The sequence below is a fragment of the Streptomyces sp. NPDC037410 genome, from assembly GCF_055602235.1.
The window spans coordinates 65,885-119,884 of sequence record NZ_JBVJWR010000022.1 but is presented as its reverse complement, the minus strand read 5'-3'; the positions used below and the strand labels follow the sequence as shown (position 1 = coordinate 119,884).

General features: G+C 73.2%; 57 protein-coding genes and 2 pseudogenes (2 of these 59 only partly in view). 17 read left to right on the top strand and 42 right to left on the bottom strand.

Translation table 11 applies throughout. The annotated features are described in order from the left end of the window. From ACZ7HT_RS30255 to ACZ7HT_RS30245, 3 genes are all read right to left on the bottom strand, one after another. Positions 1–1,078, bottom strand: the 5' portion of a protein-coding gene (locus tag ACZ7HT_RS30255; protein WP_471171692.1) for a UL36 very large tegument protein. Its footprint begins 230 nt before the window's first position; the window shows 1,078 of its 1,308 coding nt (coding positions 1–1,078); it begins with the start codon at positions 1,076–1,078; its stop codon lies beyond the left edge, outside the window. Between the two features lie 90 nt (positions 1,079–1,168). Beyond that, positions 1,169–1,549, bottom strand: coding sequence for a PPOX class F420-dependent oxidoreductase (locus ACZ7HT_RS30250; protein ID WP_471171691.1), 381 nt, complete (start codon positions 1,547–1,549; stop codon positions 1,169–1,171). A gap of 10 nt (positions 1,550–1,559) precedes the next feature. Further along, on the bottom strand, positions 1,560–1,955 hold the full coding sequence (locus ACZ7HT_RS30245) for a winged helix-turn-helix transcriptional regulator (protein WP_471171689.1): 396 nt from the start codon (positions 1,953–1,955) through the stop codon (positions 1,560–1,562). 60 nt (positions 1,956–2,015) lie between these two features. Between ACZ7HT_RS30245 and ACZ7HT_RS30240 the strand changes: the two genes are divergently transcribed. Beyond that, entirely contained in the window at positions 2,016–2,675 is a 660-nt protein-coding gene (locus tag ACZ7HT_RS30240; protein ID WP_471171687.1) for an NAD(P)-dependent oxidoreductase, read from the top strand. On the opposite strand, the gene ACZ7HT_RS30235 is transcribed toward ACZ7HT_RS30240, so the two are convergent. After that, positions 2,672–2,926: a helix-turn-helix domain-containing protein gene (locus tag ACZ7HT_RS30235; RefSeq protein WP_471171685.1), complete on the bottom strand. Its 255-nt coding sequence runs from the start codon at positions 2,924–2,926 to the stop codon at positions 2,672–2,674. The genes ACZ7HT_RS30240 and ACZ7HT_RS30235 overlap by 4 nt on opposite strands. Before the next feature lie 33 nt (positions 2,927–2,959). Between ACZ7HT_RS30235 and map the strand changes: the two genes are divergently transcribed. Further along, a complete protein-coding gene (gene map / locus ACZ7HT_RS30230; RefSeq protein ID WP_471171683.1) occupies positions 2,960–3,727 on the top strand; it encodes a type I methionyl aminopeptidase in 768 nt (255 codons plus the stop codon). A 68-nt stretch (positions 3,728–3,795) separates the two neighbouring features. Here map and ggt read toward each other — a convergent pair whose 3' ends face one another. Then, complete coding sequence (gene ggt, locus ACZ7HT_RS30225) at positions 3,796–5,604, bottom strand: gamma-glutamyltransferase (RefSeq protein ID WP_471171682.1); 1,809 nt, start codon at positions 5,602–5,604, stop codon at positions 3,796–3,798. Positions 5,605–5,708: 104 nt separating this feature from the next. On the opposite strand from ggt, the gene ACZ7HT_RS30220 reads away from it, so the two are divergent. Further along, positions 5,709–6,440, top strand: a complete 732-nt coding sequence (locus tag ACZ7HT_RS30220) for a hypothetical protein (RefSeq protein ID WP_471171680.1) — start codon at positions 5,709–5,711, stop codon at positions 6,438–6,440. On the opposite strand, the gene ACZ7HT_RS30215 is transcribed toward ACZ7HT_RS30220, so the two are convergent. Next, on the bottom strand, positions 6,391–7,647 hold the full coding sequence (locus tag ACZ7HT_RS30215) for a cytochrome P450 (protein ID WP_471171678.1): 1,257 nt from the start codon (positions 7,645–7,647) through the stop codon (positions 6,391–6,393). The genes ACZ7HT_RS30220 and ACZ7HT_RS30215 overlap by 50 nt on opposite strands. A gap of 177 nt (positions 7,648–7,824) precedes the next feature. Between ACZ7HT_RS30215 and ACZ7HT_RS30210 the strand changes: the two genes are divergently transcribed. Further along, positions 7,825–9,021: a hypothetical protein gene (locus ACZ7HT_RS30210; protein WP_471171676.1), complete on the top strand. Its 1,197-nt coding sequence runs from the start codon at positions 7,825–7,827 to the stop codon at positions 9,019–9,021. Between the two features lie 86 nt (positions 9,022–9,107). Beyond that, positions 9,108–10,661 carry a CocE/NonD family hydrolase gene (locus ACZ7HT_RS30205; protein ID WP_471171675.1) on the top strand — a complete coding sequence of 518 codons (1,554 nt, stop codon included), beginning with the start codon at positions 9,108–9,110 and terminating at the stop codon, positions 10,659–10,661. A gap of 22 nt (positions 10,662–10,683) precedes the next feature. Here the strand turns inward: ACZ7HT_RS30205 and ACZ7HT_RS30200 are convergent, their stop codons facing one another. From ACZ7HT_RS30200 to ACZ7HT_RS30175, 6 genes are all read right to left on the bottom strand, one after another. Then, positions 10,684–11,127: a DUF6278 family protein gene (locus ACZ7HT_RS30200; protein ID WP_471171674.1), complete on the bottom strand. Its 444-nt coding sequence runs from the start codon at positions 11,125–11,127 to the stop codon at positions 10,684–10,686. Between the two features lie 66 nt (positions 11,128–11,193). Beyond that, on the bottom strand, positions 11,194–11,973 hold the full coding sequence (locus ACZ7HT_RS30195; RefSeq protein ID WP_471171672.1) for an exodeoxyribonuclease III: 780 nt from the start codon (positions 11,971–11,973) through the stop codon (positions 11,194–11,196). Positions 11,974–12,012: 39 nt separating this feature from the next. Then, on the bottom strand, positions 12,013–12,645 hold the full coding sequence (locus ACZ7HT_RS30190) for an MBL fold metallo-hydrolase (protein ID WP_471171670.1): 633 nt from the start codon (positions 12,643–12,645) through the stop codon (positions 12,013–12,015). 10 nt (positions 12,646–12,655) lie between these two features. Further along, a complete protein-coding gene (pcaDC, locus tag ACZ7HT_RS30185; RefSeq protein WP_471171668.1) occupies positions 12,656–13,915 on the bottom strand; it encodes a bifunctional 3-oxoadipate enol-lactonase/4-carboxymuconolactone decarboxylase PcaDC in 1,260 nt (419 codons plus the stop codon). Between the two features lie 123 nt (positions 13,916–14,038). Next, entirely contained in the window at positions 14,039–14,875 is an 837-nt protein-coding gene (locus tag ACZ7HT_RS30180; protein WP_471171667.1) for an undecaprenyl-diphosphate phosphatase, read from the bottom strand. Positions 14,876–14,942: 67 nt separating this feature from the next. Next, positions 14,943–15,578: a DedA family protein gene (locus ACZ7HT_RS30175; RefSeq protein ID WP_471171665.1), complete on the bottom strand. Its 636-nt coding sequence runs from the start codon at positions 15,576–15,578 to the stop codon at positions 14,943–14,945. A gap of 140 nt (positions 15,579–15,718) precedes the next feature. Here ACZ7HT_RS30175 and ACZ7HT_RS30170 point away from each other — a divergent pair, with 140 nt between their 5' ends. Beyond that, positions 15,719–16,135, top strand: a complete 417-nt coding sequence (locus ACZ7HT_RS30170; protein ID WP_471171663.1) for a BlaI/MecI/CopY family transcriptional regulator — start codon at positions 15,719–15,721, stop codon at positions 16,133–16,135. A gap of 14 nt (positions 16,136–16,149) precedes the next feature. Further along, positions 16,150–17,076, top strand: a complete 927-nt coding sequence (locus tag ACZ7HT_RS30165; protein WP_471171661.1) for a M56 family metallopeptidase — start codon at positions 16,150–16,152, stop codon at positions 17,074–17,076. Here the strand turns inward: ACZ7HT_RS30165 and ACZ7HT_RS30160 are convergent. From ACZ7HT_RS30160 to ACZ7HT_RS30130, 7 genes are all read right to left on the bottom strand, one after another. Next, complete coding sequence (locus ACZ7HT_RS30160; RefSeq protein WP_471171659.1) at positions 17,050–17,916, bottom strand: YhjD/YihY/BrkB family envelope integrity protein; 867 nt, start codon at positions 17,914–17,916, stop codon at positions 17,050–17,052. The two genes, ACZ7HT_RS30165 and ACZ7HT_RS30160, sit on opposite strands and share 27 nt — an antisense overlap. Before the next feature lie 97 nt (positions 17,917–18,013). Beyond that, positions 18,014–18,592 carry a hypothetical protein gene (locus ACZ7HT_RS30155; RefSeq protein ID WP_471171657.1) on the bottom strand — a complete coding sequence of 193 codons (579 nt, stop codon included), beginning with the start codon at positions 18,590–18,592 and terminating at the stop codon, positions 18,014–18,016. Continuing rightward, positions 18,589–19,794 carry an ROK family glucokinase gene (locus ACZ7HT_RS30150; protein WP_471171656.1) on the bottom strand — a complete coding sequence of 402 codons (1,206 nt, stop codon included), beginning with the start codon at positions 19,792–19,794 and terminating at the stop codon, positions 18,589–18,591. Before ACZ7HT_RS30150 ends, ACZ7HT_RS30155 begins: the two co-directional genes overlap by 4 nt. Before the next feature lie 37 nt (positions 19,795–19,831). Continuing rightward, the gene (locus ACZ7HT_RS30145) at positions 19,832–20,626 is read right to left on the bottom strand and encodes an ATP-binding cassette domain-containing protein (protein WP_471171655.1); all 795 of its coding nucleotides are present in this window, start codon (positions 20,624–20,626) and stop codon (positions 19,832–19,834) included. Next, complete coding sequence (locus ACZ7HT_RS30140) at positions 20,623–21,678, bottom strand: ABC transporter permease (protein WP_471171653.1); 1,056 nt, start codon at positions 21,676–21,678, stop codon at positions 20,623–20,625. Before ACZ7HT_RS30140 ends, ACZ7HT_RS30145 begins: the two co-directional genes overlap by 4 nt. Then, positions 21,675–22,694, bottom strand: coding sequence for a sugar ABC transporter substrate-binding protein (locus ACZ7HT_RS30135; protein WP_376587776.1), 1,020 nt, complete (start codon positions 22,692–22,694; stop codon positions 21,675–21,677). The genes ACZ7HT_RS30140 and ACZ7HT_RS30135 overlap by 4 nt, the downstream gene beginning before the upstream one ends. An 87-nt stretch (positions 22,695–22,781) precedes the next feature. After that, positions 22,782–23,501 (bottom strand): GntR family transcriptional regulator, encoded by a 720-nt coding sequence (locus ACZ7HT_RS30130; protein WP_471171709.1) that lies wholly within the window; start codon positions 23,499–23,501, stop codon positions 22,782–22,784. 166 nt (positions 23,502–23,667) lie between these two features. Here ACZ7HT_RS30130 and ACZ7HT_RS30125 point away from each other — a divergent pair, with 166 nt between their 5' ends. Then, positions 23,668–24,693, top strand: a complete 1,026-nt coding sequence (locus tag ACZ7HT_RS30125; RefSeq protein ID WP_471171651.1) for a Gfo/Idh/MocA family protein — start codon at positions 23,668–23,670, stop codon at positions 24,691–24,693. A gap of 162 nt (positions 24,694–24,855) precedes the next feature. Here the strand turns inward: ACZ7HT_RS30125 and ACZ7HT_RS30120 are convergent, their stop codons facing one another. From ACZ7HT_RS30120 to ACZ7HT_RS30105, 4 genes are all read right to left on the bottom strand, one after another. Then, positions 24,856–25,281: a PaaI family thioesterase gene (locus ACZ7HT_RS30120; RefSeq protein ID WP_471171649.1), complete on the bottom strand. Its 426-nt coding sequence runs from the start codon at positions 25,279–25,281 to the stop codon at positions 24,856–24,858. Between the two features lie 4 nt (positions 25,282–25,285). Continuing rightward, a complete protein-coding gene (locus ACZ7HT_RS30115) occupies positions 25,286–26,464 on the bottom strand; it encodes a cytochrome P450 family protein (RefSeq protein WP_471171647.1) in 1,179 nt (392 codons plus the stop codon). Between the two features lie 17 nt (positions 26,465–26,481). Beyond that, a complete protein-coding gene (locus ACZ7HT_RS30110; RefSeq protein WP_471171645.1) occupies positions 26,482–27,165 on the bottom strand; it encodes a response regulator transcription factor in 684 nt (227 codons plus the stop codon). Between the two features lie 178 nt (positions 27,166–27,343). Beyond that, a complete protein-coding gene (locus tag ACZ7HT_RS30105) occupies positions 27,344–28,558 on the bottom strand; it encodes a sensor histidine kinase (RefSeq protein ID WP_471171643.1) in 1,215 nt (404 codons plus the stop codon). Positions 28,559–28,704: 146 nt separating this feature from the next. Between ACZ7HT_RS30105 and ACZ7HT_RS30100 the strand changes: the two genes are divergently transcribed. After that, on the top strand, positions 28,705–28,926 hold the full coding sequence (locus tag ACZ7HT_RS30100; protein WP_471171642.1) for a hypothetical protein: 222 nt from the start codon (positions 28,705–28,707) through the stop codon (positions 28,924–28,926). Between the two features lie 15 nt (positions 28,927–28,941). Here the strand turns inward: ACZ7HT_RS30100 and ACZ7HT_RS30095 are convergent, their stop codons facing one another. From ACZ7HT_RS30095 to ACZ7HT_RS30085, 3 genes are all read right to left on the bottom strand, one after another. Then, on the bottom strand, positions 28,942–29,301 hold the full coding sequence (locus tag ACZ7HT_RS30095) for a hypothetical protein (protein ID WP_471171641.1): 360 nt from the start codon (positions 29,299–29,301) through the stop codon (positions 28,942–28,944). Between the two features lie 11 nt (positions 29,302–29,312). Further along, positions 29,313–30,248: a DMT family transporter gene (locus ACZ7HT_RS30090; protein ID WP_471171640.1), complete on the bottom strand. Its 936-nt coding sequence runs from the start codon at positions 30,246–30,248 to the stop codon at positions 29,313–29,315. Positions 30,249–30,363: 115 nt separating this feature from the next. Further along, positions 30,364–30,972, bottom strand: coding sequence for a dihydrofolate reductase family protein (locus ACZ7HT_RS30085; protein ID WP_471171638.1), 609 nt, complete (start codon positions 30,970–30,972; stop codon positions 30,364–30,366). A gap of 166 nt (positions 30,973–31,138) precedes the next feature. Here ACZ7HT_RS30085 and ACZ7HT_RS30080 point away from each other — a divergent pair, with 166 nt between their 5' ends. Further along, positions 31,139–31,879 (top strand): SDR family NAD(P)-dependent oxidoreductase, encoded by a 741-nt coding sequence (locus ACZ7HT_RS30080; RefSeq protein WP_471171636.1) that lies wholly within the window; start codon positions 31,139–31,141, stop codon positions 31,877–31,879. Between the two features lie 104 nt (positions 31,880–31,983). On the opposite strand, the gene alc is transcribed toward ACZ7HT_RS30080, so the two are convergent. Continuing rightward, entirely contained in the window at positions 31,984–33,099 is a 1,116-nt protein-coding gene (gene alc / locus ACZ7HT_RS30075; RefSeq protein ID WP_471171634.1) for an allantoicase, read from the bottom strand. A 1-nt stretch (position 33,100) separates the two neighbouring features. Continuing rightward, the gene (allB, locus tag ACZ7HT_RS30070; RefSeq protein WP_471171632.1) at positions 33,101–34,465 is read right to left on the bottom strand and encodes an allantoinase AllB; all 1,365 of its coding nucleotides are present in this window, start codon (positions 34,463–34,465) and stop codon (positions 33,101–33,103) included. 308 nt (positions 34,466–34,773) lie between these two features. Between allB and ACZ7HT_RS30065 the strand changes: the two genes are divergently transcribed. Together ACZ7HT_RS30065 and ACZ7HT_RS30060 are read left to right on the top strand one after the other, a co-directional pair. Beyond that, the gene (locus ACZ7HT_RS30065) at positions 34,774–35,580 is read left to right on the top strand and encodes an IclR family transcriptional regulator (RefSeq protein WP_471171630.1); all 807 of its coding nucleotides are present in this window, start codon (positions 34,774–34,776) and stop codon (positions 35,578–35,580) included. 7 nt (positions 35,581–35,587) lie between these two features. Next, complete coding sequence (locus tag ACZ7HT_RS30060) at positions 35,588–36,187, top strand: hypothetical protein (protein ID WP_471171628.1); 600 nt, start codon at positions 35,588–35,590, stop codon at positions 36,185–36,187. 9 nt (positions 36,188–36,196) lie between these two features. Here ACZ7HT_RS30060 and ACZ7HT_RS30055 read toward each other — a convergent pair. The 4 genes and pseudogenes from ACZ7HT_RS30055 to ACZ7HT_RS30040 all read right to left on the bottom strand — a co-directional run bounded on the left by ACZ7HT_RS30055 (position 36,197) and on the right by ACZ7HT_RS30040 (position 38,926). Then, positions 36,197–36,860 (bottom strand): annotated as a pseudogene (locus tag ACZ7HT_RS30055) (response regulator). Further along, positions 36,857–37,102, bottom strand: a pseudogene (locus ACZ7HT_RS30050) (ATP-binding protein); the annotation flags it as partial. The pseudogenes ACZ7HT_RS30050 and ACZ7HT_RS30055, both read right to left, overlap by 4 nt. Before the next feature lie 70 nt (positions 37,103–37,172). Continuing rightward, the gene (locus ACZ7HT_RS30045; RefSeq protein ID WP_471171626.1) at positions 37,173–37,853 is read right to left on the bottom strand and encodes an ABC transporter ATP-binding protein; all 681 of its coding nucleotides are present in this window, start codon (positions 37,851–37,853) and stop codon (positions 37,173–37,175) included. Next, positions 37,850–38,926, bottom strand: coding sequence for an ABC transporter permease (locus ACZ7HT_RS30040; RefSeq protein ID WP_471171624.1), 1,077 nt, complete (start codon positions 38,924–38,926; stop codon positions 37,850–37,852). The genes ACZ7HT_RS30045 and ACZ7HT_RS30040 overlap by 4 nt, the downstream gene beginning before the upstream one ends. 112 nt (positions 38,927–39,038) lie before the next feature. Here ACZ7HT_RS30040 and ACZ7HT_RS30035 point away from each other — a divergent pair, with 112 nt between their 5' ends. Then, on the top strand, positions 39,039–40,208 hold the full coding sequence (locus ACZ7HT_RS30035) for a sensor histidine kinase (protein WP_471171623.1): 1,170 nt from the start codon (positions 39,039–39,041) through the stop codon (positions 40,206–40,208). A 3-nt stretch (positions 40,209–40,211) separates the two neighbouring features. After that, positions 40,212–40,838 carry a response regulator gene (locus tag ACZ7HT_RS30030; protein WP_389022216.1) on the top strand — a complete coding sequence of 209 codons (627 nt, stop codon included), beginning with the start codon at positions 40,212–40,214 and terminating at the stop codon, positions 40,836–40,838. Here ACZ7HT_RS30030 and ACZ7HT_RS30025 read toward each other — a convergent pair. The 8 genes from ACZ7HT_RS30025 to ACZ7HT_RS29990 all read right to left on the bottom strand — a co-directional run bounded on the left by ACZ7HT_RS30025 (position 40,828) and on the right by ACZ7HT_RS29990 (position 47,983). After that, on the bottom strand, positions 40,828–41,052 hold the full coding sequence (locus ACZ7HT_RS30025) for a hypothetical protein (protein WP_471171620.1): 225 nt from the start codon (positions 41,050–41,052) through the stop codon (positions 40,828–40,830). The two genes, ACZ7HT_RS30030 and ACZ7HT_RS30025, sit on opposite strands and share 11 nt — an antisense overlap. A 125-nt stretch (positions 41,053–41,177) precedes the next feature. After that, complete coding sequence (locus ACZ7HT_RS30020; RefSeq protein WP_471171617.1) at positions 41,178–41,624, bottom strand: amphi-Trp domain-containing protein; 447 nt, start codon at positions 41,622–41,624, stop codon at positions 41,178–41,180. A gap of 2 nt (positions 41,625–41,626) precedes the next feature. Next, positions 41,627–42,052, bottom strand: a complete 426-nt coding sequence (locus ACZ7HT_RS30015) for a DUF7144 family membrane protein (RefSeq protein ID WP_471171615.1) — start codon at positions 42,050–42,052, stop codon at positions 41,627–41,629. A gap of 28 nt (positions 42,053–42,080) precedes the next feature. Next, positions 42,081–42,542 carry an SHOCT domain-containing protein gene (locus tag ACZ7HT_RS30010; RefSeq protein WP_471171613.1) on the bottom strand — a complete coding sequence of 154 codons (462 nt, stop codon included), beginning with the start codon at positions 42,540–42,542 and terminating at the stop codon, positions 42,081–42,083. A gap of 47 nt (positions 42,543–42,589) precedes the next feature. Then, positions 42,590–42,796 carry a hypothetical protein gene (locus ACZ7HT_RS30005; protein ID WP_471171611.1) on the bottom strand — a complete coding sequence of 69 codons (207 nt, stop codon included), beginning with the start codon at positions 42,794–42,796 and terminating at the stop codon, positions 42,590–42,592. 25 nt (positions 42,797–42,821) lie between these two features. Continuing rightward, positions 42,822–44,462 (bottom strand): MFS transporter, encoded by a 1,641-nt coding sequence (locus tag ACZ7HT_RS30000; protein WP_471171610.1) that lies wholly within the window; start codon positions 44,460–44,462, stop codon positions 42,822–42,824. Between the two features lie 152 nt (positions 44,463–44,614). Then, positions 44,615–47,368, bottom strand: coding sequence for a winged helix-turn-helix domain-containing protein (locus ACZ7HT_RS29995; protein ID WP_471171707.1), 2,754 nt, complete (start codon positions 47,366–47,368; stop codon positions 44,615–44,617). A gap of 297 nt (positions 47,369–47,665) precedes the next feature. Continuing rightward, the gene (locus ACZ7HT_RS29990; protein WP_359517354.1) at positions 47,666–47,983 is read right to left on the bottom strand and encodes a DUF5955 family protein; all 318 of its coding nucleotides are present in this window, start codon (positions 47,981–47,983) and stop codon (positions 47,666–47,668) included. Positions 47,984–48,169: 186 nt separating this feature from the next. On the opposite strand from ACZ7HT_RS29990, the gene ACZ7HT_RS29985 reads away from it, so the two are divergent. From ACZ7HT_RS29985 to ACZ7HT_RS29975, 3 genes are all read left to right on the top strand, one after another. Beyond that, positions 48,170–48,784, top strand: a complete 615-nt coding sequence (locus tag ACZ7HT_RS29985) for a nucleotidyltransferase family protein (RefSeq protein WP_471171607.1) — start codon at positions 48,170–48,172, stop codon at positions 48,782–48,784. A 282-nt stretch (positions 48,785–49,066) separates the two neighbouring features. Further along, the gene (gene aceB, locus ACZ7HT_RS29980; protein ID WP_471171605.1) at positions 49,067–50,689 is read left to right on the top strand and encodes a malate synthase A; all 1,623 of its coding nucleotides are present in this window, start codon (positions 49,067–49,069) and stop codon (positions 50,687–50,689) included. Between the two features lie 243 nt (positions 50,690–50,932). Continuing rightward, entirely contained in the window at positions 50,933–52,078 is a 1,146-nt protein-coding gene (locus ACZ7HT_RS29975) for a GDSL-type esterase/lipase family protein (RefSeq protein WP_471171603.1), read from the top strand. Between the two features lie 9 nt (positions 52,079–52,087). Here ACZ7HT_RS29975 and ACZ7HT_RS29970 read toward each other — a convergent pair whose 3' ends face one another. Further along, a complete protein-coding gene (locus tag ACZ7HT_RS29970) occupies positions 52,088–53,875 on the bottom strand; it encodes a hypothetical protein (protein WP_471171601.1) in 1,788 nt (595 codons plus the stop codon). A gap of 51 nt (positions 53,876–53,926) precedes the next feature. Next, a protein-coding gene (locus ACZ7HT_RS29965) for a beta family protein (protein ID WP_471171599.1) crosses the window boundary here: on the bottom strand, positions 53,927–54,000 show its final stretch. It continues 1,069 nt past the right edge of the window; the window shows 74 of its 1,143 coding nt (coding positions 1,070–1,143); its start codon lies off the right edge, out of view — the gene reads right to left on this strand; its stop codon occupies positions 53,927–53,929.

Below are 54,000 nucleotides of genomic sequence, written 5' to 3'. Positions count from 1 at the left end.
CGGCCGGGCGGGACACGCCCTGCCGGAGCAGCTGCTCGCAGTCGGCCGTCCGGCCCGCGTCGGCGAGCACGCCCGCGACGGCGGCGAGCCGGGCGGGCGGCAGCGAGGCCGCCTCCCAGAGCAGGGTGGCCCAGTCGGCGCCGAGCCCGGCCCGGTGCAGCTGCTCCGCGAGCGCGGGCAGCCGCGCCGGCGGCCCGGCGAGCGCCTCGCAGAGCAGTGCGTGCGCCTCGCCGCTGCGGCCCTGTGCGCGGAGGCGCCGGAGGGCGTAGACCGCGTTGGCCGCGGCGCGGTCGGCTTCCACGGGGTCGGCTTCCACGGGGTCGGTGGCGGGCTCCGCGGCGGGGGCCTCCGCCGGGGCCGCTCCTCCGAAGCGGGCCCCGCGGGGTGCCGCTCCCCCGGCCGGGAGCGCGGGCAGCGGCGCCGGATCCGCCGCCGCCTCGGCCCCCTCCTCCAGCCAGGCGTACCGGGCACCCCGGGGGCGCCGCCCGGCCTTGACGGGCTTCGCGTCAGCGGCGGCACGCGCCGTGGCCGAGGCCGGGGCGGCCGGTGAAGCGCAGGGTGTTCTCGGCGCCGCCGCGGCAGAGCCCCTCCCCAGGCGGACCAGCCTGCCCGTCAGGTCCCTGACGCGTGCCGCCGCCCGCGCGTGGTCGTCGTGGGTCCAGGCGAGGTCGTGCTCCAGGCGGGCGGCCTCCGCCGGGTCCTGGGTGCCGCGCAGCCGCTCGGCGAGTTCGCGGCTCCGGGTCTCGGCGTACCGGCGCTCGTCCTCCATCAGGTCCCGGCGTTCCGCGAGGGCCTCCGCCCCGCCGGGCCGGCCGTCGTGGACGCGCGCGGCCGCCTCGTACAAGAACCGGCCGTGCGTGGCGAACGGCCCGCCGACGGGTTCGCCGGCGTCCTGGCAGAGGGACTCGACGATGTCCCAGGGCAGGATGTCGGCCCCGTCGAGGCAGGCGCGCAGGCCCTCCGGGTCGCGGGCGGCGAAGACCCCGTACCAGCCCGCGCCCGGTGGGACACGGCCGCAGAGCTCGGCCAGCCAGCGCGTGAACGCGGCGACTTCCACCGGGATTCGAAACACCGTCACGCGTCACGCACCTGCCCCGCAGTCGACTGGAGCCTTCCGGTCCGGGGGTATTGGACCGCAGTCGTGTTACGGGACGACTACGGACCGTTTTCAGAACGTGACGACGATCCCGGTGTGCGGGCGCTTGCCGAGCCGGACGAGCATGGCCGGCACGTCGGTCAGCCAGTACTGCCAGGTGTACTTGCGCGCGAGCAGGCGCCGGATGCGGCGCAGCTCCTCCCCCTCCACGAGGCGCCCCGTCCCGGCGAACCGTCCGGCGCCCTCGGCGATGTTGCCGCGCAGGTCGCAGACGGCCACCTCGACCCGGGAGTCGCTGCGCAGCCGCCTGACCTTCCAGGAGTCGGAGCGGGTCCACACGTACAGCTCGGAGCCCTCCACCGCGTACCAGACGGGTGTCGCGACCGCCGTGCCGTTCTTCCGGAAGGTGGTCAGGCTGACGTAGCGGCCGCGCCGCAGCTCTTCGGGCATCATGCCCGGGAGCTTAGGACGCGGCCTGTTCGTACGCGGTGCGGGCCTCGGTGATCTCGGGCGTGTGGGTGCGCGCCCAGTCGCAGGCCGTGTCGAGCGGGGCGATGAGGGACCGGCCGAGGGCGGTGAGCGCGTACTCGACGCGGGGCGGGTTCTCGTCGTGGACCGTACGGGAGAGGAAGCCGTCGCGCTCCATGGCACGGAGGGTCTCGGTGAGGACCTTGGGGGTGATCCAGTGCAGGGGGACGCGGAGTTCGGAGAAGCGGCGGGGCGCCCCGTCCTCCAGGCAGCGGAGCACCATCGCGGTCCACTTGCCGCCGACGCGGATGGGCTGGGCGGGGCCTCCGCCGCAGTCGGGATCGTGGAAGAGGGAGGGGCTCAGCGGCTCCGGGGCGGACTTCTCGATCATGCGCCGACGCTAACCCAGTACCGTTGAAGTAACCAGGGGTGCCCGTCCTACGGTCCCCGCATGGACAACGACAGCAGCAGGAACATCATCGTCTTCGGCGCCGGCGGGCGGGTCGGCCGGGCGGCCGTCGCGGAGGCCGTGGCCCGTGGCCACCGGGTGACGGCCGTGGTCCGCGACCCGGCCGCGTACCGCGACCTGGAGGGCGCGGGGATCACGCTCGTACGGGGGGACGCGACGGACGCGGCCTCGGTGGCGGCGCTCGCGGCGGGCCATGACGCGGCGGTGAACGCGGCGGTCCGTCTCGACATGCCCTCGGTCGACTTCTTCACGGCAGCCGCGAAGGCGATGGTCGCCGGGCTCACCGAGGCGGGCGTCGGCCGGCTGCTCACCCTGGGCATCGCCACGACCCTGGAGACCGCCCCCGGGGTACGGATCATGGACGCACCCGATTTCCCGGAGCAGTACCGGACGTTCTCCCAGGGCCACGTGGCCGAGTTCGAGCTGCTCACGGCGGAGGCCGGGCCCGGGCTCGACTGGCTGATGGTGGTCCCGGGGATGGACCTGAACGCGGAGGCGGAGCGGACGGGCGGCTACCGGACGTCGGTGGGCACGGTGCTCGACGGCCCGGGCCGCATCGCCCACGCCGATCTGGCGCTCGCCCTCCTGGACGAGGTCGAGCGCCCGCGCCACAGCCGGGTGCAGCTCGCGGTGGCGTCCTAGGAAGCGCCGACGGGGGTGCAGAGCACCACGAGCTCGTCCATGGAGAGGTGGAGGACCCCGGCCAGGGCCGCGACGGTGAAGAAGGCCGGGGTCGGGGCCCGGCCGGTCTCGATCTTGCGGAGGGTCTCGGCGGAGAGGCCGGCGGCCGCGGCGATCTCGACCATGGACCGCTCGCCGCGCGCCGCGCGCAGGAGCAGGCCCAGGCGCTCGCCGCGCTCGCGCTCTTCGGGGGTCAGGGGTGTGCGTACCATGACGCCATTCTAATACCGGTATAGTAATTGGTCATGGTGGAGATCAAGACGAACGAATCCCTGGCGGCCATGCGTGAGTCGGGCCGGGTGGTGGCCCGCGCCCTGGCGGCCGTACGAGAGAAGGCGGCGCCCGGCGTCCCGCTCACCGAGCTCGACCGGGCCGCCCGCGCCGTGCTCACCGGGGCGGGCGCCGGCTCCCCCTTCCTCGACTACCACCCGGAGTGGGCCCCGGTGCCGTTCCCCGCGGTCGTGTGCGTCTCCGTGAACGACGCGATCGTGCACGGCATCCCGGACGGGACGCGCCTCGCCCCGGGCGACCTCGTCTCCGTGGACTGCGGGGCGACACTGGGCGGCTGGGCCGGCGACGCGGCCGTCAGCTTCACGGTCGGCCCCGCGCGGCCGGAGGACACGCGCCTCATCGCGACGGCGGAGGAGGCCCTGGCGGCCGGCATCGCCGCGGCCGTCGTCGGCAACCGCATCGGCGACATCGCCCACGCGATCGGCCGGGTCTGCCGGGACGCGGGATACGGCATCCCGGACGGCTTCGGCGGGCACGGCATCGGCCGCGCCATGCACGAGGACCCGGGCGTCCCCAACGAGGGACGCCCGGGCCGGGGCATGAAGCTGCGCCACGGGATGGTGCTCGCGATCGAGCCCATGCTCATCGGCGGCGGCACGGACGAGCACTACACGGCGCGGGACGGCTGGACGATCCGTACGTCCGACGGCTCGCGCGCGTCGCACGCCGAGCACACGGTGGCGATCACGGACGACGGCCCGCGCGTCCTGACGGCCCTCTAGCCCGCGTACGGCCGTACGACCATCACGGCTTTCCAGCCCGCGTACGGCCGTACGACCATCACGGTTCTCTAGCCCGCGTCCGGCCGGACCACCATCGCCGAGCCGCCGCCCCTGCGGACCGTCTCCGCGGCGGCCGCCCAGCGGCCGTCCGGCAGGCGCTGGACACCGGTCGCCGCGCCGATCTCCGGGTTCTGCCGGAAGCCGTGCCCGATGCCTTCGAGCTCCGCCCTCAACGGGCTGTTCCACAGGGCCGGTTCGAGCTCGGTGGTGGCCTGGTTGCGCTGGCTGGCGCGCGGCGCGGCGATCGCGTCGACGAGCGGCAGACCCCGGTCGAGGACGCCCGTCAGGGTCTGGAGGACGGTGGTGATGATGGTCGCGCCGCCCGGGGAGCCGAGCGCGAGGACGGGCCGGTCGTTCCGGTCGAGGACGATCGTCGGCGAGATCGAGGAGCGCGGCCGCTTGCCGGGGCCGGGCAGGTTCGGGTCGTGCACGGCCGGGTTCGCCGGGGCGAAGGAGAAGTCGGTCAGCTCGTTGTTGAGCAGGAAGCCCCGGCCGGGCACGGTGATGCCGCTGCCGCCGGTGGACTCGATGGTGAGCGTGTAGGTGACGATGTCGCCCCACTTGTCGGCCACGGTGAGGTGGGTGGTGTTCTCACCTTCGTACGTCGTGGGGGCGGCCGTTCCCCCGGCCGCGCAGGGCACCGGACTGGCCGGGTCGCCCGGGGCGAGCGGGCTGGTCAGGGCGGCGTCGTCGCGGATCAGGCAGGCCCGGGAGTCGGCGAACCGCTGGGAGAGCAGACCGCTCGTCGGCACGGACTCGAAGGCCGGGTCGCCGACCCAGCGGCCCCGGTCGGCGAAGGCGATGCGGCTGGCCTCGATGTAGCGGTGCAGGTACTGGGCCTGGGAGGCCTTCGAGAGGTCGGTGCCCTCCAGGATGTTCAGCGCCTCGCCGACGCTCGTGCCGCCCGAGGAGGACGGGGCCATGCCGTAGACGTCGAGCCCGCGGTACGAGACCTTCGTGGGCCTGCGGGACTCGGTGCGGTAGGCGGCGAGGTCGGCCTCCGTCAGGTCGCCGGCGCGGACGGTCCGGGTGGCGCCGTCGCGGACCGGGGGCGTGCGGACGGTGTTCACGATGTCCCGGGCGAGCGGCCCCCGGTAGAGGGCGCCGACGCCTTCGCGGCCGAGCGTCTCGTACGTACGGGCCAGGTCGGGGTTCTTGAAGACGGAGCCGACCACGGGCAGCTGACCGCCGGGCAGGAACAGCGCGGAGGTGGCGGGGAAGTCGCGGAACCGGGCCTCGTTGGCCGCGGTCTGGGAGCGGAAGGTGGGGTCGACGGTGAAGCCCTCGCGGGCGAGCCGCTCGGCGGGTTCGAGGAGGGTGCCGAGCCGCTTGCTGCCCCAGGCGTCGAGGGCGGTCTTCCAGGTGGCGGGGGTGCCGGGGGTGCCGACGCCGAGTCCGCTGGTCTGGCCCTCCTCGAAGGGGATGGGCTTGCCGTTCTCCGTGAAGAGGTCCGCACCCGCGGTCCGGGGGGCGGTCTCGCGCCCGTCGATGGTCCGTACGGTGCGGCTCTTCGCGTCGTAGTACACGAAGTAGCCGCCGCCCCCGATGCCCGCCGAGTACGGCTCGGTGACGCCGAGGGCGGCCGCGACGGCGACGGCGGCGTCGACCGCGTTGCCGCCCTTGCGGAGCACCTCGATGCCGGCGGCCGAGGCGTCGGCGTCGACACTGGCGACGGCGCCGCCGTACCCGACGGCGACGGGTTCCTTGACGGGCGGATCCGCTGCGGGCGGGGCCTTCGGGGGTGCGGCGGCGCCCATCGAGAGCACCGTCGCCGCGACGGCGAGAAGGGAGACCTTGCCAGCGGCGGAGCGACGCATTCCTACCTCCAGTCAACGACCGTCCGCGCAGCGTAACTTCCCCGGCCTCATTCCGTCAGGACCGCCTCGAACTGGAGGCCGTTTCGCCGCTAGCATGCGCGCACATGAACGACGACGTCCGCAACATCGTGCTCGGGGTCCTGGCGACCGGGGTCAGCGCCTCCTTCGGCTGGCTGGGCCGCACGTACCAATGGCGGCGCAGGCTCCGCCGCAAGCAGGCGTTCTTCGGCCTCCCGGGGAGCGCCGAGTGCCTGCTCGTGGTGAACAAGGAGGCCGGCGGCACCACGGCCGTGCATCGGTACGACGTGTTCGCGCTGCTCGAACTCTGCGCGCTCATCAAGGACTGCGGGGCGCACGCGCGCATACTCCAGCACGACCAGGCACTCCAGGGCTTCGGCGACCGGACGGAGTTCTGCGTCGGCGGGCCCGGCTCGAACCGGCGCATGGCCGCGCACCTCGCGACGCTGCTGCCGGGGCTCACGGTGAACACGGACGTGGAACGGGGCCCGGACCAGGGGTCGTTCCTGATCGGCTCGGAGCGCTACCGGATGGACGCCGGTGTCGAGGAGTACGTGATCCTGGCCCGTCTCATGGTGGGCGAGGACTGCCGGCCCGTCTTCCTCTTCTGCGGGCAGCGGGCGATCACCAACCAGGCCGCGACCCGCTATCTCGCCCGCCACTACGAGTCGTTGGGGCGCCGCCACCGCTCGGGCTCGTTCGTGCTCCTCCTGAAGGTGGTCAACTCGCAGGCGTACGGCCCCGATGTGGTGGAGCTGGTGGCCGACGTCACGAGTGCGGCACGGACGGCTCCCGTGGCCGAACCGGCAGCGACTTGATCCCGTTGATGAAGTTCGAGACGAGCCGGCGGGGCGGCCCGGCGAGGGTCAGGCCGCCGCAGGCCGCGCGCACCTCCTCGTAGAACACCCGGAGCTGGAGCCGGGCGAAGTGGGCGCCGAGGCAGACGTGCGGGCCGTCGCCGAAGGAGACGTGCGGGTTCGGGGTCCGTCCGAGGTCCAGCCGGTGCGGGTCGGCGAAGACGCGCTCGTCGTGGTTGGCGGAGGCGTGGAAGACGACGACCTTGTCGCCCTCCCGGATCCTCCGGCCGACCAGCTCGGTGTCGCGGGCGGCGGTGCGCCGGAAGGAGAGCACGGGCGGGTGGACGCGGAGGAGTTCGTCCACGGCCGTGTCCATGGAGACCTCTCCCGCCCACAGCCTCCGTTGTTCCGCGGGGTGTTCGGCGAGGGCGAGGATGCCGCCGGGGGCCGCGCTGCGGACGGTGTCGTTCCCGGCGACGGTCAGCAGGAAGAAGAACATCTCCAGTTCGGCGTCGGCGAGTTCGGAGGCGGCGAGGACGCTCATGACGTCGTCGGCCGGGTGCGCGCGTTTGTACGCGGCGAGCTCCTGGGCGTAGGCGAACATCTCGGCGAGCATGGCGGGCGAGCGGGGGTTGACCGGCCGCCCCCCGGCGTCGAGGACGGGCGGCTCGTCGGGGTCCTGGTAGGCGATGACCCGCTCGGTCCAGGTGTGCAGGAGCCCCCGGTCGCTCGCGGGGACGCCGAGCAGGTCGGTGAGGTTGAGCAGCGCGTAGTCGTCGGTGACGGTCCGGACGAGGTCCACCTCGCCGCCGTCCGCGAACGCGGCGCCGAGCAGCTCGCGGGCCCGGTCGCGCGCGGTGCTAGCGAAGCGCTCGATCCGCCCGGGTGTGAAGGCCCGGCTGACGAGCCGCCTCAACCGCCCGTGCTCCGGGGGATCCTGATTGAGCATCATGCGTCGGATGAACGGCAGGTCGGCGGGGTCGGGGTCGCGGATCTGGGTGGCGCCGAGGTGCGAGGAGTACGACTCCGCGTCCTTGAGCACGCGGACGACGTCGGCGTGCCGGGTGACGGCCCAGAACCCCGGTCCGGCGGGCCAGCCGAGGATCTCGGACTCCTCCTGCCGGGCGACGGGGGCGTGGTCGCGCAGGACGCGGAACCGGTCGTGCGGGATGCCCGCGGCGTAGATCCGCGGGTCGAAGACGTCGGGTACGTCGCTCGCGTCCCCCACCGCGCGCCTCCCGTCCGGGGTGATCCAGGGGTGAAGACGTCACCATCATGACAGGTCAGAGCCGTTTTTCGTAGGACGGAACGCACAGTTCGGGAGCCTTGTCCGGGGTGTCCCCCGACTCCCAGAATCTCCGTCGTGCAGCACACGGAGCTGCAACGCACTCAGAACAGGGGGCACATGGGGAACGCAGGGAAGTACAGCCAGGACGCGGTGCTGCGGGCGCGGGTCCTGCTGCTCGGGTCGGAGGAGCCGAGCCTCCGGGAGCGGCTTGACGCGTACCGGGTGCTGGCGGAGGTGAGCCCGCGTGCGTATCTGCCGAAGCTGGTGGACGCGCTGATCGAGCGGGCCCGCGACTTCGGGGATCCGGAGATTCTCCTGGCCCTGTACGGCGAGGCGGCGGCCGCGGCACGGCGGTTCGACGCGGACGTGCGGGACGGAGAGGAACGGCTGAGCGGTGCCCTGAGCCACTACGAGCACGCACTGTTCGCCGCCGGACGACGGGCCGAAGGGCGGGCGGTGTGCGAGGAGTTGGCGGAGGCCGGCCGGTACGGACGCCTCGCGGTCGTGCTCGCCGAGGAGGGGCGGCACGGGGAGGCGGCCGATCTGCTCCGCCGGCACATCACGCCGAGGGGCGCGGACGTGTCCGAGTGGGCGCTGATCGAGTGGGCGGCCGCGCTCGATGCCGCCGGGCGGCACGAGGAGGCCCTCAAGGTGTTCACGGACGTCGTGGACGAGGCGCGGCGCACGGCGGCGGACGACCGCTCCCCGCTGGCCTCCCTGGTGTGGAAGCTGGAGCAGTACGCCCGGATGCTCCGGGCCGACGGACGCCTGGTCGCCGAGGCCGCCACGCGGGGCGAGACACTGGACCTGCTCGCCCGGCTCGCACGGGGCGACGAGCCCGTGAGCTGGAGCGACATCCAGGCCTCGTGGGTGACCCTCCTCGCCCTCTCGGGCGGGCCGGCCGAACCGGCCGCCACCCCCGGGGCCCCGCTTCCCGCGTTCGGGGTCCACCCGTTCCACGGGTGGTCTCCCGACGTGCGCGAGGCCTGCTTCGCCTCGATTCCCGTCCTCGAACGGGAGGCGCAGACCCTGCGCGAATCGGGCGATCTCCCCGGACTGGTCGCCACCCAGCGCCGCCTGACCATCCGTCGGGCGCTCCGCTGGGAGTCGTCCGGCCGCCGGGCCGAGGAGTCGCTCCGCCCGTCCTTCGACGAGGGCGTGGACCTCGCCCGCCGCCTGACCGCCGAGCCGGGCGCGCTCGTCCGTGCCCTGACCGACCGGTCCATGTTCCTCCTCGCCGTCAAGCGGTACGAGGAAGCCCACGCCGACTTCACGGAGGCCGCCACTTTCGCGCCAATCGTTACCCGCACGTAACTTACCGACCAGTTACCACGGGTAAGGCACTCCGGTTACCGTCGGGTCACTTCACTGCCCCCACAGTGCACCGTGAGGAGTGCCCCGTGCGCACACCCCTGGCCCTCGCCGTCTCGGCCGCCCTCGTGGCCGGGACGGCCCTCGGGCTCGCACCCGCCGCCCAGGCCGCCGACACCGCCGGTTCCCTCCGTTTCGTCGACATCGCCGGGGACGGCGGCACCGTCCTCAAGGCGAACGTCGTCACGCCCGCCGGAGCCGGCTCCACCACCCGCTACCCCGTCATCGTGCTGCCCACCAGCTGGGCCGTGCCCCAGATCGAGTACCTCGCCCAGGCGCAGAAGCTCGCCGACTCCGGCTATGTCGTGGTGAGTTACAACTCGCGCGGCTTCTGGCAGTCCGGCGGGGAGATCGAGACCGCGGGCCCCAGGGACATCGCCGACGCCTCCAAGGTGATCGACTGGGCCCTCGCGAACACCCCCGCCGACCCGGCGCACGTGGGCATGGCAGGAGTCTCGTACGGCGCGGGGATCAGCCTCCTCGCCGCCGCCCACGACCCGCGGATCAAGGCCGTCGCGGCGCTCAGCGGCTGGGCCGACCTCATCGAGTCCATCTACAGCGGCCGCACCCAGCACCTCCAGGCCGCCGCCCTGCTCGGCGGCGCCGGGTACCTCACCGGACGGCCCGGTCCCGAACTCCAGGAGATCCTGGGCGACTTCCTCTCCTCCAACCTCGCCAAGGAGGAGGACATGATCGCCTGGGGCCGCGAGCGCTCCGCCGTCGAGCAGCTCGACCGGATCAACGCCAACGGCGCCGCGATCATGCTCGGCAACGCCTGGGGCGACACCATCTTCCCGCCCAACCAGTACGCGAGCTTCTACGAGAAGCTCACCGGTCCCAAGCGTCTGGAGTTCCGCCCGGGCGACCACGCCACCGCCGAGGCCACCGGCCTCCTCGGTCTGCCCAACGACACCTGGACCAGCGCCCACCGCTGGTTCGACCACTACCTCAAGGGCGTCGACAACGGCGTCGACCGTGAGCAGCCCGTCCAGCTGAAGCCCCGGTCCGACGCCCCCTACGAGGGCTACCCCGACTGGAAGTCCCTCGACGCGAACCGGCGGAAGTTCGACCTCGGCGGGACGCAGCGGATCTGGGCGAACGTCGACTCCGGCGCCGACGGCGGTGTCGTCATGCTCTCCAACCTCCTGGACCAGTTCTTCCAGGCCCCGCCCGTCGCCTCCGTCCCCCTCCTCCCCCGCGCCTTCGCCGGCGTCTGGCAGTCGGAGCGGTACGACACCCCGCAGCGGGTGCGCGGCACGGTGAAGGTGCACACCACGGTCAGCTCCACGGACGAGAGCGGCACCTTCGTCGCGTACCTCTACGACGTGGGCCCGCTCGGGCTCGGCAAGCTGGTGAGCAACGCCCCGTACACCTTCCACGGCCGGACCCCGGGGCAGCCGTTCGGCGTCGATCTGGAGCTGTTCTCCACGGCCTACGACGTCCCGGCCGGGAACCGGCTCGCGCTGGTCGTCGACACCGTCGACCCGCTCTACATCGAGCACAACCCGACCGGCGCGCGACTGGCCTTCTCGTCCCCCGCGGCCGACCCGTCGTACGTGTCGGTCCCGCTGCGGGCGGAGTGACCACCGGCGGCCGGGCACGGACTCAGTACTCGGAGGCCTCCGCGTACACCTGGGAGAGCTGCGGCGCGCCCGTCATCGCCCAGTCGAGGCCGGCCTCGACGACCTGGATCTCGCGCCCGGAGGCGAGCCGGACCACGGGGCCGCCGCCGGGCCACACCTGCCACCGGGCGCCCGGTACGTTCCGGACGATCACGGTGCCGAGGTAGAGCCCGGCGTCGTTCCCGAACCAGGGGAGCTCCTCAGGATCGTTTCGCCAGCGGGGCGACAGCTGGTCGAGCTCCTGGAGCGAGCGCGGGGTGTCGTCCAACTCCACCCCGCGCTCCGCGACACGGGAACGCAGCAGCTCGCACTCGGAGAGCAGCTCGGCCACCCCCTCCGGGTCGCCGTCGAACGCCGCGGCGAGGGGAGAGTCCGAGGCCGCGGGCTCGTGCCGCTTGCGCCAGCTGTCCAGGAAGGGGATGTTCATCCGTCCAGCGTCGCACCGTCACCTCCCGGTCGACCACCCGGCGCGCGGTGATCGTCGGGACCGGCGTCAGACGTCGAGGTCGACGACCACCGGCGCGTGGTCCGAGGCGCCCTTGCCCTTGCGCTCCTCGCGGTCCACATAGCTGTCGGAGACGGCCTCGGCGAAGGGCTTGTTGCCGTAGACCAGGTCGATGCGCATGCCCTTGTTCTTCGGGAAGCAGAGCTGGCGGTAGTCCCAGTACGTGTACGGGTGGTCGTACTTGAGGGGGCGCGGGACCACGTCGGCGAGACCGGCCTCGCGGAGCCCGGCGAGCGCGGCCCGCTCCGGCTCCGTCACGTGCGTGGCGCCCTCGAAGAGGGCGATGTCCCAGACGTCCTCGTCGGTCGGGGCGATGTTGTAGTCGCCGAGGACCGCGAAGGGCCGCTCCCCCGCCGCGTCCTCCGCGACGGCCGCCTTCAGCGCCTCAAGCCAGCGCAGCTTGTACGCGTAGTGGTCGTGGGCCACCTCGCGGCCGTTCGGCACGTACACCGACCAGACGCGGACCGGGCCGCAGGTCGCGGAGATCGCGCGGGGCTCCTCGACCCCCTCGTACTCCGGGCCGCCGGGCAGGCCGGTGACCACGTCCGCGAGGCCGACCCGGGAGACCAGGGCCACGCCGTTCCACCGCCCGGTGGCGTTGACCACCGACTCGTAGCCCAGGGCGCGCAGCTCCTCGGCGGGGAACTGCTCGGCGGTGCACTTGGTCTCCTGGATGCACAGCACGTCGGTGCCGCTGCTCTCCAGCCAGGCCAGGAGCCTGGGCAGCCGGGCGGTGATCGAATTGACGTTCCAGGTGGCGATGCGCATGTGCGCAAGCCTACTGGCGGGGTGTGACAGCGGGCGGAATCAGAGCTCCGCGGACGCGCCGGAGGCGAGGCGCGCGTGCAGGGTGCCGCCGAGCTCGCCGATCTGGCGGTCGTAGATGGGGCGCGCGAGATCGGTGAGCAGGGCGTCGTGGATGTCGTACGCCCGGCGCGGCTTGACCTCGCGCACGTAGTCGATGACCTCGGAGATCTTGTTCCAGGGGGCCATGACGGGCAGCAGCAGCGTGTCGACCGGCTGGTCGGGCACGGTGAGGGCGTCGCCGGGGTGGAAGACGGTGCCGTCGACGAGGAAGCCCACGTTGGTGACGCGCGGGATGTCCGGGTGGATCACCGCGTGCAGCTCGCCGTGGACCTGGACGTCGAAGCCGGCCGCCGTGAAGGTGTCGCCGTGTCCGACGGTGTGCACCCGCCCCGGGAAGGCCGCCGAGATCTTCTCGGCGACGCTGCGCAGCGTCCAGATCTCGGCGGCCTCGTCGGCCTCAAGGGCGGCGCGCAGCCGACCCTCGTCGAAGTGGTCGGCGTGCTCGTGGGTCACGAGCAGCACGTCGGCTCCGAGGACGGCGTCCTCCTCGGTGAACATGCCGGGGTCGAGGACGAGCGTCCGGCCGTCCTTCTCGAGGCGCACGCAGGCGTGGGACTTCTTCGTCAGCTTCACGGGGCCCAGGCTACGCCGGGGGTGTCGTCTCCTCCGTGACGACCCGGTGGACCACGCGCAGTGCCGTCTCGGCGGCCGGGAACCCGCAGTACACGCCCGCGTGGAGGACGATCTCGCGGAGCTCCTCGGGCGACAGGCCGTTGCGGAGGGCGGCGCGGGTGTGGTCGGCGAGGGCCTCCCGGTGGCCGCCGGCGATGAGCGCGGTGAGGGTGACGGCGCTGCGGGTGCGCCGGTCGAGGCCCTCGCGGCTCCACACCTCGCCCCAGGCGTAGCGGGTGACGAGCTCCTGGAAGGATCCGTCGGGGTCGTCGGCGAGGGCCTGGTCGACATGGGCGTCGCCGAGGATCTCGCGGCGCAGTCCGAGCCCCTTCTCGTACGGGTCGGGCCGGCCGGCCTCGGCGGGCTCGCCGTCCGGGGCGGCCGGGGCGGGCTCGGCGGCGGGGACGGGCGGCGCGAGCGGCGGCGGCACGGCCAGGGTGCCGCTGGTGTCCGGCGCGATGCCGGAGAAGTGCTCGGCGAGCAGGTCCGTGACGGCGGCGGGCTGCTCGACGGGCGCGAGGTGCGAGGCGCCGGGGACGACGGCGAGCCGGGCGTCGGCGATGCCGGCGACCAGGGTGCGGGCCTCGGCGGGGCCGGTGACCTGGTCCTCGGAGCCGACGAGGACGAGCGCGGGGACGCCGATGCTGCCGAGCGCCGCGCGGACGTCGAAGACGGCGAGGGCCTCGCAGGCGGCGATGTAGCAGCCGGGGTCGGTCGTCCGGACCATCTGGACGGCCCAGTCCACGATGGCGGGCTGCGCGCCGGCGAAGAACGGGGTGAACCACTGCTCGGGGGCGCTGCGGGCCATCGGCTCCAGGCCGTTGGCGCGGACGATGACCCCCCGCTGGCGGAACTCGTCGGCGGTGCCGAACCGGGGCGAGGTGGCGACCAGGACGAGCGAGGCGACCCGGTGGGGCGCGCGGAGGGCCAGGTCGAGGCCGACGGCGCCGCCGAGGGAGCAGCCCGCGTATCCGAAGCGCTGGACGCCGAGCGTGTCGAGGGTGGCGAGGAGCCGGTCGCCGAGTTCGGCGACGGAGGTGAAGGGTTCCGCGGGCGCGCCCCCGTGCCCCGGGAGGTCGAAGCGGACGACCCGCCACTCGCGGCTGAGCTCCGGTATCTGCCGGTCCCACATGTGGAAGGTCGTACCGAGGGACGGTCCCAGGACGAGGACCGGAGCGTCTTCCGGTCCGTCCACGCGGTATTGCAGGGTGTTCGTCGTTGTCTCGCTCACTCGCCAGAGCCTCTCATTTCCCGCTCCGGGGCTCGGAGCCGGGTCGAACCCGGCTCCGCGGGGACGGCTCCCGCGCCGGTGAGCGGGGCCGGTCTCCGGGAGCCCGTTCGCACGTCGGGTGCGTCAGGCGGCGATGATTCCGGTGCCGAGCAGGCCGAGCAGCAGCACGCCGACGATCACGCGGTAGACGACGAAGGCGTTGAAGGAGTGCCGGGCGACGTACTTGAGCAGCCAGGCGATGGAGGCGTACGCGACGACGAAGGAGACGGCGGTGCCGACGACGAGCGGGGCGATGGCGGCGCCGCTGCCGGCGGCGTCCTTGAGTTCGTACAGGCCGGCGCCGGTGAGGGCGGGGATGCCGAGGAAGAAGGACAGCCGGGTGGCGGCGACCCGGTCGAGGTCCAGCATCAGGGCGGTGGACATGGTCGCGCCGGAGCGGGAGAAGCCGGGGAAGAGCAGCGCGAGGATCTGCGAGCAGCCCACGAGCATGGCGTCCTTGAAGCCGGTGTCGTCCTCGCCGCGCTTGTGGCGGCCCATCTGGTCGGCCGCCCACATGACGCCGCTGCCGGCGATCAGCGAACCGGCGACCACCCACAGGGAGGCGAGCGACCCTTCGATGAGGGGCTTGGCGGCGAGGCCGACCACCACGATCGGGATCGTGGCGAAGATGACCCACCAGGCGAACTTGTAGTCGTGGTGGTAGCGCTCCTCCTTGTTCCGCAGGCCGACCACCCACGCGGTGACGATGCGGACGATGTCCTTGAAGAAGTAGACGAGGACGGCGGCGATCGCGCCGACCTGGATGACGGCGGAGAAGCCGACCACGGAGGGGTCGTCGACGGGGATGCCCATCAGGCCCTCGGTGATCTTGAGGTGGCCGGTGGAGGAGATGGGCAGGAATTCGGTGATGCCTTCGACGATGCCGAGGACGGTGGCCTGACCGAGGCTGATGACGCTCATCGGGGTCCTGTCTGGGTGGGATGGCGAGCGGTACGGGAGGGGCAGGGGTACGGGAGGGGGCAGGGCCTCAGTGGCCGGCGCCGCCGGACGACCGGCGGGCCCGCAGGACCTCGAAGGCGAGCGGGAGCAGGGAGACCGCGACGATCGCCGCGATCAGGGGGAGCAGATAGCGGTCGACGTCCGGGATGCTCGACCCCAGCGCGTAGCCGCCGAGGACGAGGCCCGCCGTCCACACCAGGCCGCCGGCGACCTGCCAGAGGGCGAAGGTGCGGGCGGGCATGCCGACCATGCCCGCGAGGGGGTTGAGCACGGTGCGGACCACGGGGAGGAAGCGGGCCAGGACGACGGCCTTGCCGTGGCCGTACCGCGCGAGGAGCTTCTCGGCCCGGGCGGCGCCCTCGCGCAGGTGGCGGCTGCGGGTGCGCTCCAGGAGGGCGCGCCCGGCGCGGGCGCCGATCAGGTAGCCGGTCTGGGCGCCGAGGAGGGCTCCGGCCGCGGCGGCGAGCAGGACGCCGGGCAGGGAGAGGTGGACGCCGCCGGCGCCGGTGGTGCACAGCAGGCCGGCGGTGAACAGCAGGGAGTCGCCGGGCAGGAAGAAGCCGATCAGGAGGCCGGTCTCGGCGTACAGGACCAGGAACACGCCGAGCGCGCCGAACGCGGTCAGCAGGGATGTGGCATCCAGCGGGTTCAGGGCCTGGGGCACCTGGGTTCCTTTCCGCCGTGCGCGGCCGGGGGTCCGGCTGTCCCTGGGCAGGGGCGCATGGCACACTCGTGGAACAGCATTTACGCGTGCGTAGAACTTCTACGCGACTGTAGAAGATGGCTGGGAGAACGACAAACCCCATGGACGGCAACACGCGCGACCACACCTCCAGACGGCCCAACGGCGCCCGTGAGACCCAGATCCTCACCCTGCTCCAACACGCCGGGGGCGCACTCACGCCCGGCGAGGTGGTCGAGCGCCTCCGGGACGACCTCACGTACAGCACCGTCGTGACGATCCTGACCCGGATGCACGGCAAGGGAATGCTCCACCGCTCCCCCCGCGGCCGCGCCTACGCCTACGCGCCCGTCACCGACGACGCCGGCTTCGCCGCCCGCCGCATGCGCTCCGTACTCGACGACCGGCCCGACCGCGAGGCCGTCCTCGCCCGCTTCGCCGACGAACTCTCCGACGCGGACGCCGATCTGCTGCGCCAGATGCTCGGGGACACCGACGGCGGCGACACGGACGGCGCCGCCCACGGGACCGACCGGTAAGGGAACCCGCCGCCATGCGCTTCGCCGTCTACCTGCCGCTCCTGCTGCCCTTCCTCACCCCGCTCGGCGTGCGTCTCCTCGCCGAGCGCTGTGAACCGCGCCTGGGCACCTGGCTGCTCAGCCTCTCCGCGCTGGTACTGGGTGCCGCGAGCACGCTCAGCCTCGGCCTGCTCGCCCTCACCGGCCTCGTCCGCGTCCCCTGGCTGGCCGCCCTCGGCCACTGGGCGCCGCTGTCCGCCCGCGAGGACCCCGCCGCCGTGCCCGTCTCCCTGGCCGCGGGACTGCTGCTGGGCGGCGCCACCCTGATGGCCGTACGGTTCCTCCTCCGGCGCGCGCGGACGCTCGCCGCCGCCGCGCTCGACGCGGCCTGCATGCCCACCCACGACGGCCTGGTCGTCGTCGACGACGAGGCCCCCGACGCCTTCGCCCTGCCCGGACTGCCCGGCCGCGTCGTCGTCTCCACCGGCATGCTGCACACCCTGGAGCCCGCCGAGCACCGCATCCTCCTGGCCCACGAGCGGGCCCACCTGACCTCCCACCACTACGCCTTCGTGGCCGCCGCCCAGCTCGGCGCGGCCGCGAATCCGCTCCTTCGCCCGCTGGCCCGCGCCGTCACGTTCACCATCGAGCGCTGGGCCGACGAGAGCGCCGCTGCCGCCACCGGCGACCGGCGCCAGGTGGCCAGGGCCGTCGGCAAGGCCGCACTCGCCTCCCGCCACGCCGACCGGACCCCGCGCGGCGCGCTCGGCTTCCTCGGCCGGGGCGGCAAGGGCACCCCGGGCCCCGTGCCCCGGCGGGTCGCCGCGCTCCTCGCACCGCCCCGGGGCCCCCGCCCGCTGCTCACCGCGGTCACCCTCGCCGTCCCCGCCGCCGCGCTCCTCGCCGCGGGCGAGGCCGCCCTCGACCTCCACCGTCTACTGGAGGGCCTCGGCATCCGCTGACTCCGACTCTCCCCGGTCCGTTCCCAGGTACCGGTCGAGCGGCGGCTCCTGGGCCAGGACGGCGCCGATGGTGAAGGCGAAGGTGAGCGCGGCGCACACCACGATCAGCCAGGACAGCAGGGTCAGGACCAGGCCCAGCGAGCCGTACTCGCCCAGGGCCCGGTTGAGGGCGCCCGGCATGTAGAGGTGGGCCGTGACGCCGAGGACGGTCGAGGCGACGCCCGCCAGGACGGCGCCGGGCAGCAGCGGCAGCCAGGCGACCCGCTTGGCGAGCAGGAGGTGCTGGGTCCACAGCCAGACCCCCGTCGCGACCAGGAAGTACAGCGGCAGGCCCAGCCAGCTGCCGGCCCCGAAGCCGTCGCGGACCGGAGCCTGGAGGAGCACCACGACGACGAGCGCGAGCAGCCACACCAGCCACCGCCAGGCCGCGATCCGCGTCCCCGCCTTGGGGAGCCGCCAGGCCCGCTCGCACACCCGGGCCATGGCGCGGCTGAAGCTCGTGGCCGAGACCAGCGCCACGATCGCGCCCACGATGCCGCTGGTCTCCCGCACGCCCTCGGGGGCGGACCCGTCGAGGACCTGCCGCAGCTGCTGGTCGGCCTGGCCGGTCAGCCCGAACATGGCACGGAGGGACTCGCGCATCTGGTCGCGCACGGCGAGCGGGGCGAAGGCCGCGAGGGCGAAGAGCAGGGGGACGGCGGCCAGGAAGGCCTGGGCGGCGAGCCGCGTGGCGCCGTCCAGGAGGTTCCCGCTCACCAGCCGGCCGGTGAGCTCCGTGAGGACGGGAAAGCGGCGCTCGGCCCCCGTCCGGATGCTGCGCAACCGGGTCGCCCACGACATCCCGCCTCCCGACCCCTGCCCGGCCCGTGCCGCCATTGGACGTGAGTCCGCGCGCCCGCGCGAGCCGGGCCGGTCCTTCCGGGGGAGTCCCGGGGCGTCAGGGGCTCGTGGTCGACACCGCGTACACGCGGGGGAAGGCCGGCTCGGTGAGGTCTACCGTGACGTCCAGGCGCGGGCGGGGTGCCTCGCGGGTGACGACGCCGCCCGCCCAGGTCATGCCGTCGGCGAAGGTCCAGCCGGCGATGTCGGCGTCGCGCTCGCCGACGGTGACCCGGCCCTGGGTGAGCGCCGAGCGGGAGGTCCCGGCCTCGGCGAGGAAGGCGTCGAGGCCGCCCGCGGTCGTCGAGAACTGGACGTACAGCCTGCTCGTCTTCCAGTTGCTGGTCTCGTAGTAGGCGACGTCCCAGGCCCCGGGAGGGATCGGGACCTCGAAGACGCGGCGCTTCATCAGCGAGGGCCAGTTGTCCTGGAGACCGGCCGGCGAGGACTCGCGCTCCTTGTCGCGGCCGCTGGCACGGCTCTGCTCCGCGGAGACGACGAGGTAGCCGGCCGGGATGCCGACGAGCAGCACGATGATGACGGCCGTCAGCCAGCGGCGGCGGATCATGTGCCCCCGGTCCTCGGGGAGCTTCTCCTGCGGGGCGCGGGGCGGGGCGGACTGGAGGGGCAGAGTCATGAAGAGGGGTCCTCGGGGGTGCGTGCGGCCCGGCCCGAGGTCCCGTTGCGCAGGGCCTGGGCGTAGCGCTCGTACCGTTCGTACCGCTCGACGCGGCGCCGGTTGGCGCGGCGGAAGCGGCGGGCGACGAGCCGGGCGAGGTCGGCGGCGCCGACCATGCCGGCCTCGGGGCCGAGCTGGGCGCGGGTGATACGGGCCTCGGGGCGGTAGCCGCGGCCGGTGAGGTGGCGGCGGAAGGCCTCCCTCGCGGGGCCGATGAGCAGGTCGTCGGCGGCGGAGACGCCTCCGCCGATGACGAAGCAGGAGGGGTCGAGCGCGGCGGCGAGGTTGGCGATGCCGACGCCGAGCCACTGGCCGATGTCCTGGAGGAGCTCGACGCACATCGCGTCGCCCTCGCGGGCGAGCTCGGTGATGAGCGGGCCGGTGATCTCGGGGACGTTCCCCTTGACCCGCTCGATGATCTCGTACGCGACCGGGGAGTCCGCGGCGGCCAGCTCGCGGGCCTCGCGGACCAGCGCGTTCCCGGAGCTGTACTGCTCCCAGCAGCCGCGGTTGCCGCAGGGGCAGCGGTGGCCGCCGGGGACGACCTGCATATGGCCGAACTCTCCGGCGACCCCGTACTTGCCCCGCTTGACCTGGCCGTCCTCCAGGATGGCGCCGCCGATGCCGGTGCCCAGGGTGATCATGACGAGGTGGTCCTCGCCGCGTCCGGCGCCGAAGCGCCACTCGGCCCAGGCGGCGGTGTTGGCGTCGTTGTCGACCATGACGGGGACGGCGAGGCGGCCCTGCAGGGCGTCGCGGAGGGGCTCGTTGCGCCAGGCGAGGTGCGGGGCGAAGAGGACCCGGGCGCGGTCGGCGTCGACCCAGCCGGCCGCGCCGATGCCGACGGCGTGCACGTCGTGCCGGTCGGAGAGGTCCAGGACCAGTTCGACGATGGTGTCCTCGACGACCTTGGGGCTCTTGGACTTGTCCGGCGTCTCCGTGCGGAGCTTCTCCAGGATGTTGCCGTCGGCGTCGACGACGCCGGCCATCACCTTCGTACCGCCGATGTCGATGCCGACGGTCGGCACCCGGGGCGCCGTCAGGTGGGAGCGCCGCTCCCGGGTCCCGACGGTGCGCAGCACGGTCCCGCGGGCGGCTCGCCTGGGGGTACCCCCTGCTCGCAGAGCTTGGGGGAGGGCGAGGTCACGGTAGGTACTCATCGGCTCCGATTCTGCCAGGTGGGGTGTGAAGGGGCCGTTACGTGCCGGTCGGCCGCTCCAGCTCGTGGCGCAGGTCCTCCAGCTCGCTGCCGCCCGCCATCTGCCGGGTCAACTCGTCGAGCGTGACGGAGTCCTTGGTGTGGCTCGCCGCCATGGCGCCCCGCTTGAGAAGGACGAAACGGTCGCCGACGAGGTAGGCGTGGTGCGGGTTGTGCGTGATGAGGACCACGCCGAGGCCCTCGTCACGGGCGGCCGCCACGTACTTCAGGACGACCCCGGACTGCTTGACGCCGAGCGCGGCGGTCGGCTCGTCGAGGACGAGGACCTTGGCGCCGAAGTGGACCGCGCGGGCGATGGCCACGCACTGGCGCTCGCCGCCGGAGAGGGTGCCGATCGGCTGGTCGACGTCCCGGAGGTCGATGCCCATGCGGAGCAGCGCCTCGCGGGTGGTCGTCCGCATCTGCCCGACGTCGAGCCGCTTGAAGGGGCCGGAGCCCCTGGTGGGCTCGGAGCCGAGGAAGAAGTTCCGCCAGACCGGCATGAGCGGGACGACGGCGAGGTCCTGGTAGACGGTGGCGATGCCCCGGTCGAGGGCGTCGCGCGGGTTGGCGAGGGTGACCTCCTCGCCCTCGATGCGGAAGGTGCCGGCGTCGTGCCGGTGGAGGCCGGCGACGATCTTGATGAGGGTGGACTTGCCGGCGCCGTTGTCGCCGAGGACGCAGGAGATCGCGCCCGCGTTCACTTCGAGGGAGACGCCTTCGAGGGCCCGGATGTTGCCGTAGTACTTGCTGACGTCGGTCAGCTCCACCAGCGGGGTCGGCTCCGTGGTCATTTGGTCGCCTCCACGCGCTTGCGGATCCAGGCGTTCAGCAGGGTCGCCAGGAGGAGCATCGCCCCCAGGAAGAACTTGAACCAGTCGGGGTTCCACTCGGCGTACACGATGCCCTTGCTGGTCATGCCGAAGATGAGGGCGCCGACCGCCGAGCCGATGGCCGAGCCGTATCCGCCGGTGATCAGGCAGCCGCCGATGACGGCCGCGATGATGTAGATCAGCTCGTTGCCGACGCCTTCGCCCGACTGGACGACGTCGAAGGAGAAGAGCAGGTGCTGGCCGGAGATCCAGGCGCAGAAGGCCACGCCCATGTAGAGGCCGATCTTCGTGCGGTAGACGGGGACGCCGACCGCGCGGGCCGCGTCGGCGCCGCCGCCGACGGCGAAGATCCAGTTGCCGAAGCGGGTGCGGAGCAGGATCCAGGTGGCGAGCGCGACCAGGCCGAGCCACCACAGGATGGTGACCTTGAACTCGACGCCGCCGATCGTCCACTCGGAGGCGAAGAGGGTCTTGGCGGAGGGGAAGCCCTCCATGTCGGCGATGGTCTTGGTGGAGACGGTGCCGCTGATCAGCTTGGTGAGGCCCAGGTTCAGGCCGGTCAGCATGAGGAAGGTGCCGAGCGTGATGATGAAGCTGGGCAGCTTGGTGCGGGTCAGCATGAAGCCGTTGAAGACGCCGATCGCCAGGGTGACGAGCAGCGAGACGCCGACGCCGACCCAGACGTTCGCCGTCATCTGGTAGCTGAACATCGACGAGACGAGCGCCGAGCTGGTGACCAGGACACCGGCGGACAGGTCGAACTCGCCGCCGATCATCAGCAGGGCGACCGGGACGGCCATGATGCCGATGGTGGAGGCCGCGTAGAGGACGGTGCCGAGGCTGGAGGGCTTGAGGAAGCTGTCGGCGACCACCGAGAAGAAGACGAAGACGGCGATCGCGCCGACGACCGAGCCGAGCTCGGGGCGGGCGAGCAGCTTCTTCAGGGGGGTGGTGCGGATCAGCCGTTCGTCGACGTGGTCGACACCGTCCGACGGCGGGGCGGTGGAGCTCATCGGGTGCCCCGATCCGCGTACTGCTTCAGCGCGGCGGCCTGGTCCTTGGTGATGATCTGGGGGCCGGTCAGGACCGGCTTGCCGCCGCCGAGGACGTCGGCGTTGTAGCGGTACAGCCAGAGCAGGTCGACGGCCTCGTAGCCCTGGAGGTAGGGCTGTTGGTCGACGGCGAAGCCGAGGGTGCCGGCCTCCAGGGCGGTCGCGACCTTGGCGTTGAGGTCGAAGGTGTCGACCTCGGCCTTGCTGCCGGCGCTCTTGGCGGCCTGGACGGCGGTGTCGGCGAAGGGGGCGCCGAGGGTGACGACGGCGTCGACGTCCTTGTCGGACTGGAGCTTGGCCTCGATGGAGGCCTTGACGTCGGGCATGTTGGTGCCGTCGACGTACAGGTTCACCAGCTCGCCGTCGAAGGTCTTCTTCACGCCCGCGCAGCGCTGCTCGTGGCCGACGTTGCCCTGCTCGTGCAGGACGCAGAGGGCCTTCTTCTTCCCGCGCTTGTCGAGCTCCTCGCCGACGGCCTCGCCGGCGACGGTCTCGTCCTGGCCGATGTGGGTGAGCGCGCCGTAGGCCTTGGACTGCTCGGCGCCCGAGTTCACGGTGATCACCGGGATGCCGGCCTTGACGGCCTTCTCGACGGCGGCCTTCATGGCGTCGGGCTTGGCGAGCGTGACGATCAGTCCGTCGACGCCCTTGGCGACGTACGAGTCGATCAGCTGCGCCTGCTGCTGTGCCTCGTCGTTGTGGGCGTAGAGGAAGTTGATGTTGTCCTTCACGGCGGCCTGCTTGGCGCCCTTCTGGACGATGTCCCAGAAGGTGTCGCCGTCGCCCGAGTGGGTCACCATGGCGAAGGTCCACCGGGGGGTGTCCACGGCCGCCCTGCCCTGGGCCTCGGCCGCCTTGCGGGCGTCCTCCGCCCGCTTTCCGCCGGTGCTGCTGCACCCGGCGAGCGCCGCGGTGAGTGCGAGGGCGAGCACGGCGCCGACTGCGGCGCGTACCCCTCCTGTCCGAAGCCTGGTCACGAGGCCGTGCCCTCCTTTGTGTCCTTCTGCGTGCATTGCAGTATCGGTCATGCGGGTCGTGGCGCTGGTCAGGGGCCCCCTGAGTGGCTACGGACGGGCCATCAGCCGGAACTCGAAGGAGTAGCGGGTGGCCCGGTAGAGGTGGGATCCGTACTCGACGGCGCGCCCCGTGTCGTCGAAGGTGACGCGCTCCATGGTGAGCAGCGGCGCGCCCTCCGGCTCGTCGAGGAGCGCGGCCTCGTCGGGGGTCGCGGCGCGGGCGCCGACGGCCTGGCGGGCGCTGTGCAGGGTGAGCGCGGCGGAGCGGAGCATGCGGTAGAGGCCGGTGGACTCCAGCCGTTCGGTGTCGGGGTCGAGGAGCCCGGCGGGCAGGTGGTTGCAGAGGTACGCCATGGGCTCGCCGTGCGCGGTGCGGAGCCGCTCCAGGTAGTGGACCTCGGTGCCCTCCGGTACGCCGAGGGCGGCCGCGACCGGTCCCGCGGCGGGTTCGAGGCGGTTGACCAGGACGCGGGTCGCGGGGCGCTGCCCGGCGGCGGCGAGGTCGTCGTAGAGGCTGCTGAGCTCCATCGGGCGGCGGACCCTGCTGGGCAGGACCTGGGTGCCGACGCCCCGGCGGCGGACGAGGAGGCCCTTGTCGACGAGGGTCTGGATGGCCTGGCGGACGGTGGGCCGGGAGAGGCCCAGGCGGGTGGCGAGGTCGATCTCGTTGCCGAGGAGGGTGCCCGGGGACAGCGTCCCGTTCTCCACGGCGCTCTCCAGCTGCTGGGCGAGCTGGAAGTAGAGCGGAACCGGACTCGTGCGGTCCACGGAGAGCGGGGGCAGGGGGGAGCCGGACTGCTTGGGCACGCAGGGAGCGTAGCCCGGGGCGCTGAGGACAGGAAGGCGGTGCGGGGCGCCGATGACGGGAAGTCGTGACGTCCGGATGTCCTGACAAATCCTTGACACCCGGGCGGCCCGGCTCCACGGTGGGGCCATGCGCATCGGACTGATCGGTACGGGACGGATCGGGAGTTTCCACGCGGGTGTGCTGGCCCGGCATCCGGAGGTCGAGTCGCTGGTCGTGGCGGACGCGGACCCGGTGCGGGCGGCCGGGGTGGCGGGAGCCCTCGGCGCGGAGGCGGCGCCGGACGTGGACGCGCTGCTCGGGCACGCCCTGGACGCCGTGGTGATCGCCTCGGCGACGGCCGCGCACGCGGAGCTGATCGCCCGCGCCGCCGGGGCGGGCCTGCCGGTCTTCTGCGAGAAGCCGATCGCCCTGGACGTGCCGGGGACCCTGCGCGCGCTGGACGCGGTGGCGGAGGCGGGCACGGTGCTCCAGCTGGGGTTCATGCGCCGCTTCGACGCGGGGTACCGGGCCGCGCGGGAGGCGGTGCGGTCGGGACGGCTCGGTCGGCTGCACACCGTGCGGGCGGTCACCTCCGACCCGGAGCCGCCGCCCGCCGCGTATCTGCCGCTCTCCGGCGGCCTCTTCCGCGACTGTCTCGTGCACGACTTCGACATCGTCCGCTGGGTGACGGGCCGGGAGGTCGTGGAGGTGTACGCGACGGGCTCGGACGCGGGCCCCGCGATGTTCCGGGAGGCGGGCGACGTGGACACGGCCGCGGCCGTGCTCACCCTGGACGACGGCACACTGGCGACGGCGACCGCGACCCGGTGCAACGGCGCCGGGTACGACGTCCGCATGGAGCTGGCGGGCGAGCGGGACCAGATCGTCGTGGGCCTCGACGACCGGACCCCGCTCGCCTCGGTGGAGCCGCAGGGCCCTCCCGCCCCGGGCAAGCCCTGGCCCGGCTTCCTGGAGCGGTTCGCCCCCGCGTACGAGGCGGAGCTGGACGCCTTCGTACACCTGGTGCGCGGCGAGGCGCCCAACCCCTGCGACGGCCGCGAGGCCCTGGCGGCCCTCCGCATCGCCGACGCGTGCGAGCGCTCACGACGGGAACGGACACCGGTACGGGTCGCCGGGGTGGGCGGGCCGGACGGGAGCGCGGGGGGCGGGTGAACCGGCCGGGGGCGCGGGGGGCGGGTGAACCGGCCGGGGTCCGGGGTGGGTGAGCCGGCCGCGTGCGCCGGGCAGGGCGAGCCGACCGGGAGCTCCGGGGCCGGGTGAACCGGCCGCGGGCGCCGGGGCGGTTCAGCCTGCTGCGGGGGCGCCGGGGCCGGTTCAGCCGGCTGACAGCACCGTGCCCTGGGCCACCGCGCACAGCGTCTCGGCGCCCTGCTCGTCGACGGTCGACAGGTCGCAGCGCACCACCGCCTGCCGCCGCCCGGCGTGGACCACCTCCGCCCGGGCACGCAGCACACCGCCCGTCGCCGGCCGGACGTACTGGATGGAGAACCCGGCCGTCAGCACGGCCGCCCCGAGCTCGGCGCCCGCGGCGAAGGTGATCGCGTTGTCGGCGGCGTACGAGAGCACCCCGCCGTGCAGGAAGCCGTTCTGCTGTCTCAGGTCGTCGCGGTGGTCCACCTCCAGGACCGCCCGGCCCGCGCCGAACTCGGTGAGGCGGGCGCCGACGAGCCGGCTGAACGGCTGCGCGTCGAGGACCTTGCGGGCGAGGTCGAGGTCGAGGGCGGAGGTCTGATCGCTCAAGGGTTCACCACCGGACGGGGAGTTGACGGGTGCCGCGCATGAGCAGGCCGGGCAGCCAGTCCAACGAAGCGGGATCCTGGTCGAGTTCCAGCCGGGGGAAGCGGTCCAGGAGTGTCCGGAGGGCGATCCGGCCCTCAAGACGGGCGAGCGGGGCGCCCAGGCAGTAGTGGATGCCGTGGCCGAAGGCGAGGTGACCCCTGGTGTCCCGGCGGATGTCGAAGCGGTCGGGCTCGGGGAAACGGGCCGGGTCGCGGTCGAGTGCGCCGATGCCCACCAGGACGCTCTGGCCCACGGGGATGACGGTGTCGCCGATGGTGACGGGCTCGGCGGTGAAGCGGAAGGTGCCGGTCTCCACCGGTCCGTCGTACCGCAGGGACTCCTCGATCGCCCCGTCGAGGAGGCTCGGGTCGGCGCGCAGGGCGGCGAGCTGCTCGGGGTGGGTGAGCAGGTTGCGGACGGTGTTGGAGATCAGGTTGACGGTCGTCTCGTGGCCGGCGATGAGCAGCAGGTAGGCCATGGCGCGGAGTTCGGGCCCGGAGAGCCGGTCGCCGTCCTCGGCGCGGGCGGTGATCAGGCCGGAGAGCAGGTCGTCGGCGGGTCCTGCGGCCCGCTTGTCCTCGATGAGCCCGTCGAGGTAGCCGCCGAAGCCCTCCAGGGCGTCGAGGATGCCCCGCTCGCCGGTCGGCGTGACGAGCTCGTTAGACCAGCCGCGGAAGGTCTCGCGGTCCTCGGCGGGGACGCCGAGGAGCTCGCAGATGACGGTGATCGGCAGCGGGAAGGCGTAGGCGTCGACGAGGTCGGCGCGGCCGGCCGGTTCCATGGCGTCGGCGAGTTCATGGGCGAGCCGCTCGATGCGTGGGCGCAGGCTCTCGACGCGGCGGCCGGTGAACTCCGCGGTGACCAGGCGGCGCAGCCGGGTGTGGTCGGGGGCGTCGGCGGCGAGGAGGTGGACGCCGATGACGTCCTCCTCCGGCGGCCTGACGCCGATGACGGAGGGCGACTTGGCCAGCCGGGGGTCGGCCAGCGCCGCGCGCCCCTCCTCGTGGCCGACGATCAGCCAGAACTGGAAGCCGTCGGGCATCCGTACCTCGTGGACGGGACCTGCTTCACGGAGGTTCGCGTAGTAGGGGTACGGGTTCGCGGTGAAGTCCGCGCCGTACTCCCCCAGTTCGATGACGGACATCGAGTCAGACTATCCGACTAGTCGCTCTCGTCCTCGTCGATGAGGCCCGCGTCGTGGACGAGGAGCGCGATCTGGACACGGTTGTTGAGGCCGAGCTTGGCGAGGATCCGGGAGACGTGGGTCTTGACCGTGGGGACGCCCATGTACAGCTCGGCGGCGATCTCGGCGTTGGACCGGCCGCGCCCGACGGCGAGGGCCACCTCCCGCTCGCGGTCGGCGAGTTCGGCGAGGCGCCCGGCGGCCGTGGCGCGCCGCGGCTGCTGTGCGGGCTGTTCGGGCCGCTCCACGACGTGGGTCATCAGCTGGCGGGTGACGGCCGGCGAGAGGGCGGGGTCGCCCGCGGCGACCCGGCGGACGGCGGCGACGATCTCGGCGGGCGGGGTGTCCTTGAGGACGAATCCGGCGGCGCCGGCCCGCAGGGCGCGCAGCACCTGCTCGTCGGCGTGGAAGGTGGTGAGGACGACGACCTCGGGGGCGCCGGGGAGGGCGCGGAGGCGTTCGGTGGCGGTGAGGCCGTCCACGTGGGGCATGCGGATGTCCATGAGGACGACGTCCGGGGTGTGCAGGGCGACGAGTTCGGGGACCTCCCGGCCGTCGGCGCCCTCGCCGACGATCTCGATGTCGTCGGCGCCGCCGAGCATGAGGGTGAGTCCCGCGCGGACCAGGGGGTCGTCGTCGACGATGAGCAGCCGGATGGTCATGGGGGCCACGGTAGCCGCGCGTACGGCGGGATCGACTGGAAGGTCGTGCCGGGCACGGCAGCCGGGCGTACGGCAGGGATCGGCTGGAGCGTCACGCCGGCCGGACGTACGGCAGAGACCGGCTGGAGCGTCACGCCGGCCACGGCAGCCAGGCGTACGGCAGAGACGGGCTGGAACGTCACGCCGGCCACGGCAGCCAGGCGTGCAGGGCGAATCCGCCGTCGGGGGCCGGGCCGTGCTCCATCCGGCCGCCGGCGAGGGCGGCGCGTTCGGTGAGGCCGATGAGGCCCTGGCCGGAACCGGGGACGTGCGGGACCGGGCCCGCGGGGGCCGGGTTGCGGATGTCGACGGTGAGGCCTTCGCCGGGCCGGCCCCGGACGGTGACGGTGACCGTGGTGCCGGGGGCGTGCTTGCGGGCGTTGGTGAGGGCCTCCTGCGCGATGCGGTAGACGGTGCGGCCGGTGGCGGCGGGCACCGCGGCCGGGTCGTCGACGGTGGTGTCGAGGACGACGTCCGCACCGGCCTCGCGGGACTCGTCGACCAGCGCGTCGAGGGTGGCGAGGGTGGGCTGGGGCCGGGCGCCGTCGCCGTTCTCGCCGGGGGCGCGCAGGACGCCGATGATCTCGCGGAGGTCCTGGAGGGCTTCGTGGGCGCTGTCGCGGATGACTCCGGCGGCGCGGGCGATCTGCTCGGGCGGGGCGTCCGGCCGGAACTCCAGGGCTCCGGCGTGGACGCTGAGCAGGGTGAGCCGGTGGGCGAGCACGTCGTGCATCTCGCGGGCGATGGCCTCGCGGGCGAGCCGCTGGGCCTGGGCGGCGCGCAGCTCGGCCTCGGACTCGGCGCGGCGGGCCCGCTCCCTGAGGGCTTCGAAGAGCTCGCGGCGGGCGCGGACGAGCATGCCCCAGGCGGTGACGAGGAGGACGAGGATGAAGCCGATGACGATGGAGAGACCGGCGTTGGTGGTGGGGTCGGGGCGGACGAAGACCTGGACGACGGAGGTGGCGACGGCGAGCGCGCCGATCCAGGCGATCTCGCGGAACGGGCGGCGTACGGCGAGGCTGAACAGGCTCGCGAGGAGGGCTCCGGCGGCGACCGGCGCCACGGCGTTGGCCAGGGAGAGGGCGACGGCGAGCCCGACGGGCCACCGTCGGCGCAGCCAGAGGGCGCCGCAGGCGGCGGCGCCGGCGAGCTGGTCGAGAAGGGTGACGGTCGCGCTGGTGTACTGCGCGCTGGCGTCGGCGGCGAGGAGGCCGACGAACGCGGCGAGGAGGAAGAGGGTGGTGTCGACGACCCAGTCGCGGGCGGTACGGCGGGGCCGGGGCGCTCCGCTCCCGCCCGGTTCGACCAGGTGGGAGGGGAGCAGCCGGTGCTGCTGCCGGTCCGTACGCGTCATGTCAGCAAATGTACGCAGGTCAGGCGCGCTCCACCGGTCGTGCGGGCTGTCCTGCTACCGGAGTCGCGCAGGTCGATACTTTGGTATCGGCCGCCGTAGACGATCGGGGGACGCGGCCGGTGGGCCGTCCTCGCCATGATCGACTCATGAAGAGGTTTCTTGAGGGTTTCGGTGCACTGCTGCTCGTGGCCGGGGTCGCCGGAGTGATCCGCGAGCTGACGGACGGCTGGTTCCGCTTCATGGGTCTGACCCGGTTCCTCACGGAGAACGTGGGGTTCCTAGAGGGCCGGGAGCTGTTCGCGAACATCGTCGTCGCGGTCCTCGGCCTTGTCGTCGCGATCGCGGGCAGCCGAATAGCCAAGGCCTGATCCGGCGGGCTCCGGTCAGGCGCTCGCCTCGTTGAGGCGGGTGACCTCGGCGAGGTGCTCGGCCATGCGGTGGGACACGGAGCCGCTGGTGTAGAGGACGCCGCCGATGACGCCCATGGGCACGGACGCGCCGAGCACGGCGAGGAGTTCGGGCCAGTCGCGCTCGTTGACGCAGCGGCTGTCGCTGTCGTGGAGGCTCTCGCTGGTGAACCGGGAGGTGCACTCGTAGTTGGCCCCACTGGCCTCGTAGGGCGTGAACAGGAGCACCGCGAGCCAGATCCACAGGAGCACGGCCGCGGCGAGGAGACCGAGTCCCCACGCCTGGGTGCGGCGGGCCCGGGCGCGGAAGTCTATGTCGTACGGCAGTGAACGCATGGGGCAAGAACCTACCGGGCGTCGTCGTCCGCGGTGCGGCGGCCCCAGCTCGTTCCCGCGAGGACGAGTGCGGCGCCGGCGAGGCCGAGGACGCCCGGGCGGTCGCCCGCGAGGGCGATGCCCGCGGCGGCGGCCCAGAGGGGTTCCGTGCCGAGGAGGAGGCTGACCCGGGAGGGCGAGGTGCGGCGGACGGCCCACATCTGCACGAAGAAGGCGAAGAGCGTGCAGAAGACGGAGAGGAAGAGGAGTCCGGCCCATTCGCGCGGACCGAAGTCGAGGGCGACGGCCCAGGGTGAGGCGCCGGTGCCGGGGAAGGCTGCGATGACGGCGAACACGGCGACGGCGGAGCCGAGCTGGACGGTGGTGAGGGAGAGCGAGTCGGCCGGCCGGACCGCCTTGATCCGGGACATGGCCAGGACGTGGACGGTACGGGCGAGGGCGGCGAGCAGCATGAGCAGATCGCCGAGGGAGGGGGCGGTGAACCCGCCGCCCTGGGTCAGCAGGACGACACCGGCGACGGAGAGCGCGGCGGCGGCGAGGAACGAGCGGGACGGGAGGGCGCGGGTGACGGCCGACTCGGCGAGCGGGGTGAAGATCATGGTGAGGCTGATGATCAGGCCCGCGTTGGTGGCGGAGGTGTGGACGACGCCGTACGTCTCCAGGAGGAAGATCCCGCTGAGGATCAGACCGAGGGTCGCGGCCCCGCGCCACTGGGCCGCGCTGAGCGCCCGGAGCCTGCTCCATCCGGCGGCGGCGAGGACGGGCAGCACCACGGCGAACCGCAGCACGAGGACCGCGATGACGGTGTGGCCGGTGGTGATGCCCTTGGCCGCGAGATAGCTGGCGCCCCAGACGACGGCGACGAGCAGGACGGGGAGGTCGGTGAGCCAGGCGCGGCGCGGGGCGCCGAGGGGTACGGGTGCGGCGATCGACGACGAAGCGGACATCGCGGGCCGGTTCTCCAACTCTCTGGGCGGGGTGGAGACTTCGGCGGCTCGCACTCGGAGCGATCACCGTAACCGGGGTGGACCCGTGGTGGCTACACCATTCTCACGATCCGGATCAGTAGCTGCCGTACGTGGGGCGGCCGGCCAGCTCGTACGTATGGAGGGCGACGCCCGCGGCGGTGGTGCGCGCGTCGGTGAGGCGGAAGGCGGTGGGGCGGACCCCGTCGGTGAAGAGGCGGCGTCCCGTGCCGAGGACCACGGGGAAGACGTGCAGGTGGAGGGTGTCGATGAGGTCGTGGTCGAGGAGGGTCCGGGCGAGGCCGGCGCTGCCGTGCATCTGGATCTCGCCGTCGGTGCGCTCCTTGAGGGCGGTGACCTCCTCGACGATGTCGCCGCGGAGCAGGGTGGTGTTCTCCCAGTCGGCGGAGGTGAGGGTGGTCGTGGCCACGTACTTGGGGAGGTGGTTGAGCTTGGAGGCGACGGGGTCGGCGGGGTCGTCGTGCTTGGGCCAGTAGCCCGCGAAGATGTCGTAGGTGCGGCGGCCGAGGAGGAAGGCGGTCGGGCCGGCGAAGATCTCGGTGATGCGCTTGCCGAAGTCCTCGTCGCCGAACGGCACGGACCAGCCGCCGTGCTCGAAGCCCTCGCTGGGGTCCTCCTCGGGGCCTCCGGGGGCCTGGATGACGCCGTCGAGGGTGAGGAACTGGGTGAGGCTGAGGGTGGCCATGGTGGTTGCCCTTTCTGTTCTCCGGACCATCGTGTCTCGGAAGCTCTGACGGCGCCGCCGGGCGGAACTCATCGGTGGGTCGGGGTCCGATTCCCGCCAGCGTCCGGGCGCCCCGCCGACTTTCATTGAACCCGCAACCAGTTGGCTTACTCACGGAGGTTTCGGGATGTCCACGATGAACGGCACGGCGGTCCTGGTGACGGGCGGCAGCCGGGGGATCGGCGCGGCGACGGCGGTGCGGCTTGCCCAGGAGGGCGCCGACGTGGCCTTCACCTATGTCCGGGACGAGGCGAGGGCCAAGGAGGTCGCCGCGCGGATCGAGGCGGCCGGCCGCACGGCGCTGCCGCTGCGGGCCGACGCGGCCGACGCCGGGGACGCGGCGGGCGCGGTGGAGTGGGCGGCGGATGCCCTGGGTCGCCTCGACGTGCTGGTGAACAACGTCGGCGCCGGTGTCCTCGGGCCGCTGGAGTCGCTCTCCCTCGCGGATGTGGACCGGGTCCTCGCGGTGAACGTCCGGGCGGCGTTCCTCGCCTCGCAGGCGGCCGCCGCGCGGCTGCCCGAGGGCGGCAGGATCGTCACGATCGGCACCTGCATGACCCAGCGGGTGCCGGGCCCCGGCGGGAGCCTCTACACGATGAGCAAGGCCGCGCTGATCGGCCTGACGAAGGCGCTCGCGCGGGAGCTGGGCGGGCGCGGCATCACGGCGAACGTCGTGCACCCCGGGCCCGTCGACACCGACATGAACCCGGCGGACGGGCCGTACGCGGAGGGGCAGGCGGCCATGACGGCACTCGGCCGCTTCGGCACCCCGGACGAGGTGGCGGCGATGGTCGCCTTCCTGGCGGGGCCGGGCGGGCGGTACGTGACGGGCGCCGAGTTCTCGGTGGACGGCGGGCACGCCGCGTAACGCCCGATGAGGGGGTTACGCGAGGGCGCGCCGGTGCTGTCGGGTCGGTGCGCCCTCGCGGGCCGGGCGGGGTGTCGTGCCCGCCCAGTCGATGGAGGAGCCGGTCAGCCGCCGAGCTCCTGGTGGCGGGCGGTCAGCCGCGCCGTACCGGCGTCCGTGAGGGAGCCGAAGAGACGGAGGCGGGAGATGCCGCCGTCCGGGTAGATGTCGATGCGGACGCGGGAGCCGACGGCCGGGGTGTCGAGCACGAACCGGTGGTTGGTGTCGGGCTGGAGGCGGGTCCGGGGCAGGATCTCGGTCCACTCCTCCGAGCCCTCGGCGGCGACGGAGAGGGCGGCCCAGCCCGCGCTGTTGCCCTTGAGGTAGGCGGTGTCGATCTCGACGGCGCGGATCTCGGACTCGGCGACCAGGCCGTAGCGGATCCAGTCGTTGCCCTTGTCGCGGCGGCGGCGGGTCTCCCAGCCGTCGTCCATCTTGCGGGAGCGGCCCGGCTGGATGGTGTTGGTGGCCGGGGAGTAGAAGCGGTCCGAGGCGTCCTCGACCTGGCCGCCGTTCTCCAGGGCGGCGAGGTCGAAGGTGCCGAGGACGCCGAGCCAGGCCGGGTCGGGGGCGACCTCGCCGTAGACGCGGAGGCGGGCGATGCCGCCGTCCGGGTGCTGGTTGACGCGCAGGTGCGTGAAGCGCTGCTCGACGTCGACGGCGAAACCGTTGGCGGCGTGGCCGCCGACCGCGGTGCGCGGGACGAGCGTCGTCCACTTCACGTCGTCGGCGAGGAGCTCCTCGGGCGAGGGCGAGCCGGCCACGGAGGCGGCCTCGACGGAGACGGCCTGCGGGTAGTTGCCGCGGAAGTGGGCGGTGTCGACGACGATGCCGCGCACGACGCCGGGGGCGCCGAGGCGTACGAGGGCCCAGTCGTGGTCGTCCTCGGTGGGGTGCGGCTGCTGGGCCGAGACGCCGCGGCGGCGGCGGGTCTCCCAGCCGTCCATGATCTTGCCCTTGTGGCCGAAGTACTCGGGGTCGAACTCGGCGGCCTCGGGCTTCAGCAGGTTCTCGCGCTCGGCGAAGAACTCGTCGTTGGCGGCGATGACGCCCGCGCCCAGACGCCGGTCCGCGAGGTCCGCGTACCGGGTGAAGGGGAAGTCTGCCGTCCGGTAGTCGGCGTACGGGTCGCCGCCGCCGTAGGGGCTGGCGTCACCGGTGAAGCTGGGTATGGACGACACGTCAGTTGTTCCTTTCGAGGAGGCGGCCGGAGGGCTCGGCGAGGGTGCCGCGGTCGGCGATCCGCTCTCCACGCAGCCAGGTGGAGGTGACGACGCCGTTGAGGGTCTTGCCCGCGTAGGCGGTGATCCGGTTGCGGTGCTGGAGGTCGGCCGGGTCGACGGTGAAGGTGGCGTCGGGGTCGAGGACGGCGAAGTCGGCGTCGCGGCCGGCCTCGATGGCGCCCTTGCGGCCGAGTCCGGCGAGCCGGGCCGGGCCCTCGGACATCCAGCGGACGACGTCCTCCAGGGAGTGGCCGCGGCGGCGGGCCTCGGTCCAGACGGCGGGCAGGCCGAGCTGGAGGGAGGAGATGCCGCCCCAGGCGGAGGCGAAGTCCGGGGTCTTCAGGTCGGCGGTGGACGGCGAGTGGTCGGAGACGATGCAGTCGATCGTGCCGTCGGCGAGCCCCTGCCACAGGGCGTCCTGGTTCGAGGCCTCGCGGATCGGCGGGCAGCACTTGAACTCGGTGGCGCCGTCCGGGATCTCCTCGGCGGTGAGCGTGAGGAAGTGCGGGCAGGACTCGACGGTGACCTTCACGCCCTCGGCCTTGGCGGCGGCGATGGCCGGCAGCGCGTCCGAGGAGGAGAGGTGCAGGACGTGGACGCGGGCGCCCAGCCGTCGGGCCTGGTTGATCAGGTTCTCGATGGCCGTGTTCTCGGCGTCCCGGGGGCGGGAGGCGAGGAAGTCGGCGTACGCGCCGCCCGACCGCTGGGGCGCGGCGGCGAGGTGGTGCGGGTCCTCGGCGTGCACGATCATCAGGCCGTCGAAGCCCGCGATCTCGGCGAGCGAGTTCGCCAGCCGCTCCTGGTCGAGCTCGGGGAACTCCTCGACGCCGGAGGGCGAGAGGAAGCACTTGAAGCCGAAGACGCCGGCGTCGTGGAGGGGGCGCAGGTCCTTGACGTTGTCGGGCAGGGCACCGCCCCAGAAGCCGACGTCGATGTGGGCCTTGCCGCGGGCGACCTCCTGCTTGACGCGGAGGTGCTCCACGGTGGTGGTCGGGGGCAGCGAGTTCAGCGGCATGTCGAGCAGGGTGGTGATGCCGCCGGCGGCGGCCGCGCGGGTGGCGGTCCAGAAGCCCTCCCACTCGGTGCGGCCGGGGTCGTTCACGTGCACGTGGGTGTCGACGAGTCCGGGCAGGACGACGTCCTCGCCGACGTCCTCGAGCCGGGCGCCGGCGGGTACCTCGGCGTCGTACGGCAGCACGGCAGCGATCGTCCCTCCGGAGACGGCGATCGACGCCGGGCGCGTCCCCTCGGGGGTGATGACCCGTGTCGAGCGCAGGACCAGGTTGACGTCCACCCGTACCCCTCTCTTCAAGCTGACTCGCATGAGAACTGAGAATTTCAACGAACTGTTGAAAAGGAGTCTTCACTTCCGGGCGAGGGGTCGTCAAGGGCACACTTCCAGCATCGGCCGTCGGCGAACCCAGCTTGGACGTTTCCACAAAGTGGAATCAAAATTCCGTACAGTAGAACGTAGCTCCGCACATGCGAGCCAGACCCGGACCATCCCGGGCCGTCACCGACACCGGACAAACACCCCCTGACCGGCGCTGACGCCGGTACCGGGACCATGTGCCCCGGCCGGCGGCCCGGTAGGCTGCTGCCTTGCCCGCCTGCCCCGAAAGGACCGTTGACGTGCCGACGTCCAGCGCAAGGACCACCGACGCCGCCAAGCCCGCCGCGAGCGGAGGCGTCCAGTCCCTTGAGCGCGCCTTCGACCTCCTGGAGCGGATGGCCGACGCCGGGGGCGAGGTCGGGCTGAGCGAGCTCTCCGCCAGCAGCGGACTCCCGCTCCCCACCATCCACCGCCTCATGCGCACGCTCGTCGCCTGCGGCTATGTGCGCCAGCAGCCCAACCGCCGGTACGCCCTCGGCCCCCGGCTCATCCGGCTCGGTGAGTCCGCCTCCCGCCTCCTCGGCACCTGGGCCCGCCCCTACCTGGCGCGGCTCGTCGAGGAGACCGGCGAGACCGCCAACATGGCGCTGCTCGACGGCGACGAGATCGTGTACGTCGCACAGGTGCCGTCCAAGCACTCGATGCGCATGTTCACCGAGGTCGGCCGCCGGGTCCTGCCGCACTCGACCGGCGTCGGCAAGGCGCTCCTCGCGCACACGCCCGCCGAGGAGGTCCGGGCGCTGCTCGCCCGTACCGGCATGCCCGCCGCGACCGAGAAGACCATCACCACGCCGGACGGCTTCCTCGACGCGCTCGTGGCGGTCCGCGAGACGGGCTACGCGGTCGACGACAACGAGCAGGAGATAGGAGTCCGCTGCCTCGCGGTCTCCGTCCCGGACTCCCCCACCGCCGCGGCCATCTCCATCTCGGGCCCGGCGGGCCGGGTCACCGAGGCCGCCACCGAGAAGATCGTCCCGATCCTCCAGGAGGTCGCCCTCGAACTCTCGGCGGCCCTGGCGAACACCTCGGGCAACGGCCAGGGCTGACGCCTCCGTGGGGGCGGACATCGACGGTCTCGTCGAGGTGCGCGGGCCCGGTGGCCGGTGGGAGTGCTCCCTCGGCCTGCCGGACGGCGCGCTCCGGCGCGACCGGCACGCCCGCGAGGTTCTCTTCGGCCACGGCGGGGTCCTCCAGGTGGAACGCCCCCTGTTCGACGGGCGCGGATGCCCGGACGACGTCTCGGACGCGGTCCCGCGCGGGTGCGACGAGCTGCACCGCGGCCACGCGTACGCCACCTGGGCAGAGATCGCGGCCGTCGACTGGGACGGGCCCCTCTGCGACGGCCCCGACGGGAACCACATCGGCGCATGGCGGCCGGGCCCGGACGGCGACCTCGTCCTCCACGAGGTGCTGTGGACCCCGGTCGAGGTCCTCGACGCGGCGGAGGAACTCCTCGGCGAGGACCTGATGCCGCCGGAGTGGCCGCCGGGCGCCGAGGTCCCCTGGAACGGCGCCGTCTACCGCCCGGTGACCTTCACTCCCCGCATGTTCGCCCCGCCGGACGGCGACTGGGCCCCGGTGTGGGCGGCCATGCGCGGCCTCGCGGCCTGCCACGGGGACGAGAACGTTCGCCTGGTCGTCTGGTTCGGCTGACGCCGTGCGTCAGGGCCCGGCCGTACGCGGTGACACCAGGCCCGACTCGTAGGCGAGGACGACCAGTTGGGCCCGGTCCCGGGCGCCGAGTTTGGTCATGGCCCGGTTGACGTGGGTCTTCGCGGTCATCGGCGTGATCACCATGCGGCCGGCGATCTCGTCGTTGGACAGGCCCCGCGCGACCAGGGCCACGGCCTCGCGTTCACGGTTGGTCAGCTCCTCCAGGGCGGCGGCGCGGCCCGTCTCGAACGGCTCGGCGACGTACCGGTCGATGAGCCTGCGCGTGATCGACGGCGCGAGCAGCGCGTCGCCCCGCGACGCGCACCGCGTGCAGGAAGTCCTCCGGCACGATGTCCTTCACCAGGAACCCGGCGGCGCCCGCGCGCAGCGCCTCGAAGACGTACTCGTCCAGGCCGTAGTTGGTCAGGATCATCACGCGCACCCCGGCGAGCGCCGGATCGGCGGCGATCCGCCGGGTCACCTCGACGCCGTCCATGCCCGGCATCCGGATGTCCACGAGCGCGATGTCGGGCAGGTGCTCCCCCGCCAGGGCCAGACCCTCCCGGCCGTCGCCCGCCTCGCCCACCACCCGGATGTCCTCCTCCAGGTCGAGGAGCGCGCGGAATCCGCTGCGGATGAGCGGCTGGTCGTCGACCAGCAGGACGCGGATCACGAGCTCCGCTCCAGGGGAAGCCGGGCCCGGACGGTGAAACCGCCCTCCGCACGCGGCCGCGCGCTCAGCCCCCCGCCGAGGGCGGTGACCCGCTCGCGCATCCCGAGCAGCCCCGTCCCGGGCGTCGGCGCCACGTCCGGCGCCGCCTTCCCGTCGTCGTCGACCCGTACGGTCAGGGCGTCGGGACGGCAGTCGATCCGTACCGAGGCCGTGGCCGCCTCCGCGTGACGGGCGATGTTGGTGCGGCGGGAGCCCGGCGTGAGCCCGGCACGAGCGATCCCCAGGCCCGTACCCAGTCCGTCAGAACAGACCTCAGGCCCGTACCGACTCCGTCAGGCGGCCGTCCTGGACCGTCACCGTGTGGTCCGTGCGGGCCAGGTGCGTGCGGTCGTGGGTGACCAGGACCGTCGCCGTCCCCCGCTCGGCCGTCAGCGTGGCCAGGAGGTCCATGACCGCCGCGCCCCGCTCGTGGTCCAGGGCGCTCGTCGGCTCGTCGACCAGGAGCACGGACGGCTCGTTCATCAGCGCCCGCGCGATGTTCACGCGCTGCCGCTGACCGCCCGACAGCTGGTGGGGCCGCCGGTGGGCATGGTCCGCGAGGCCCACCGCGTCGAGGAGGTCCATGGCCCGGCCCCGTACCGCCGTGGGCGAACGCTTCGACAGATGGGCCATCACCTGGAGCTGCTCCACCGCGCTCAGCGAGGGCAGCAGGTTCGGCTGCTGGAAGACGATGCCGATGTGCTCGCGGCGCAGCTCCGCCTTGGCGGCGGCGGTCAGCGACCCCGTGTCCGTACCGGCGACGACGACCCGCCCCTCGTCCGGGGTCACCAGGGTGGCGGCCACCGCGAGGAGGCTGGACTTGCCCGAGCCGGACGGCCCGACGACGGCCGTGAGCGTGCCGGCGGGGACGGTCAGGGAGACGGCGTCGAGGGCGGTGAGCCGGCCGTCGCCGTCGGGGTAGGTGAGGGTGACGGCGTCGAGGACGAGGCTCATCGGGCGCTCCCGAGGGCGGTGAGGGGGTCGACGGCGGTGATCCGCCGGATGGACAGGGCGGCGCCGAGGACACCGAGGACGACGATCACGGCGGCCGGGCCGAGGACGGTGAGCGGTTCGAGGACGAAGGGCACGTTCCCGCCGCTGACCAGGGCGCCGATGCCGACCGCGAGCGCGGTGCCGAGCAGGGTGCCGGCGGTGAGCATGAGCACGGCCTGCCCGAGGGCGTCCTTGAGGAGGTACGGGGTGGACGCGCCGAGCGCCTTGAGGACGGCGACGTCACCGCTGCGCTGGATGGTCCAGACGGTGAAGAACGCTCCTATGACGAGCGCGGAGATGGCGAAGAGGAACCCGCGCATCAGCTGCAGCGAGCCGTTCTCGGCCTGGTAGGACCCTATGGCGGTGAGGGCCCCGTCGAGGGTGCGGGCCTCGGTGCCGGCGGCCTTGTCGCCGGCCGCCCAGTCGACGCCGTCGCCGCTCAGCGCGATCACGGTGGCCTGGTCCTGCCCGGTGGTGCCGCTGTGGCCGACCTTCTGCCAGTCGTCGAGGGAGGTCCACACCACGGGCGTGTGGCTGTACGAGGCGTCGCCGGAGACCGCGGAGACGGTGACCTCCAGCGAGCCGAGGCGGACCCGGTCTCCGGCGCCCACGGCCAGCTCCTCCGCCGCCGACTCGGACAGGACGACCTTGCCCGCGCCGACGGTCCCCGGGGCGAGTCCCGCGTCCGGCTCCGAGCCGAAGGCGGAGACGGCGGCGGTGTGGTCCCCGGCGGCGGCGTTGAGGGTACGGATGCCGAGCGGATCGGCCGCCGTCACCCCGGGACGCTCCGCCCACCCGCGCCACTGCTCCTCCGTCACCGTCGAATTGGTGAAGGAGGCCGACTGCCCGGACGGCGGCGCCGCGAAGGCCAGCCGGTCGGCGGGCAGACCGGTGATCGCGGAGATGTTCTCTCGCGCGAGTCCGGCGGTCAGCCCGGACAGCAACCCCACGAGCAGGGTGATCAGGACGATCACGGTGCCCATGAGGGTGAAACGCCCCTTGGCGAATCTCAGGTCTCTCCATGCCACGAACATGCAGACCAGAGTGGTCCGCGGGGTACCTCACGGGCATCGCGCCACGGATGGCTCCGTAATCAAACTTTCGGTTGAGTCCGGATTGTCGCCCGGTGTCTACGCTGGAGGGATCATGGATCCCCGTTCTCTGACCCCCGCCCTCCGCGCCCTGCGCCTCTGCCTGCACCTCCTCATGGCGGGGCTGCTCGTCCTGGCGGCGGTACGGGCGGACTCGGTCGCCGGGACGGTCGCGGCGGTGGTGATGGGCGCGGTGTACGCGGCCGGCTCGTACCTGCCGTCCGTGCGCGGCTCGCGGCGCGCCGCCGCGATCTGGCTGGCGGTCCTCGGAGCGTCCTGGCTCGGGCTGCTCTGGCTCACCCCGGAAGCGCTCTGGCTGGCCTTCCCGCTGTACTTCCTCCAGCTGCACCTGCTGCCCACCCGCTGGTCACTGCCGGTCGTGGCCCTCACGGCGGGCGCGGCGATCCTCTCGTACGTGGGACACGGCGCCCCGCTCAATCCGGGGGTCTTCATCGGGCCGCTGCTCGGCGCGGCGGTCGCGGTGGCGACGGTCCTCGGCTACCAGGCGCTGTACCGGGAGAGCGAGCGGCGGCGCCGGCTCATCGAGGAGCTCATCGAGACGCGGGCGGAGCTGGCGGCGGCCGAGCGGCACGCGGGGACGCTCGCCGAGCGGGAGCGGCTCGCGCGGGAGATCCACGACACGCTCGCGCAGGGCCTGTCCTCGATCCAGCTGCTGCTGCGGGCGGCCGAGCGGCTGCTCCCGCCGGACTCCCCCGCCGCCGGTCACATCGGCCGGGCCCGCGAGGCCGCGCAGGACAACCTGGCGGAGGCACGGCGCTTCGTCCGGGCGCTGTCGCCGCCGGACCTGGAGCACGGCTCGCTCGCGGCGGCCCTTGAGCGCCTGTGCGAGCCGGTCACCGGCCTGCCCGCAGAGGGACCCCGGGTCCGCTTCTCGGTGAGCGGTACGCCGGTGGAGCTGCCGACGCCGTACGAGGTGGCGCTGCTGCGGATCGCGCAGTCGGCGCTGGCGAACACGGTGCGGCACGCCTCGGCGTCCCGTGCCGAGATCACCTTGTCGTTCATGGACGCGTCCGTGACCCTGGACGTGGTCGACGACGGCCGGGGCTTCGACCCCGCGTCCGTACGCCCCTCGTCGGACGGCGGTTTCGGGCTTCCGGCGATGCGCTCGCGGGCGGAGTCGCTGGGCGGCTCGTTCGCCGTCGAGTCGGCGCCCGGCCAGGGCACCGCCGTCGCCGTTTCCCTCCCCCTCCCCGCTGGAGCCTGAAGCATGACCATCCGACTCCTCCTCGCCGACGACCACCCGGTGGTACGGGCGGGCCTGCGCGCGGTCCTCGACACCGAGCCGGACTTCGCCGTGGTCGCCGAGGCGGCCACGGCCGAGCGCGCGGTGGAGCTGGCCGCCGCCGGAGGCGTGGACGTGGTCCTCATGGACCTGCAGTTCGGCCCCGGGATGCACGGCTCGGAGGCGACGGCCGCGATCACCGCGGCGCCGGGCGGGCCGAAGGTGCTGGTCCTGACGACGTACGACACGGACGCGGACATCCTGGCGGCCGTGGAGGCGGGGGCCTCCGGCTATCTCCTGAAGGACGCGCCGCCGGAGGAGCTGGCGGCGGCGGTCCGGACGGCGGCCGCCGGGCAGTCGGCGCTCGCGCCGGCGGTCGCGCACCGGCTGATGGACCGGATGCGGACGCCGGCGGAGGCGCTGACGAAACGCGAGCTGGAGGTGCTCCAGCTGGTGGGCGAGGGCCTGTCGAACCAGCAGATCAGCAAGGCGCTGTTCCTGAGCCAGGCGACGGTCAAGTCCCACCTCGTCCACATCTTCGCCAAGCTGGGCGTGGACTCGCGCACGGCGGCGGTGGCGACGGCGACGGCCCGCCGGCTGATCAGGCGGTGAGGCCGTCCGGGCGGCCCTGGCCCGACGAGGAGGCCCGGGCGCTCATCAGGTCCTGGAAGGACCGCATGCAGGACAGGCAGTGCCGGTCCGTCTGCACCCCGTCCGTGCCGCGGTCGACGGGCTGACCGCAGAGGCTGTTGCCCGCCTCCTTGGCGATCACGTGCCAGACCAGAAGTCCGCTGGAGTCGTCGGGCGCGATGTGCATCTCGTACATGGCAGGTTCCGTTTCTCCGGGGTCCGGGTGTCCCGGTTCCACCCAACGCCCGCCGGGCCGCACCGGCACGGCGGCCAGGTCATGCGGGTGAAACCGGAGCACTCGGACCCCCGAGAGACCCCGGCTCATGTGCGCTTGGCGGGGGTGCGTCTGACGGCCTTCCTCGCCACCGGCCTGGGCTTGGCCTCGGGCTTCTTGACCTCGGGCTTCTGAGCTTCGGGCTTTTGGGCTTCGGGCTTTTGGGCTTCGGGCTTCTTCGGCTGTGGCTTCTTCGGCTCTGGCTTCTCCACCTCCTGCGCCGCCTCGGCCTCGGCCTCCGGCTGCTCCTTCGGCTTCGCCTTGCCCCCGCCCAGCGGCCACTTCAGCTCGATCTCCAGCTCGATCTCGCCGTCGCCGACCTCGAACTCCACCTCGGTGCGGAGTTCGTCGGGGATCTTCAGGCTCAGCACCCCGGGCCCCATCGGGAGGTCGGCCTCGCCGCCCTCCCTGAGCGCCGCGGCGAGCGCCTCCAGCTGCGCCGCGGCCTCGGCACGGGACATCGAGCCCTTCTGCTCGAACTTCAGGTCGCTCACGACTACCTCCCGGCGCCCGCGTCCTCGCCCCGGTCGACACACAGGGCCCAGATGATGAAGCCGGAGATCGCGATCATGATGACCGACCACCACGGGTAGTACGGCAGCGACAGGAAGTTCGCGATGATCACGAGCGCGGCGATGGCGATGCCGCAGTACCGGGCCCAGTTCGACGCCATGACGAGCCCGAAGCTGACGAGCACGGCGACGATGCCCAGGCCGAGGTGGACCCAGCCCCACCCGGTGAGGTCGAACTGGAAGACGTACTTGGGCGTGCTGACGAAGACCTCGTCCTCGGCGATGGCCATGATGCCGCGGAAGATGGCGAGCAGTCCCGCGATGCCGAGCATGACGGCGGCGAAGACCCGCAGGCCCCCGGCCCAGGCGTACTTCGCCGATGACGCGTGAGGGGTGTGCGTGGCGTTCATCTCGGTGTGTCCTTTCCTCGCGCCCGTCTCACTGACGGGCGTCGGTGCCGCCGGCGGGCGGGGACGGACGGTCGTCGTGCAGGACGAGGTTCTTGGCCCGCTGGAACTCCTCCTCGCTGATGTCGCCCTTGGTGCGGAGCTCGGCGAGCCGGCCGAGTTCCTCGGCGCGGCTGGGACGGCTGTCACCGGCGGCGGTCTCGCGGACGTACGCGTCGAAGGCCTGCTGCTTCTCGCGCGCGTGCGCGACCTCCCGGCCGCCCATGCTCTTGCCGCGGGCGATCACGTACACGAGGACACCGAGGAACGGCAGCAGGATGACGAAGGCGAGCCAGCCGCCCTTGGCCCAGCCGTTCATGGAGTCGTCGCGGAAGATGTCGGCGATGATCCGGAACAGCAGGATGAACCAGAGGATCCACAGGAAGATCCAGAGCATGGTCCAGAACATGCTCAGCAGCGGATAGTCGTAGGCGAGGTACGTCGGTGTGTCCATGTCCGTGCTCCGTTTCCGGGTCCTTCTCCCGTCGGGAACCGCCTCGGTCATTCGGGCAGTCGCCGCAGTTCCACCACGTGCAGTCCGAGCGACTGGAAGCGGGCCAGCAGGCCGTAGAGGTGGGCCTCGTCCAGGAGGGGGCCGTACAGCAGCGTCTGGCCGGAGACCATCACGTGCTCCAGCTCGGGAAAGGATCCGATCAGCGTCTCCGACATGAGCCCGTCGACGCGGATCTCGCACTGCTCGTGCTGCATGACGTGCCCCTCCCGGAAGTGGCTGTCACCGGGCCGGTCGGCCCTTGCTTCGAGGGTCCGCCCCCGTGTCCCCACCGGCCTCACCCGGCACGGGTGATTCACCGGCGCCGGGCAGCCCGCGCGTCACCAGGAAGCTCAGCAGGGTGATGCCCCCGGTCGCGAGGATGGCCGCCTTGAGGCCGTCGAGCTGGGCGGAGGCGTAGGAGTCGGTGACGGCGTCCACCTCCTGCGGCGGAAGCCCCGCGTTCTCCGCCGCCGAGCGGACCTGGTCGGTCGGGACGAAGCTGATCCCGGCCTCCAGGGCGACGCCGGCCTGCGCGCGCGCCTCCGCCGAGAGCCTCGGGTCGTTCTCCACCTCGGTGGTGAAGGCCTGGGCCAGGGCTCCGATCAGGAGGGATCCGATGAGGGCCGTGCCGAGCGCGGACCCCAGGTTCTGGGCGGTGAACTGCAGACCTCCGACCTCGCTGCGCTCCCGCTCCCCCACGCTGGACTGGACGACGTTGCCGAGCTGCGAGGCGAGCAGGCCCATGCCGAGGCCGAGGAGCGCCATGGCCGAGAAGAACTGGGCGTCGTCGATGACGGGATCGATGGTGCCGAGGAGCCAGACGATGGAGGCGAGGAGCAGCAGGAGGGCGGTCCGCACGATCCGCCGGGGGCCGATCCTGCGCCCGAGCTTCGCCGCGACCAGGGAGGCCGCGAGCATGGTGACGGAGACCGGGAGCAGCCGCAGTCCCGTCTCGAAGGCGTCGAGCCCCTGCACCACCTGCAGGTAGAGCGGGATGGTGAAGAACAGCCCGAGGAGGATGAGGTTCTGGCTGAGCAGGGTCATCAGCCCCGAGCTCAGGGCGGGTCTGCGGAAGAGGGCCAGATGGACCAGGGGGTCGGCGCCGTGGGCCTCCCGTCGCTCCTCCCAGACCCGGAAGAGGAACAGGACCACCACGCCGGCCCCGATCACGAACAGGGTGGGGGAGAAGCCGAGGACGGTGAACGGCGGGTTGCGCGGCTGCACCCATCCCCAGGTGCCGCTCTGCAGTACGCCGAGCACGCCGAGCCCCAGGCCGGCCGCCGACAGCACGGCGCCGACGACGTCCAGGCCGGGACGCCGGCTCGGCGGGGGCGTCTCGGGGATCGCCCGCCTCAGGAGCAGGACGGCGAGGACCACGACGACCTCGCCCGCGAAGACCAGGCGCCAGGTGAGGTACGTCGTCACCCAGCCGCCGAGCAGCGGACCGACCGCGATGCCGGCGCCTGCCAGGCCGCCGACGACGCCGTACGCGACGGAGCGGTCCCGGTCCCGGTAGGACTCGGCGACGAGGGCCGCCATGGACGGGAGCACCAGGGCGGCGCCCAGCCCCTCGATGATCGACCATCCGAGGGCCAGGACCCAGAGGGTGGGCGCGACGGCGGTCAGGGCCGAGCCGACTCCGTAGACCGTCATGCCGATCAGGAAGACCCGGCGTCGGCCGAGGACGTCCCCGAACCTGCCTCCGATGATCATGAAGGCGGCCATGACGAGGGCGTACAGGGTGATGACGGCCTGGATGGCGGTCACCTCGGTGTCGAAGTCCTCGACCAGCTGGCTGATGGAGACGTTCATGACGGACGTGTCCAGGACCATCAGGAACTGGGCCGTCCCGAGCACGATCAGAGCGCGCCATTTCTTCACGGTCGCCACCTCGCCGGGCCTGGCCGCCGATGTCCGGCGGCAGCGGAGGGAGTGAGCCCGCCCTCGTCGCCATCACATCCCGGACGTCCGCCGGCCGCCTCACCCGCCGCGGGTGAGAGGGGCGGCGGGTTGCCGGGCGCTGGGCGCCTGGCTCACAGCAGCCGCAGCTCGCGGGCGCGGCGGACGGCGTCGTTGCGGCGGTGCACCGACAGCTTCCGGTAGACGGCCTTGAGGTGGGTCTTCACCGTGTTCACGGACACGTACAGGTCGGCGGCGATGTCCTCGGTCGACATCGCCCCGGCGAGCCGCTCCAGGACCTCGCGTTCCCGTACGGTGAGCTCCTCCGTCGGCGCTCCGGGCCCGGGTCCGCCTCGGGCGGCTTCGCCCGGCGGTTCCGCTTCCGGTACGAGCCACCCGGCGGCCAGCGCGCGCAGCGGGGGCTCCGCCAGGAAGGGCCCGATCCAGGGCCCGGCGTCCCGGAAGGCGCGCCGGAGGTTCTCGCGGCGGCCCTCGACGAGAGCCCGCGCGAGCAGCCTGCGGGCGGTGGCGGTGTCTCCCTTCAGCGCCGCCGCCTGGGCGCCCACGAGCGCGGCCGGTACGGCCACCGCGGGTCCCGTCCGCCCGTCTGCCGCGAGGCCGTCGAGCAGGTCGAGGGCCGTGCCGGGGTCCCCGGCGGCGAGGTGGGCCCGCGCCGTGCCGACGGTGCACAGCGGCTGGTCTCCGGCGACCTGCCGCAGGACGTCGACGGCCGCGTCCGGGCGGCCCTCGGTCAGGTGCGCGTCCGAGACGGCCAGGGCGGCACGGCCCCGCGCCCAGGGCGAGACGTCGGCGGCGGGGACGGGCCGGGTCGCGACGGTCAGGGCGGCGCTCGTACGGCCCCGGGCCAGCAGCACGTCGGCCGTGACGGCGCGCCGGGTCGCGGCCGCCACCGGATCCACCGGCGGCCGGTCGGGCATCCCGGCGAGGAGGGCCTCGGCCCGGTCGACGTCGTCCCGGCCGAAGGCGACCGCGGCCAGGACCAGCTGACCGAGCCCGGAACCCTGAGGCCGGCTGAGGCCGTACCGCTCGGCCTCGGCCGTCATCGCCAGGACCTTGCGTTCCGCCGCGCTCGGCCATCCGTTGAGGTGGTCGACGAGCGCCAGATGTTCCAGTGCCTCCATCCGCGGGAGCGCGACGGAGGCCGTACGGGGGGCGCCGGCCACCTGGGTGAGGGCGGCCCGGGCCTCGTCGAGGCGTCCGGCCCACAGCCGGGAGGCGCCCACGTGGGTCAGCAGCAGGGCGCGGAGTTCCGGGTGCCCGTCGAGGAGCCGGGAGGGCATCTGCCCCATCAGGCGGCGGGCCGACCGGGTGGCCTGTTCGGCCAGATGCGCGGAGCCGGAGAGCCGCCCGGCCAGTGCCCCGAGGAGGGCGTAGCTCAGCAGGGCCGCGGGGGTGCCGCGGTCGTCCGCGGACAGCTGTTCGGCCGCCCGGCGGAGGTGTGCCAGGCCTCGTTCGAGGGAGGCCCGGTCCGCCTGATCCGAGCGGTCCGCCTGATCCGAGCGGTCCGACCGGTCCGAGTGGTCCGAGTGGTCCGAGTGGTCGGACCGCTCCGCACGGTCCGTACGGGACAGCTCGCATGCGGCGCGGACGAGGCTCGTGGCCGCGTCGGATGGATCGCCCTCCATCGCGGCGAACCAGTCCACGGGCTCTCCCGAGCCGAGGCCGGTGAGGAGCTGCCCGATCGCGAGATCCTCGACGACGGCCCCGGCGAGGTAGGACCAGTCCCGCGCGGCGGCGCCGTGGACCAGCATCTCGCGCAGTGTGCCGGAGCGCCGGAGCCAGTGCGCGGCGCGGCGGTGCAGCTGGGGTTCGAGGCCGGGGGCGCGGCAGCGCAGATGGGCCCCGAGTATCTCCCGGAACAGTGGATGGAGCCGGTACCAGCCGTGGCCGTAGTCCTCGACGAAGGCGTTCGCGCGGTGCAGTCCCGCGAGGATCGTCGCGGCGTCGCGCCGCCCGGTCAGTTCGTCCGCCAGGTCGGGACAGAAGCGGTCGAGCACGCTGATCCGCAGGAGCAGGTCCTGGGTCTCGGGGGACTGCCGGTCGAGCACCTCGGCGAGGAGGAAGTCGGCGATCGTGCTCCGTCCCGCCTCGAACTCCTTCAGATAGAGCTCGGGATCCGGGCTCGACCGCGCCGCCAGGGCGCTCAGCCGAAGGCCGGCGGCCCATCCCCCGGTGCGCTCGACCAGCGCCCCGGCCACCGGAACGGACAGCGAGAGCCCGTGCAGGTCGAGGAGCTCGACCGCCTCCTCGGTGGTGAAGGCCAGCTCGGCGTCCCGGATCTCGGTCATCTCGCCGGCTGTCCGGTAGCGGTGGAGCGGGAGGAGGGGCTCGCTGCGGCTGACGAGGACGAGGCGCAGTCCCGGCCGGGCGTGCCGCAGGACGAACTCCAGCTGTCGTGCGACCTCGGGGTCGGCCACCTCGTCGAACTCGTCGATGACCACGGTGACGGGCCGGTCGCGCCCGGCGAGTTCCGAGGCGATCCGGCTCAGGAGGGTGTGATGGACGCGGGCCGCGTCGGCGGGGAAGCCGATCGCGGCGGGTACGGGCACACCGGCGGCGTTCAGGGCCTGGAGCAGCTGGGCCCAGAACATCCCGGGGCCGTCCACGGCGGCGTCGAGCGTCAGCCAGGCGACCGGCTGCCCGAGGTTCGCGGCCCAGTCGGCGACCAGGAGGGTCTTGCCGGCCCCCGCGCTCCCGTTGACCACGGTCAGCGGGGTCAGCAACGCCCGCCCGAGGTGCCCGACCAGCCGCTCACGGCGCAGAAACGTACCGGGGCGTCCAGGCAGCGCGAACCGCGTCTGCAGGAACGGGTCCCCGAGCGGGTCGACGCCGCCGGGGAGCGGGGCGAGGCGCTCGCCGCCGGGGATCGAGGCCTCCCGCTCGTCGCCGACGCCAGGGATCGAGGCATGCCGCTCGTCGCCGCCCCCTGAGAGCGCGGCGTCCCGCTCCCCGACGCCGCCGGGGAGCGGCGCGTCGCGCTCGTCCTCGTCACCACCCGTGGCCGTCACTTCCACCACCACCTTCCGGCCGGTACCGCCGGGGCGGAACCTTCCCTCAGGATGGGAGCCTTCTCGCTGGTTCGGCCACCGCACAGGGCCCCGCAGACCCCCGTGGGGTACTGGAAGGTCCCCCTCCGGGGTACCCGGAAGGGCCCTCTCGCCGGCCTACTGCCCGGGCTGCGGGGGCCCGAAGAGCTCGACGGCACGGCGGACGCCGGCGAGCGCCTCGGCGAGGGCGCTGACGGAGCCGACGCAGCCCGCGACGAGCAGCAGGGAACGGCGCAGCCGCCGTACCTCGGGGTCGCCGCTGAGCGCCATGGCGTCAAGGGCGGCGAGCTCGTCCTCGGCGATGCCGCGGTCGGCGAAATCGATCCGGAGCGCGGCCAGTTCGCGCCGGAGCCGGGACACGGCGGACCGCAGTTCGGCCACCCTGGGGTCCATGCCCTCGCCGGTCACTCGCCTCTGCCCCACGCTTCGCAACATGGATCTCCCCCTCGCACGACAATGTGCGCAGCACTCCGCTCCGGACACCCCGAGCCGACCCCCCGGACGGCGGTCGGGCGCCGTGAGCCGCGGGCCAGTTAACTCCTTCGCCACCCCGGCGCGCCACCCTTGGTGGACGGAATTCAGGCGACCGTGTGATTCGGCCGGATGAGGTATGCAGGTGGCATGACAGCTGCAGAAGACCGAACCCCCGTCGTCGCCGGACTGCTGCTCGCCGCCGGGGGCGGAAGGCGGCTCGGGGGGCGTCCGAAGGCACTCCTCTCCCATCGGGGGCGGCCGCTGGTCGAGCACGCCGTGGGGGTGCTGCGCGGGGCCGGATGCGAGGTGGTGCACGTGGTGCTCGGGGCGTCGGCCGATGCCGTACGGGAGCGGGCGGAGCTGCCCGGGTGCGTCCTGGTGGACAACCCGGAGTGGGCGGAGGGGATGGGTTCCTCGCTGCGGGCGGGGCTCGCCTCGCTGGCAGCCGACCCGCGCGGGGTGGACGCGGCGCTCGTCCTCCTGGTCGACCAGCCGGGGATCGGGGCGGAGGCGGTGGCCCGGGTCCGGGCGGCGTACGGATCGCGGGATGCGCTGGCGGCCGCCTCGTACGACGGACAGCGGGGCCATCCGGTGCTGTTCGGCGCGGGGCACTGGGCGGGGATCGCGGAGACGGCTGTGGGCGACCGGGGGGCGCGGGACTATCTGGCGGCGCACCGGGATGCGATCACCCCGGTGGACTGTTCGGATGTGGCCGAGCCGTACGACATCGACACGGAGGCGGATCTGTCCCACCTGGAGTGAACGCACCGCGAGTGATCCCCCCGGAGTGATCCACCCCGAGTGATCCACCGGGAGTGCGCAGGCTGGCACCGAGCGCCATGTTCTGTCGATCCAGAGAATCTCGACATCAACAAACCATTGAACTTCCACCATGAGGAAACTAGTATCCACTGTTCAGAAGCGCCTGCTAGTTCCGAGGGCGCTCGCGGCCGTAACTCGGCGCCTGCGGCACTCCGTGCCGCCCCTTGACGCCCGGCGGCCGCTGGCACCGCCCGTGAAGTCCGCTGAAGGAAGTGACAGTTCATGTCCGCACCAGCGCCGTCCCCCCTGGTCGTCGTCGATGCCGAGCCCCTGCCCCGCCAGGAGGAGGTGCTCACCGAGGCCGCCCTGGCCTTCGTCGCCGAACTGCACCGGCGGTTCACCCCGCGCCGGGACGAGCTCCTCGCCCGCCGGGCGGAGCGTCGCGCCGAGATCGCCCGTACGTCCACCCTGGACTTCCTTCCGGAGACCGCCGCGATCCGCGCCGACGACTCCTGGAAGGTCGCGCCGGCCCCGGCGGCCCTGAACGACCGCCGTGTCGAGATCACCGGCCCGACCGACCGCAAGATGACGATCAACGCGCTCAACTCCGGCGCGAAGGTCTGGCTCGCCGACTTCGAGGACGCCTCCGCGCCGACCTGGGAGAACGTCGTCCTCGGCCAGGTCAACCTGATCGACGCGTACTCCCGCACCATCGACTTCACGGACCCGCGTTCGGGCAAGTCGTACGCCCTGAAGCCCGCCGACGAGCTCGCCACCGTCGTGATGCGGCCGCGCGGCTGGCACCTGGAGGAGCGGCACCTCACCTTCGACGGACGCCCGGTGCCCGGCGCGCTCGTCGACTTCGGCCTGTACTTCTTCCACAACGCCCAGCGTCTGATCGACCTCGGCAAGGGCCCGTACTTCTACCTGCCGAAGACGGAGTCGCACCTGGAGGCCCGCCTCTGGAACGACATCTTCGTCTTCGCGCAGGACTACGTCGGCATCCCGCAGGGCACCGTCCGCGCCACGGTCCTCATCGAGACCATCACGGCCGCGTACGAGATGGAGGAGATCCTCTACGAGCTCCGCGACCACGCCGCCGGCCTCAACGCGGGCCGCTGGGACTACCTCTTCTCCATCGTGAAGAACTTCCGTGACGGCGGAGCCAAGTTCGTCCTTCCGGACCGCAACGCGGTCACGATGACGGCCCCGTTCATGCGCGCGTACACCGAACTCCTCGTGCGCACCTGCCACAAGCGCGGCGCGCACGCGATCGGCGGCATGGCTGCCTTCATCCCGTCCCGCAAGGACGCCGAGGTCAACAAGGTCGCCTTCGAGAAGGTCAAGGCCGACAAGGACCGCGAGGCCGGCGACGGCTTCGACGGCTCCTGGGTCGCCCACCCCGACCTGGTCCCGATCGCGATGGCCTCCTTCGACGCCGTCCTCGGCGACAAGCCCAACCAGAAGGACCGCCTCCGCGAGGACGTCTCCGTCGCGCCCGGCGACCTCATCGCCATCGACTCGCTCGACGCGAAGCCCACGTACGAGGGTCTGGTCAGCGCCGTCCAGGTCGGCATCCGGTACATCGAGGCGTGGCTGCGCGGCCTCGGCGCCGTCGCCATCTTCAACCTGATGGAGGACGCGGCCACCGCGGAGATCTCCCGCTCCCAGATCTGGCAGTGGATCAACGCGGGCGTCGTCTTCGAGAACGGCGAGCTCGCCACCCCCGAGCTGGCCCGCAAGGTCGCCGCCGAGGAACTGGCCGCGATCCGCGCCGAGATCGGCGAGGAGGCCTTCACGTCCGGCAGGTGGCAGCAGGCCCACGACCTCCTCCTGCACGTCTCCCTGGACGCGGACTACGCGGACTTCCTGACCCTCCCCGCGTACGAGCAGCTGGTCGGCTGACGTACGCACGTCGGCCGACCGCACAGCGGCCGCACGCCTTCTGAACAGGGCCTCGCCCTCGGTGTCGCACAGCGCCGGGGCGGGGCCCCGTCGCGTTCCCGGTGTGATCACAGGTGACGTGACGGAACCGAGATATGCAGCTACCTAGCGGTAACAAGTCACGCCGTGCGAGATTCCGCCATGCCACCGGCCGGCGGCTGTCCCCCACGTCACTGCGTCACCGCATACCGCAGGAGCACAGCCATGCCTTCGTCCCCCCACCGTGCGCTGCGCGCACTCCTGGCACTGTGTACCGCCGCCGGGCTCGCCTCCCTGGCCGCCCCGGCCGCCCAAGCCGCCCCCGGCGCGGGCCCCACCGCCGTCGTCACCATGGGCGACAGCTACATCTCCGGCGAGGCCGGCCGGTGGCTGGGCAACAGCCTCACGAACTCCGGCAGCCGCAACGGCACCGACCGCGCCTGGACGGGCAGCACCTACGACCCGTCCCGGGTGTACGGCGGGACCGCCGGCGGCTGCGACCGCTCGGACACCGCCGAGGTGAAGAGCGCAGGACCGATCGCGAGCTCGCTGATCAACCTCGCCTGCTCCGGGGCGACGACGGCGAACGTCTTCCGCGCCTCCCAGGGCGGTCAGACGTACAAGGGCGAGGCGCCCCAGGCCGACCAGCTGGCGGCCGTGGCCGCCGCGAACGACGTCAAGCTGATCGCGCTGTCCGTCGGCGGCAACGACCTCGGCTTCGCCGACATCATCAGCACCTGCGCGAGCGACTACATCGTCTGGTACTCGTACTGCCACGACGACCAGCAGGCCGTCGTCGACGCGAAGATCGACGGTGTGATGGCCGACGTCGGCCGCTCCGTCGACGAGATCCGGGCGGTCATGACCACCGCCGGGTACGCCGCCGGCGACTACCGGATCGTCCTCCAGTCGTACCCCTCCCCCATCCCGCGCTCCGTCGACAACCGGTACGGGGAGAGCGGCTGGTCCCGTACCAACACCGGCGGCTGCCCGTTCTGGAACGCCGACTCCGACTGGGCCCGCGACTCCCTGGTCCCCCAGATCGCCGACCGTCTCAAGGGTGTCGCCACGGCGAAGGGCGTGCAGTTCCTCGACCTGCGGGACGCGCTGCAGGGCCGTGAGGTCTGCGCGAAGGCGAGCAAGCAGGTGTCGTCGACCGTGCCCCCGTCGGCCACGACGAGCGAGTGGGCCCGCTGGATCGACAGCCAGAGCACTCAGGGCCTCGTCCAGGAGTCGATGCACCCCAACGCCTACGGCCAGCAGGCCCTCGGCCGGTGCCTGACCCTGATCGACGCCGTCCCGACGGGGAACCGGAGCTGCCGGAACACGGCGGGGACGGGGACGTCGGGGATGTACCTCACGGCGAACTAGCGCACGCCGTCACGGGAGCGTGATGCCGAGCGGGCGCAGGACCCGCTCGGTCTCATGGCGGTCCGCCGCGACCATCGCGCGGACCAGGGCGGCGGAACCGCCGGGCCAGGCGGCCGCCGCCGTGTCGAAGGCGGCGCGGCGGGACTCCAGAGGGCCCTTCTTGGCGGGCAGCGCGTCGAGGACGTGCAGGGCCCGGGCCGAGATCCGCACCTGGATCGGGTCCGCCGGCTCGCCCCGCTCGCGCAGGGCGTCCAGGGCGTACGCGCCGATGACCGGGTCGCGCAGGGCGCCGCGCAGCGCTTCGGGCGGCGCTCCGGCGGTGTCCAGCACGGCGAAGAGGCCGCGGGTGGCGGCCGCCTCCGAGCCGCCGCCGTGGACGGTGCCGAGGGCGGCGAGCAGCTGGGACCAGGCGTCGGCGGTGTCCACGCGCGCGTGGAGCCAGTCGGCCAGTACGCGCGCGGCGACGGAGGCCGACCAGCCCCCGGCGGCGGCGACCACGTCCTGCGCGGTCCAGGCGGCGGCCTCGGCGGTGTCGGGCGCGGTGACCCCGCGCACGGCGAGCAGATAGCGCACGGCTCCCGCGCCGCGCGGGGTGAGCCCGAAGGCGTCGCCGCGGCGGAAGACCAGGCCGGTGGCGGCCAGGTGGTCGAGGACCATGGCGAGGTCGCGGCCCGGTCCTTCGAGCCGGGCCCGGTCGGCCTCGTTCAGGCCGGCCGTGCCGAGGAGCCGTACGAGCTCCGGAACGGGCGGGACGGTGTACGCGTCGGGCGCCGTGTCCGGCACCGCCACGGGCAGGTCCTCCAGGGCCGGGTCGACGCTCCAGTCCTCGTACTCGGCGGCCTTGCGGGCGACGGACTCGGCCGCGCAGCCGCGCTGGTAGACGGCGTACAGCAGGTGCGGCGCCTCGCCCCCGTACGGCTCGAACTCCTCCTCCGCGAGCTCCTCCACGGTGCCGATCAGGCTGTCGGCGTCCTCCTCGACCGGACCGGCCTCGATCGCGGGCGGCGGGGGTACGGGGGCGGCGGGGTCCCCGTAGTAGTCGAGGTGCTCGTCGAGGAGGGCGTCGGCGAGGACGAGGTGGGGGAAGGCGTCGGGTCCCGGCGCGAACCGCGCGTACGGTCCCGCGAGCTGCTCGGCGAGCCCGGCGGCGGTCCACCGGTCCTGGAGCGCGGCGGCGAGCTGCCCGATGCCGGTCGCGACGGCGTGGTCGGTGAGCAGCGGCCCGGCGGCCGGGGGCGCCTCGGCGTCCCGCACGTACGCGCGCGTGAGTGCCTCGGAGAGCAGGACGTCGGCGAGGGCGGTGCGCCCCATGAGGTGGGCGCGGCGCACCCCGTCGGGGAGCGGTGCCCCGTCCAGGGCGGCGAGCCTGCGGCGTACGTCCTCGGGGTCGGCGAGGTCGGCGCCGACCGTCCGCAGGAGCGAGGCGTACCAGCGGTGCCAGGTGAGGTTGCCGGGGTCGTTCATGGCGCGCTCGAAGTCGGGGGCGGACTCGGCGACGACCGTGGCGATCCGCTCGCGCCGCCCTCCGTCGAACCGTGCGGCGAGGGCCCCGAGGACGGCCGGATAGGCGGCGAGCTGTCCCGGCGGCGCGTACACGAAGATCGGCAGGTCCTCCACCAGGAGCTGCCGCACGAGCCCGGGCGTCGGCTCGGGCACGCCCGTCGTCCGGTCCGCGCCGCGCAGGGCGAGCAGTCCCAGGACCGCTTCGGCGGCCCGCGCGAACGCGGGGTCACGATGCTCGGGCGCTCCGTCGAGGAAGCTGTCGAGCCCGGTGTTGGTGAGAACGGTCCCGGCCACGCTTCCCAGGGTAATTCCGGGGAGCCGGTTACGGCGGGCAAGGACCACGGGTCAGGAGTGTCGCCGCAGTTCGCGGGCGACATGGGCCAGGTGCTGGTTGTGGCCGGCCCGGATCCAGAAGTCGG

What these genes read in the sequence shown, in the direction of transcription:
- ACZ7HT_RS30030 (WP_389022216.1), top strand. Translation starts at nt 40,212, where the DNA reads ATGACCATCCGACTCCTCCTCGCCGACGACCACCCGGTGGTACGGGCG.
- ACZ7HT_RS30125 (WP_471171651.1), top strand. Translation starts at nt 23,668, where the DNA reads ATGCGCATCGGACTGATCGGTACGGGACGGATCGGGAGTTTCCACGCG.
- ACZ7HT_RS30165 (WP_471171661.1), top strand. Translation starts at nt 16,150, where the DNA reads ATGCGCTTCGCCGTCTACCTGCCGCTCCTGCTGCCCTTCCTCACCCCG.
- ACZ7HT_RS30170 (WP_471171663.1), top strand. Translation starts at nt 15,719, where the DNA reads ATGGACGGCAACACGCGCGACCACACCTCCAGACGGCCCAACGGCGCC.
- ACZ7HT_RS30160 (WP_471171659.1), bottom strand. Translation starts at nt 17,916, where the DNA reads ATGTCGTGGGCGACCCGGTTGCGCAGCATCCGGACGGGGGCCGAGCGC.
- ACZ7HT_RS30245 (WP_471171689.1), bottom strand. Translation starts at nt 1,955, where the DNA reads ATGATCGAGAAGTCCGCCCCGGAGCCGCTGAGCCCCTCCCTCTTCCAC.
- ACZ7HT_RS30045 (WP_471171626.1), bottom strand. Translation starts at nt 37,853, where the DNA reads ATGAGCCTCGTCCTCGACGCCGTCACCCTCACCTACCCCGACGGCGAC.
- ACZ7HT_RS30180 (WP_471171667.1), bottom strand. Translation starts at nt 14,875, where the DNA reads ATGAGCGTCATCAGCCTCGGTCAGGCCACCGTCCTCGGCATCGTCGAA.
- ACZ7HT_RS30250 (WP_471171691.1), bottom strand. Translation starts at nt 1,549, where the DNA reads ATGATGCCCGAAGAGCTGCGGCGCGGCCGCTACGTCAGCCTGACCACC.
- ACZ7HT_RS30150 (WP_471171656.1), bottom strand. Translation starts at nt 19,794, where the DNA reads ATGAGTACCTACCGTGACCTCGCCCTCCCCCAAGCTCTGCGAGCAGGG.
- ACZ7HT_RS30140 (WP_471171653.1), bottom strand. Translation starts at nt 21,678, where the DNA reads ATGAGCTCCACCGCCCCGCCGTCGGACGGTGTCGACCACGTCGACGAA.
- ACZ7HT_RS30010 (WP_471171613.1), bottom strand. Translation starts at nt 42,542, where the DNA reads ATGGACACACCGACGTACCTCGCCTACGACTATCCGCTGCTGAGCATG.
- ACZ7HT_RS30040 (WP_471171624.1), bottom strand. Translation starts at nt 38,926, where the DNA reads ATGTTCGTGGCATGGAGAGACCTGAGATTCGCCAAGGGGCGTTTCACC.
- ACZ7HT_RS30095 (WP_471171641.1), bottom strand. Translation starts at nt 29,301, where the DNA reads ATGCGTTCACTGCCGTACGACATAGACTTCCGCGCCCGGGCCCGCCGC.
- ACZ7HT_RS29975 (WP_471171603.1), top strand. Translation starts at nt 50,933, where the DNA reads ATGCCTTCGTCCCCCCACCGTGCGCTGCGCGCACTCCTGGCACTGTGT.
- ACZ7HT_RS30200 (WP_471171674.1), bottom strand. Translation starts at nt 11,127, where the DNA reads ATGAACATCCCCTTCCTGGACAGCTGGCGCAAGCGGCACGAGCCCGCG.
- ACZ7HT_RS30115 (WP_471171647.1), bottom strand. Translation starts at nt 26,464, where the DNA reads ATGTCCGTCATCGAACTGGGGGAGTACGGCGCGGACTTCACCGCGAAC.
- ACZ7HT_RS30155 (WP_471171657.1), bottom strand. Translation starts at nt 18,592, where the DNA reads ATGACTCTGCCCCTCCAGTCCGCCCCGCCCCGCGCCCCGCAGGAGAAG.
- ACZ7HT_RS30005 (WP_471171611.1), bottom strand. Translation starts at nt 42,796, where the DNA reads ATGCAGCACGAGCAGTGCGAGATCCGCGTCGACGGGCTCATGTCGGAG.
- ggt (WP_471171682.1), bottom strand. Translation starts at nt 5,604, where the DNA reads ATGCGTCGCTCCGCCGCTGGCAAGGTCTCCCTTCTCGCCGTCGCGGCG.
- ACZ7HT_RS30015 (WP_471171615.1), bottom strand. Translation starts at nt 42,052, where the DNA reads ATGAACGCCACGCACACCCCTCACGCGTCATCGGCGAAGTACGCCTGG.
- ACZ7HT_RS30025 (WP_471171620.1), bottom strand. Translation starts at nt 41,052, where the DNA reads ATGTACGAGATGCACATCGCGCCCGACGACTCCAGCGGACTTCTGGTC.
- ACZ7HT_RS30080 (WP_471171636.1), top strand. Translation starts at nt 31,139, where the DNA reads ATGTCCACGATGAACGGCACGGCGGTCCTGGTGACGGGCGGCAGCCGG.
- ACZ7HT_RS30090 (WP_471171640.1), bottom strand. Translation starts at nt 30,248, where the DNA reads ATGTCCGCTTCGTCGTCGATCGCCGCACCCGTACCCCTCGGCGCCCCG.
- ACZ7HT_RS30035 (WP_471171623.1), top strand. Translation starts at nt 39,039, where the DNA reads ATGGATCCCCGTTCTCTGACCCCCGCCCTCCGCGCCCTGCGCCTCTGC.
- aceB (WP_471171605.1), top strand. Translation starts at nt 49,067, where the DNA reads ATGTCCGCACCAGCGCCGTCCCCCCTGGTCGTCGTCGATGCCGAGCCC.
- ACZ7HT_RS29985 (WP_471171607.1), top strand. Translation starts at nt 48,170, where the DNA reads ATGACAGCTGCAGAAGACCGAACCCCCGTCGTCGCCGGACTGCTGCTC.
- ACZ7HT_RS30100 (WP_471171642.1), top strand. Translation starts at nt 28,705, where the DNA reads ATGAAGAGGTTTCTTGAGGGTTTCGGTGCACTGCTGCTCGTGGCCGGG.
- ACZ7HT_RS30220 (WP_471171680.1), top strand. Translation starts at nt 5,709, where the DNA reads ATGAACGACGACGTCCGCAACATCGTGCTCGGGGTCCTGGCGACCGGG.
- ACZ7HT_RS30235 (WP_471171685.1), bottom strand. Translation starts at nt 2,926, where the DNA reads ATGGTACGCACACCCCTGACCCCCGAAGAGCGCGAGCGCGGCGAGCGC.
- ACZ7HT_RS30240 (WP_471171687.1), top strand. Translation starts at nt 2,016, where the DNA reads ATGGACAACGACAGCAGCAGGAACATCATCGTCTTCGGCGCCGGCGGG.
- ACZ7HT_RS30145 (WP_471171655.1), bottom strand. Translation starts at nt 20,626, where the DNA reads ATGACCACGGAGCCGACCCCGCTGGTGGAGCTGACCGACGTCAGCAAG.
- allB (WP_471171632.1), bottom strand. Translation starts at nt 34,465, where the DNA reads ATGCGAGTCAGCTTGAAGAGAGGGGTACGGGTGGACGTCAACCTGGTC.
- ACZ7HT_RS30210 (WP_471171676.1), top strand. Translation starts at nt 7,825, where the DNA reads ATGGGGAACGCAGGGAAGTACAGCCAGGACGCGGTGCTGCGGGCGCGG.
- ACZ7HT_RS29990 (WP_359517354.1), bottom strand. Translation starts at nt 47,983, where the DNA reads ATGTTGCGAAGCGTGGGGCAGAGGCGAGTGACCGGCGAGGGCATGGAC.
- ACZ7HT_RS30195 (WP_471171672.1), bottom strand. Translation starts at nt 11,973, where the DNA reads ATGCGCATCGCCACCTGGAACGTCAATTCGATCACCGCCCGGCTGCCC.
- map (WP_471171683.1), top strand. Translation starts at nt 2,960, where the DNA reads ATGGTGGAGATCAAGACGAACGAATCCCTGGCGGCCATGCGTGAGTCG.
- ACZ7HT_RS30105 (WP_471171643.1), bottom strand. Translation starts at nt 28,558, where the DNA reads ATGACGCGTACGGACCGGCAGCAGCACCGGCTGCTCCCCTCCCACCTG.
- ACZ7HT_RS30110 (WP_471171645.1), bottom strand. Translation starts at nt 27,165, where the DNA reads ATGACCATCCGGCTGCTCATCGTCGACGACGACCCCCTGGTCCGCGCG.
- ACZ7HT_RS30085 (WP_471171638.1), bottom strand. Translation starts at nt 30,972, where the DNA reads ATGGCCACCCTCAGCCTCACCCAGTTCCTCACCCTCGACGGCGTCATC.